The following is a 56,629-nucleotide window of genomic DNA, read 5'->3' as shown; positions in this document are numbered from 1 at the left end:
CGAGTACGCCATCTCGACCTCCAGCACCTCCGCCTGGAACGCCTCGCCCGCCAGCCGCCGCACGGCCATCACCAGCGGGTCGTCCAGCGCCTCCTGCGCGTCCAGCTCCGCCTGCCGCTGCTCGCGCATGGCGAGCTTGCGGGCGGCCGTCACCGCGTCGTCCCGGCGCGGCTGCGGCGGCTCGCCGGCCCGCAGCCGGTCCCGGTGGTGGGTGTAGGACTGCCGGTCGCGGCGCCATCTGTCGGGCAGATGCGCGGCGTCGGGCAGCGTCCGCAGCAGGTCGACGCCCTGCCACATGGCCTCCCAGGTGGGGCGGAGCTGCCCCGCGACCAGGTCGTGCACCTCCTGGGCGGCGCCGGGCACCCCGCGGTCGTGCCGGGCGAGCGCCGGGGCCAGCAGCTCGTTGTCGAACGCCGGGTCGGTCGCGGGCCCGGCGGGCGGCACCAGGAGCTGCCCGCGCCCGTCCCGGCCCAGCTCGGCCCGGAGCGCCGCCTCGGCCCCGCCGAGCCCGTCCGGCGGCGCCAGCCAGGCCAGCAGCGCGCCCAGGTGCTGGTCCTCCAGCTGGCTCTGCCCGGTGGCCCAGTGCCGGGACAGCAGCCCCGTCATCGGCAGCAGCAGCGAGGATCCCGGCACCCGGGCGCGCTCGCCGTAGTGCGTCAGCCAGCGGCCCAGCAGCGGCACCCGGGGCGGCGCCGGATGCTCGGCCTCCGGATCCTCCTCGGCGGTGCGCCGGAACCGCATCGAGCGCCCCAGCAGCCGCATGAAGTCCACGCCGGGGCCGGTGGGCACCAGCATCTGCGGCGCGTCGGCGCACAGCTCCGCCTCGACGGTGACCCGCTTTCCGGTCTCCGGGTCGGCTTCCTTGCGCTCGACCAGCTCCACCTCGTCCTGGCAGGACTCCAGATGCGGCAGCATCGCCTCCGCCAGCCGCCCCAGGAAGGCGAACCGCAGATCGCGGTCGCGCGGCTGCGCCACGGTGAACACCTCGGGCGCCGCCCGCTCGGTGCCCAGCATCACCCCCAGCGGCGCGCCGTTCTCTCCCGCGGTCGTCAACGGGACGAGCACGAGGGGCCGTTCGGCCAGATGCCGGTGGCGTACGGTCGCCACCGGCCGCGCGCGGCCGCTCGCGGCGGCCTCCATCCGCGCCAGCGCGCTCAGCAGCGACATCAGCGCGCCTCCGTCCGCGGTGCGGCGGGCGCGGGTACCCGCCCGCCGGGGTCGGCAGCCGCCGCATCGCCGCCGCACGCCTCGGACGTGCCCGCCGACTGCGCGGCGGACAGCGCCTCGGCCCGCAGCGCCGCCGCTCTGCGCAGCAGCGCCGCCGCCGGATCGGGTGCGGAATCCGCCGGGTCGCCGGAGGCCGCCCCGAGCACCTCCGCCACCGTCTCCAGACCGCCCAGCTCGCCCCGCACCGAGCGGCCCAGCGCGACCACTTCGCCGCCCCGGCGGGCCCGCTCGCGGCAGTGGAACGCCAGCTCGCAGGTGGACAGGCACTCGGGTGCGTACGCGGCGGGCACCGCCTCGACGGCCGCCGCCAGCGCGCCGGGCTCCTGGGCCGGCGCGAAGTGGGCGCCGGCGGGCAGTTCGGCGGCGATCTCCTCCAGCCCGGTCAGCCGCCTCAGCTGGCGCCGGGTGGCGGCGATCTGCTTGCGCAGCGGCAGCAGGCCGCCGGTGGGCAGGTTGGAGAAGTCCTTCGGGCACACCAGCAGCGCCTGTTCACGCACCGGGCGCAGGTCCTCCAGCGCGAGTGCGTAGACCGCCGCCTGCCGGGCCGCGGCGCCCGCCTTCACCGGATCGGCCGCTCCGTCCAGGATCGGGAAGGACTTGATCTCGATGACCGACACCGTGCCGTCCGGGTGGACGGCCAGCGCGTCCGGTTCCAGATAGGCGGTGGAGCCCGCCACCTGGAGCGAGAGCAGCGGGTGGTCCAGCAGCGTCCAGATCCCGTCCTCCGCCGCGGAGAGCGCCTCGCGGGTACGGAAGGCGCGGGAGGCCGGGCCGTCGGCGCCCAGTTCCGGCACGGTGATCTCGGCCGGATCCGGTCGGTCCGCACCGGTGTGGCTGCACAACAGTTCGAGCAGAACCTGGCCGCCGTCCGCCTTCACCCGCGCCTCGAACACGTTGCCCCGGATCAGCGCGAACTGCGACTGCCCGAACGGCGCGGGCGCGCCGAGGGCCTGGGCCACCGCACTCTTGTCCACACCCGCGCCGTCCAGCAGTGCACGGCGCCGGCAGCCGGGGTTGGCGGCGAGCGCGGACAGTGCCCGCGCGTCCAGCGGGCGCTGCGGCACGTCGGGCCCGCCGCGCAGCTCGGCGAGCCGCTGCGGCGTGGCCTGCCGGCCCGTCGGTTCGGCGCCCTGCGGCGGGGTCTGCTTCGGTGGCGAGGAGCGAGTCATCGGCGTGGCCTCGGGGGAGGGTGCGGTACCCGGCGAAGTCTCGCATCCTGCGCTGACAACATGCCCCCGCCCGGTCGTTTCCGCGCGGGCTGAGTGAAGATGGAGGGGTGGTTTCCGGACAGACCGGAGCACCGAGAAGCACGTCCGAGAGGTCTCTATGGCAGCGCGCATCCTCCTCGTCCGGCACGGTCAGACCGCATGGTCGGTGACCGGGCAGCACACCGGCCGCACGGACGTACCGCTGCTGGACGAGGGGCGCCGGATGGCGAAGCTGCTGGGCGAGCGGCTGCACCGGGCGCCCTGGAACGGGCTGCCCGGCGCCGAGGTGCGCACCAGCCCGCTGGTCCGCGCCAGTGAGACCTGCGAGCTGGCGGGCTTCCCGCAGGCGCAGCCGTGGGACGCGCTGATGGAGTGGGACTACGGCGACTACGAGGGGCTCACCCCGCCGCAGATCCGGGAGCGTGCCGGGGACGACTGGTTCATCTGGCGGGACGGCGTGACCGGCGGCGAGACGCTGGCCGAGGTCGCAGCGCGCGCCGACGAGGTGGTGCGCTGGGCACGCTCGGCCGACCGCGACGTGCTGGTCTTCGCGCACGGCCACATCCTGCGCGTGCTGGGGGCCCGTTGGCTGGGCTACGACCCGTCGTTCGCGGCCCGCCTCAAGCTGGACCCCGCCTCGCTCTCGATCCTCGGCTGGGCCTACGGCGATCCCGCCGTCGAGCGCTGGAACGACACCGGGCACCTGGACTGACCGGCCCGCTGCCGGGCCGACCGGCGCGCCGCGCCCGCCGTCCCCTCGGCTCCCGCGCCCGCCCCGAGCGCGCCGGGCGTGCTGCGGGCGGGGGAGCGGCGGTGCGCCGCGGCCGGCGCGCGGTGGTGGCTGCCTGCGGTTCCGGGTGGTTCCAGGCGGCGCGGGCCACCGGCGGCGCCGCGCACCGCTCGGGTGCGGGCCGTCAGACCGTCGCCGCCCGGCGGTCGAGGAAGGCGGCCACCGCGGGCTCCCCGCGGAAGGCGGTGAGCCGTTCGGCCGCCGCCTCCAGCATGGCGCTGATCCGGGTGGACTGGACGCGACCGAGGAAGTCCAGCACCTGGGATCCGGCGGCCGCCGCCTCCTCGGCCTGGCCCAGCGCGGCCAGATCGCCCGCGAGTTCGGCGGTGAACAGTGCGCGGTTGCGCGTGAAGTGCGGGTCCTGGAGCTGTACGGCCCGGGCGGCGTGCTCCGCGGCGCGGTCCCACATGCCCAGCGCCGACCAGCACTGCGCCTCCAGTCCCTCCAACTCCGCCTCTCCGAAGAAGGTCATCCATTCGGGGTCGTTCTCGCAGGTGCCTTTGGCGAACAGCCGGCGGGCCCGGGCCAGTGCCTGTTGGCAGCCCGCACGGTCGCCCAGGCCGGACCAGCCCCCGGCCTCGCGCAGCGCGAGCAGCGACAGCAGGTGGTGCGAGCCGAGGCTCTCGGCGGCCTGCCGGCCGGCCTGTGCCGCCCGTACGGCTTCCCGGGGGCGGCACGCGTCCCGGGCGAGGAAGGCGGTGTTGCAGAATGCGTGCGCCTCCAGCGCCGGATCCTGGGCGACCCGTGCGGTGGCCAGCGCCTCCCCGTAGTGCGAGCGGGCGTCGCCGTAGCGGCCGGAGTCGTGGGCCAGCCAGCCCACGGAGATGGCCAGTTCGCCCGCCCCGGCGTGCAGCCTGTCGGTGATCGACTGGCGGTGGGTGCCCGCGTCCAGCATGCCGTACGCGGCCTGTAGCGAGCCGATCGCCCGGCGGTAGAGCCGGGTGCCGCCGTGCCGGTCGTCGAGCAGCCGGATCCGGCGCACGGCGTCCTCGACGGCACCGGCCTCGGCGTCCCCCACGTGCGCGTGCGCGGGGCTCGCCGGGGGCGTGGGGTGGGCGGCTCGGGCGCTGGGCGCGGTACCGCTCAGGGAGGTGGCGGCAACGGCGGCTGGACCGCCGGTCATGAAAGCGCGACGTAGCACGTCGCTCTCCTCGTCGTACTCGGGACAGTTGAGGAATGCGGTGAAACCAGGGCTGTCGGAACGGATGGTGAGTGGGGGGTGTGGCGAGTGGGTGGAATCGTTGCGGCGCGTGGTGGATTGCAGGGGCGCACGCTCACTCGTGTGCGCCCTGTGAGTGCGCGCTGCGCGACCGCGCACCGCCTCGCGGGGTGCGAAGCCCATGTCCGTCAGCGAACAGCCCGGAAACATGTGCAGGAACACCCGCTCGTAGGCGTAGTTGGGGCATCTGATCTCCCCGGACTCCACGCGCCCGATGTAGCGCGCGTCGCAGGAGACCTGTTCGCCGATCTCGCGGGCCGAGCGGCGTACGGCCGCCGCGAACTCCCCCGGGGAGAGATGCCCCCTCAGCGCCCGGAAAGCGGTGTTGGGGCGATGCTGCGGTGCTGGTGACGTTGAGGGTGGCGACGCCATGGCTGAAACGTACCGGCTGTGACGGTGCGGGCACCCAGTGTTTGGCTACAAACGGGATATCTCACCCTGCTTCTGCCATGAAGTGCCATCCAATGCGCTGGTTCGCCGCCGTAGCCGTTGACAAGGACAGCCGTTGAACGTGGCACAACGACCGCGAGGAGGCGTCTGAGTTGTTGGACACTGGCGTAGGCAGTGACGCGCGGGCGGCCCGGTGCGTTCCCGGCCCCTGCGACCTGGTGACCGTGCCCGCCCGGCACGGGCTCGAGGCCGTGGACATCCTCAGGCTCCGCGACGGCGTCGGTCCGGTCTTGCACGACCGCGCCGGGGACACCCTCGGCTTCCTCGTCCCGCCCGGCACCGCGGACTGCTGGGACCTGCCGGGCAGCGCCTGCACCCAGACCGCCGTGCCGACGGCCGAGGGGTACGGGTCCGGGGCGCGCGGCGCGTCGGTCGAGCCCCCGGTGGCCGGCACCGGCTGGCTGGTGCCCCCGGAAGGCGCCTACGCGCACGCCACCGAGCCCGCCGAACTCCGCGCCGCCCTCGGCGAGGCGGCCCGCACCATCGCCGCCGCCGGGCGCGGGTAGCGGCGCGTCGAAGGGCTGCCGGCGCCCCGCCCCGGAACGCTCGGCAGCCCACTGTGCTCCGCGGGATCAGCGCCCGTAGGCGCCGCCGCGCAGGGCCCGGGTGCCGGCCGGGCAGACCAGTGTCACGCGCTTGCTGCCCGACAGGACGGGTGTGGCGTAGCGGACCCGGTTCGAGCAGTCGACGAAGACCCGGTACGCCGACCCGGAGCAGGAGATCGCGAAGACCCGCCCGGAGAGGTAGGGGCTCCAGCAGCGCAGGGAGGCCCGCGCCGGAGGCAGGGCCTGTCCGAACCGGCCGGCCGGTGACGCCTTGCCGGTCCGGGTCCCGCCGGTCTTGAGATCCTTGCTCGCGTAGTCCGCGTTCGCCGCCACCCCGGGTGCCGGAGCACTGGCCGCAGGAGCGCCGGGTGCCGCGGCCGCCGCGGCGGGGGCCACCGCGCCGCCGATTCCGAGCGCGAGTACCGCGCTCATGCCCAGCGAAGCCAGGAAATTCCGAACTTTCATTCCTTTCCTCTTTTCTCAGTCGCACGGCCGACAGAGCCGATCGCTCGATTTCGAAGCGACAAAAGAGAGAATCAAGGACAGTCAAAGGCGAAAGCAAGAATTCCGCACTTTTCGTATTGTAGTTATCCGACCGGAGTCGGGCCGCCGCACCCTACGGGACGAGGGGCAACGATCCCGGACAGGCGCGCGGCACCATCGGGAAAACGCTCGTGTGGGTTACCCGGGAGGAGTGTCGGACAATGGCCGCATGGCACGGGGTACGGCACGGCGGCGCGCCGACGAGCGCGGCAGGGCGAGCGGCAAGGGGCGTGCCGGACAGCGCTCCGAACCGCGGGGCAGGGAGCGGGGCGGCGACATCGTCCGCGCGCGGGTGGACGGCGGCGCGGCGGCGCTGGTACCCGACCCCGACCGGCCGCACGCCTGGTCCCTGCTGCTGGACGGGGCCCCGCAGTCGTACGTCGACCTCGACGACCCCACCCACCTCGGCTTCGAGTACCAGCGGAGGCTCGGGCACGTGGTGGACCTCCTCGCGCCGCCCGGCCGCCCGGTCCAGGTCCTGCACCTGGGAGGCGGAGCGCTCACGCTGGCGCGGTACGTCGCCGCCACCCGGCCGCGCTCCACCCAGCAGGCGGTGGAGGCGGACGAGGCGCTGACCCGGCTGGTGCGCGAGCACCTCCCGCTGGAGCAGGGCCGACGCGTCAGGGTGCGGAGCGGCGACGCGCGCGCCGCCCTGCGGAAGCTGCCCGAGGCGTGGGCGGATCTCGTCATCGCCGACGTCTTCGGCGGCGCCCGCACCCCCGCGCACCTCACCAGCGTGGAATTCCTGCACGAGGTGCGGCGGGTGCTGCGTCCCGCCGGGTGGTACGCGGCGAACATCGTGGACGGTGCGCCGCTGCGCCATCTGCGGGCCCAGATCGCCACGGCGGCCGCGGTCTTCCCGCAGCGCTGCCTGCTCGCCGACCCCGCGGTGCTGCGTGGCCGCAGGTTCGGCAACGGGGTGTTGCTGGCCGCCGCGGACGAGCTGCCCGTCGCCGAGCTGACCCGGCGCACGGCGGGTGACCCGCACCCCGGCCGGGTGGAGTCCGGGCGCTCCCTGGACGCGTTCACGGCCGGCGCCGCGGTGGTGACGGACGCGACGGCCACGGCGTCCCCGCCACCGCCGGAGGGCACTTTCGAATAGCCGGAAGCCGGAAGCCGGAAGCCGGAAGCCGGAAGCCGGAAGCCGTAAGCCGGAAGCCGGAAGCCGGAAGCCGGAAGACGCGGACTCCCCGAAGGTGACCCCTCGGACGCACCCGAAAAGCGAAATTCCGAATTCCGGTATTCCCGGCCCCGGGGCGGCCCGCGGGATTCGCCGCTCCCGCGGGTGGTCAGCCGGCGAAGGTCTCCACGCGGGGCGCCGCGTCGTCCCAGCGGCAGAAGACCGAGGAGGACGAGGCGCCGTCGGTGAACGTCACCCGGATGTAGCCGGGCGCGTGCCAGACCTTCATCTGCCAGCCGGGATCCGGCGTCGCTGACACCAGCGTCCCGGTGCCGCCGCTGAGGTCGAAGACGGCTCTGCCGCCGCGTACGGTCACGCCTCTGACCTGGCCGGTGGGGCGTCCGCTCGGGCTGCGCCGGTCCTCGTCCGGGCGGGAGGGGGCGGGGGTGCTCGGCTTCTTCGGGGTGGGGGACTCGGAGGGTGTGGGCGACGCGGACGAGGGGCGCGGTTCGGGCCGGTGGGTGGAGGAGGCCCGGGGCGAGGCGCGGTCGGCGGGCCCGTCGGAGACGGGCAGCGCCCCGGGACTGTCGTAGGCGCTGTCGCCCAGCACCGCGTGGACACCGAACCAGGAGAGCGCGGTGGCGGCGCCGGTGGTCAGGAGCCAGGCCCCGACGGGCAGCCAGCGCGGTCCGGTACGTCGACTCAGGCGCTGCATCCCCGTCAGGGTAGAGCCAGTCGGAATGTCGTACGGTTCCGCCCATGGCAAGTGTGCTCGTGGTCGAGGACGACCAGTTCGTGCGCTCCGCCCTCATCCGGCACCTCACCGAGGCCGCGCACGCGGTCCGCAGCGTGGGGACGGCGCTGGAGGCCCTGCGCGAGGTGGCGCAGGTCGGTTTCGACGTGGTCGTCCTCGATCTCGGACTGCCGGATCTGGACGGCGCGGAGGCCCTGAAGATGCTGCGCGGCATCACGGACGTGCCCGTGATCATCGCCACCGCGCGGGACGACGAGGCCGAGATCGTCCGGCTGCTGCACGCGGGCGCGGACGACTACTTGGTCAAGCCGTTCTCGGTGGCCCACCTCTCGGCCCGGATGGCGGCCGTGCTGCGCCGCACCCGCGCCGGGGAGTTCGGCGGCAGCGGGGAGAGCGCCGGGGACGGCGTGCTGCGGGTGGGCGGGCTCGTGGTCGATCCGCTGCGCAGGATGGCCCAGTTGGACGGTGCTGTACTCGCCCTCACCCGCCGGGAGTTCGACCTGCTCGCGTTCCTGGCCGGGCGGCCCGGAGTCGTCGTCCCGCGCAAGGAGCTGCTGGCCGAGGTGTGGCAGCAGTCCTACGGGGACGACCAGACGATCGACGTGCATCTCTCCTGGCTGCGGCGGAAGTTGGGGGAGACGGCCGCCCGGCCGCGCTATCTGCACACACTGCGCGGTGTCGGCGTCAAGCTGGAACCGCCGCAGGGCGGGGACGGACCCGGGTGAGCGGCGGGCCCGCGTGAGATGGGCGTTGGTGAAGGTCTGCCTCGCCGTGACGGTGATGGTGGTGGTGGCCTTCGCGGTGCCGCTGGCGCTGGTGGTCGAGGAGACCGCCCGCGACCGGGCCTTCGCGGGCGCCGAGCGGCAGGCGTCGGCGGTCGGTCCGGTGCTGGCCCTCACCCGCGACCGCCGTGCGCTCCAGCGCGCCGTCGCCATCACCCAGGCGGGTGGCGAGGGCCGGATCGCGGTGCACGTACCGGCCGGGACCGCCGGGTCCGACGCCGCGGGCGGCACCTCCTCGGCCGGCCGGGAGGAACTGCGCGTCGGGCGAAGCCGTGCGCCGCGGGACCGGCTGGCCGCCGCGCGGCGGCTCGGCCGCGCCTCCACCGTCGAGGTCGAGGGCGGGTACGCGCTGCTGCGCCCCATCGCGGTGGCGGGCGGGGAGGTCGCGGTCGTCGAGGTGTTCGTCCCCGATGACGAGGTCACCCGGGGCGTGGCCACCTCCTGGATGATGCTCGCCGGGGTCGGCATCGCCCTGGTGCTCGGTTCGGTCGTGGTCGCCGACCGGCTCGGCACCCGGATGGTGCGGCCCGCCGAGCGGCTCGCCGGAGCCGCGCACGACCTGGGTGAAGGCGCTCTGGACGTGCGGGTGCCCGAGGAGGGGCCGACCGAACTGCGTTCGGCCGCAGCGGCCTTCAACTCCATGGCCGACCAGGTCGTCCAGCTGCTCGCCAACGAGCGCGAGTTGGCCGCCGACCTCTCCCACCGGCTGCGCACTCCGCTGACCGTGCTGCGGCTCAACGCCGCCTCGCTCGGCGAGGGCGACACCGCCGACCAGACGCGGGCCGCCGTCGCGCAGTTGGAGGCGGAGGTCGACCGGATCATCGGGGCGGCCCGCGAGCAGCGCGCCCAGTCGCCGGGCACGCCGCACGCGGTCGCCTCGGACGCGGCCGAGGTGATCCGCGAGCGGATGGCCTTCTGGTCTGCGCTGGCCGAGGACGAGGGGCGCGAGGCACGCGTCGCGGGGGCCGAGCGCCCGGTGCGGGTGCCGGTGGCCCGCGCCGAACTCGCCGCGGCCGTGGACGCGCTGCTGGGCAACGTCTTCCGGCACACCGCGGAGGGGACCGCCTTCTCCGTCGATCTGCACAGCGGCGGCCCCGGCAGCGAGGCCGTCATCGTGCTGGTCTCCGACGCCGGTCCCGGCATCCCCGACCCGGAGGCGGCGCTGCGCCGCGGCCACGGCGACGGCGGCCCGGGCTCGACGGGGCTCGGACTGGACATCGTGCGCCGTGTCGCGGAGTCCACCGGCGGCGACGTACGGCTGGGCCGCTCGGTGCTCGGCGGCACCGAGGTGCGGATGTGGCTCGCGTTGCGCGAGGGCGCCGGCCCGCGGTCCCGGGCGAGCCGCCGGGTGCGCCGTCGGCTCCGGCGCCCGGCCTACCGCTGAGCCGGGCGTGCGCCGGAGCCGCCGCCCGCGGGTGCCGCGCGCGCGGACGCGTACGCGGAGGCCGAACCACGCGTGCGCGAGGCGCGCCGCGCGCCCGGTTGCGGTGCGCGGGTGGTGGAGTGCCCGGCTCCTGTGCGCCGCCGAGGCGGAGCGCGCGGACGGGGGGAGGGTGGAGGCCGCACCGCATCCGCCGGAAGGAGAGCTGGACTCCATGAGCAGTGACGCACTCGCCGAAGGGCCCACCGAGGACCCCGCTGTCAACGCCTACCTGGCCGCCTTCGCCGACCGCGACGTGGACCGGCTGCTCGGGCTGGTGGCCCAGGAGGCCGTCTGGATCATTCCGGGTGACGCACAGATCGTGCCCTGGGTGGGAACGCACCGCGGGCGGGAGACGCTGCGGTACGGGTACTACGCCCCGCTGTTCGAGGCCGTCGAGCCGCTGGCGTTCGACGTGCTGCACAGCCACGCGTCCGCCGGCGCGGTTTTCGTCAACGGCCGCTTCACCTTCCGGTTCCATCCCTCGGAAGAGGTGCTGGAGGACGAGCTCGTCGTCCGGTTCACGACCGCGGAGGGACTGATCACCTCGTTCCGCATCTACGAGGACTCCCTCGCCGTCGCCCGTGCCTACACCGGTGACCCGGGTCTGGGCCTGGTCTGACCCGGTCGCCCGGAGGGCGCAGACGGCGAACGCCGCCGGGTCCGGGACGCGTGGGGTCCGGACCCGGCGGCGCTGTGCGTCCGCCGTCGCCTACTTAGCGATGCACTTGTTGCCCAGGGCCGGGTTCAGCAGCCCGATGACGTTGACGGAGTTGCCACACACCTGGACGGGGATGTGGACCGGAACCTGGACGACGTTGCCGCTGAGCACACCCGGCGAGTTGGCGGCGCCGCCCTGGGCACCGGCGTCGGCGGCCGCGGCGGAGGCCCCGCCCAGGACGAGGGCGGCGGCGCAGGCGGCAGTGGTCACGTGACGAAGCATGGTGTTCTTCCTCCAGGAGACAGACAACTTGCGCACTATCCAGGCACAGCGAGACGGGCCAGGCGTTGTGACTTTCCGACCAGCGCCCCACCGTCACTCCACGGAGTGGTGGAACCGTGCGGCGAATGGAGCAACCGGCGGGACCGGGGCCCGTGCCGCAGGCCTCCCGCCACCGGGGGGCGCCCCTTAACGCGGCCCTTTCCGCTGCCTTAAGAGCGCCCTAAGGACTCCGACCGATGTCTGCAAGGCGGCATTTGCCCGATTCGACGTCAGTAACGTGCTGCTCGCTCCATCCAGCGGATTCCCCCCACGGAACGAGGCAGCAACACGATGACGAACACCGCAGGCCACCGCCGCCGCACCAGCCGCGCCGCCAGGACGGCCATGAGCGCCGCCGCCGCGGCGCTCGTGGCGGGCGGCGGCCTCCTGCTCGCGGGCAACGCGACGGCAGGCGAGGAGGCGGCGGCCGACGCGTCCGGCACGCCGTTCGCGCCGTACGTCGACACCTCGCTGCAGCCCTCCTACGACCTCGTGGCGAGTGCCGCGCGTACCGGCGTGCAGGAGTACAACCTCGCCTTCGTCACCAGCGGCGGCGGCTGCGTCCCGAAGTGGGGCGGCGGCCAGGAGCTCGAGGACGACCCCGTCGCCCGGCAGATCCCCGATCTGCGGGCCGAGGGCGGCGACGTGCGCGTCTCGTTCGGCGGCGCCAACGGGACCGAACTGGGCACGGCCTGCGACTCGGCGGACGAGCTCGCCGCGGCGTACGGCAAGGTCATCGACACCTTCGACCTCACGAAGATCGACCTGGACATCGAGGGCGCGGCCCTGCCCGACACCCGGGCCACCGAGCGCCGCGCCGAGGCTGTCGCCGCGCTCCAGAAGAGCCACCAGGACCTGGACGTCTCCTACACCCTGCCGGTGATGCCCGGGGGACTCACCGCACCCGGCGTGGAACTGCTGGAGAACGCCGAGGCCAACGGTGTGCGGGTGTCGGCGGTCAACATCATGGCGATGGACTACGGCTCCTCCTACGACGGCGACATGGGCGAATACGCCACCCAGGCGGCCACCGCGGCCCACGAGCAGGTCGCCGCCGCGCTCGGGCTGGATGACGAGGCCGCCTGGAAGGCGCTGGCCGTCACCCCGATGATCGGCGTCAACGACGTCAACGTGGAGGTCTTCACGCCCGAGGACGCCGCACAGCTCCGCGCGTTCGCCGACGAGCACGGGATGGGCCGGCTCTCCATGTGGTCCGGTACCCGGGACAAGCCGTGCCCCGGCGGCCCCAAGGACCAGGCCGATCCGACCTGTTCCAGCATCGAGCAGAGCCCCGACGACTTCAGCAAGGCGTTCGCCGGCTGACCCGGACCCCCACACCCCCCCCACGGCCACCCCCCACGGCCACCCCCCACCGGACGGGGCGCGACGGCACCCCCCCCACACCGCTGTCGCGTCCCGTCCTTCCGCTGTCCCCCGGCCCGCACCCCTCCTGCTGCCGGGGGCGGTTGTAGTTGAATGTTCTCCTCGCCCGGGTCCCGCGGGGCCGGGGCCCGCGGCAGGGGGAGGGCACCATGGCAGCAGTACGCGGCGGACGGGCCCGCAGGACCGCACGGTCCGGGCCGACCCTGGAGGAGGTCGCCCGCCGTGCCGGAGTGGGCCGCGGCACCGTCTCCCGGGTCGTGAACGGCTCCGCCCGGGTCAGCGACCGCACCCGCGCCGCGGTCGAGGACGCCGTCGCCGAACTGGGCTACGTACCCGACCGGGTGGCCCGCGCCCTCGCGGCGGGCAGCGCGGACACCGTCGCGCTGGTGGTGCCCGAACCGGAGTCCCGGTTCTTCACCGAGCCCTACTTCCCGGCCGTCGTGCGCGGCATCAGCGCCGAACTCGCCCGCGCGGACATGCAGCTGCTGCTCACCCTGCTGCACGGCCCGAAGGAGCGGGACCGCTTCGCGCAGTACGCCGCCTCCCACCACATCGACGGGGTGCTGCTGGTCTCCGTGCACGCCGACCACACGCTGCCCGACCTGCTGGCCCGGTCCGAGATCCCCGCCGTGCTGGGCGGCCGGCGGCAGGCCGCCGAACCCGTGCCGTACGTCGACTGCGACAACACCGGCGGTGCCCGCTCCGCCGTCGCCCACCTGCTGGCGCGGGGGCGCGGCACGATCGCCACGGTCACCGGGCCCGGCGACGTGTACGCGGCCCGCTGCCGCACCGACGGCTACCGGGAGGCGCTGCGCGCGGCGGGCCGCCCGCTGGACGAGTCCCTGCTGGCCTGCGGCGACTTCACCGAGGAGGGCGGGGAACTGGCGATGCGGCAGCTACTGGAACGCGCCCCGGGGCTCGACGCCGTCTTCTGCGCCTCGGACGTGATGGCCGCGGGCGCGCGCCGCGCACTGCGGGCCGCGGGCCGGTCGGTGCCCGACGACGTCGCGCTGGTCGGGTTCGACGACTCGCTCGTCGCCCGCCACACGGACCCGCCGCTGACCACCGTCCGCCAGCCGATCGGCGCCATGGGCGGGGAGATGGCCCGGGTGCTGCTGGAGCTGCTGGGCAAGTGGACACCGGGCACCTCCGGCGCGGACCCCGGTGCGCGACCGGCCGGGGAGGGACCCGACAGCCTGCACCGCGTGCTGCCCACCGAACTGGTGACCCGCGCCTCCTCCTGACGGAAGCTCACGTCACCCCATAGGCGGCGCTCCGGGTGCGCCGGACCCCCGGGGGCCGTTGCATCGCAGACATGGCTCGCACCGGGACCGGCAACACCCGGACGACCGCGGCGCCTCGGCGCCGCAGCCGTCCCCTGGTCGGCTGCACCCTGGCAGCCGTCACCCTCCTCGCCCTGCCCGCACCCTTCCTCGCCCTCACCGCCACGTCGTCGCACAGCCCCGCCCCCAAGCGGTCCGGCCCCAAGGCTCCGCCCACCGCGCCCGCAGCGTCACAGGCCTCCGGCCTGCCCGCCCCGGGCGGTGCGGAGCCGCGGGCCGACGGCCGGCGGACCGGCGCACCCCGCCTTGTCGCACCCCCCGGCCTCCCCGGCCTCCCGGGTTCCCCGGGCGCTCCCGGCGCGGACGCCGGCTCCGGCAGGGAACGCGGGACGGCGCCTGAGCGCGGGCCCGGTGCTCACCGCGGGCCCGGCGCGGAGGCCGACGACGGCGTCGCCCGGCCGTCCGGGCCCGCAGCCGGGCCCTCCGGAACTCCCGAGGCCACCGGACCCCCTGGGGCCTCCGGACCTCCGGGTGCCCCCGGATCTCCTGGCGCCCCCGGCGCCCCCGGGGACGCCGGTGCTCCGCGTGCGGAGTCCGACCCGGCCGGACGGTCCGCACCCGCGGACCCGCCGCCGACGGCGGAGAGCGGATGGGTCTCGCCCGTGACCGAGTTCCCGGTGCGGATCTCACAGGCGTACGGGGTCAAGGGCGGCTGGGCGGCGGGCTACCACACCGGGGTCGATCTGGCGGTCCGGGTGGGCACTCCCGTGCGGTCCGTCGGTCCGGGGACGGTCGTGGCCGCCGGGTGGGCCGGTGACTACGGGAAGGCGGTGACCGTGCGGATGGAGGACGGCAAGTATCTCCTCTTCGCGCACCTCTCGGAGGTCTTCGTCCGGGAAGGAGCCGCGGTGCGCGCCGGCACCTGGCTCGGCCGCTCGGGCAACACGGGCCACTCCACCGGTCCGCATCTGCACTTCGAGGTGCGCGAGCAGCGCGGCTACGGTTCGGACGTCGACCCCGTGCGCTACCTCGCCGACCACGGGGTACGCCTCGGCTGAGGGCGGGGCAGGGTTCCGGACGGGGAGGGGCCGCCCGGGTGTGCGGTCCGCGCCCGCGGTCCGCTCCGGTCCGCCCGGCCCGGTGCCGGTCAGCGGCCGAGCCGGTCCAGCACGCGGTCCGGGCGGCAGATGTCGCACACCCGCGCCTCCGCGGTGCGGGCCAGCAACTCCACCGCCTCCCGGGCGGTGACGCGCCGGGTGAGCCAGCCGTCGCGGGCCTGCCAGCAGTCCCGGCGGTGCACGCACCACCAGGGCTCCGCGTCGCCGGTACCGCGCACGCGCACGGCCAGCCACTGGCGGCCCGCGACGGCACCGGTCGTCGGCACCGCGGCGTAGCTCTCGCCGGGGATCGGGGCGATGTCCTCGGCCGCGACGCTGATCGCGGTCGGTGCGCTCTTGGGCTCGGCGTGCCCGTCGGGGTGCTGGTGGCGGCTCGGCAGGATCGCCTCGCACTCGTACCACCAGTGGCCGTCGGGCGTGCGGGAGCGGCCGGTGACGATCACGTCCAGCTCCTGTCCGTCCGGCATCCGGGCCCGTGCCCACGGGCCCGCCCGGTCACGCCACTCACTCACGTCCCGAATATTAGTTCGAATGAAGCGGGGTGCGCCGTCCGGGTTCATTCCGTCCCGCGTTGTCGTGTTGTACCAAAAAGTGACACTTCGGCCCGCATTGTGGGGTTTCGTCCAACCAACCCTCGGAGGTTCACATGCGTATGCGCACGCTCGCGCGTTCCGTCGCCGTCGGCTTCGCCGTCCTGGGCCTGGCCGGCGCCGGCGCCGGTTCGGCCGCCGCCTGGCCGAAGGGCCACCAGTACAACTGGGTGCACGAGTCGGTCAGCAAGGAGATCAAGAAGGTCTCCATCTCCGACGACGACAAGATCATCAGCGACTCGGTCATCTTCGTCTTCGGCCCGATGCAGAACGACTGACCCGAGTACCCCTGGCAGAGACCGGCTCTGCCTGCCCGTCAGCACTGCGTTCCCGTCTCCCCGCAGGGAGGCCGGGAACGCAGTGTTTTTCGCGGCCTCCGGCGACTCCGCATGCGCCCCGCCCGGGGACCTGGTCCGCGCCCAGAGGCCCGGAGGCCGCAGCCCGGAGTCGGCGGCGGTGCCCCCGGTGCCCGGTGCGCGCCGCCGTGTGCCATCGCTGTGTACCGGCCGCCGTGTGCCGGACCCCGCCCGCTACTGCTGCGTGCCGGTCCGCTCGGCGCCGTGGCCGCCGTCCTGCCCGGAGTCCGCGCGGTCCGGCTCCCCGCCGGATTCCGCGCCGTCCGGTCCGTCCGCCGGCTTCCCGGTCTTCCGAGCCCCGGTGCCGAAGGGCCACCGGGGGCCTCGGTTGTCGTCCGGGATGCCCACGAGTTCCTCGACGTCGAACAGCCGGGCGATGGGCACGTCCGAGCTGCTGTGGGCGATGATCGAGAAGGCGATGGTGACCGCGATGAGGGTGAACGCCTCCTCGCCGTGCGGAATGCCGGCCTGGAGCACCAGCAGTCCGTAGACCACCGAGGCGAAGCCCTTGGGGCCGAACCAGGCCGCGGTCAGCTTCTCCCGCCGGTCGAAGGACGTACCGAGCAGCGACAGCAGCAGCGAGGCCGGGCGGATCAGGACGATCGCCAGCACGGCGACCACGTACCCGCCGAACGACAGGTCCCCGAACAGCTCCCCGGTCAGCAGCGCTCCGAAGATCAGCAGCGCGGCGAACTTGGCCAGTTCGGCCAGCGAGTCACCCAGCGGTTCGAACGCCTGCTTGGCCTCGGGGGAGACGGCCGCAAGCACCGAGCCCGCGCTGAAGGCGGCCAGGTAGGAGTTGGCGTGGGTCAGTGCGCACACGGCGTACAGGATCACGCCGATGGCCAGCGGCCCCAGCGGTTGCAGCTTCGGTTCGGCGCCCAGCAGCCGGAACCGCAGCAGCCCGTTGACGAGCAGCGGGGCCGCGATGCCGAAGGCCAGCCCGAGCACCAGCTCCAGGGCGATGCTGCCGGCCGAGGCGTGCTCGCTGTGTCCGCTGGGTGCGGCGGCGGCCAGGAAGATCAGTACGAACGGCAGCGCCAGCCCGTCGTTTATGCCGCTTTCCACGTTGAGGAGCTGCCGGAGCCGGGACGGCACCCGGCGGTGCCCGACGATGGCGGAGGCGAAGACCGGGTCGGTGGGGGAGAGCACCGCGCCGACGAGGAAGGAGGTGGTCCAGTCGAAGCCGACCAGCCAGTGGGTGAGCAGCGCGATGCCGAAAAATGCCAGCGGCATGCCCAGCCCGAGCGCCCGGGCCGGGCTCTTCCAGCGCTCGCGCAGATCGGCGAAGCGGACGTGCATGCCGTCGGTGAACAGTACGGCGAAGAGCGCCAGATCGGCCGTGACGCGGACGATGTCGCTCTCCGGTGCGACGTGGATGAGCCCGAGCGCCCCGTCCCCGACCAGCGCGCCGCCCGCCAGGAACAGCAGCGAGGTGGAGAGCACCGAGCGGGCGGCCAGTCCGGACAGCAGTACGGCGACCAGCAGTGCGATGCCGAAGACCATGACCAAGACCAAGAGAAGCAACCCCCGCCGCGCTGAGTTGTGCACACAAGCAGGAGGCCCTGTGGCCCGCGTTTCCGCCGGCCACAGGGCCTCCGAGAGAAGGGTGATCGACGGGACTTGAACCCGCGACATCCTGGACCACAACCAGGTGCTCTACCAACTGAGCTACGACCACCATGTCCGGCGTGGGAGAGAAGATCTTCCCTGACCGGCCGCTACGAGTGTACAGGGTTCGGCGCCGTGCTCGCGCACAGGTTTCCGGGTCCGGGCCCGGCAGGGGTGCTGCCGGGCCCGGAGACCCCGCGGGTCAGTCCGCCGGGGGCAGCACGTGCCGGGCCGCGATCTTCTTCGCCGTCTCCGAGTCGGGTCCCGGCTGGGGCACGAAGACGGCCTCCCGGTAGTAGCGCAGTTCCGCGATGGACTCGCGGATGTCGGCCAGCGCCCGGTGGTTGCCGTTCTTCTCCGGGCTGTTGTAGTAGGCGCGCGGGTACCAGCGGCGGGCCAGCTCCTTGACCGAGGAGACATCCACGATGCGGTAGTGCAGGTGGCTGTCGAGCGCGGCCATGTCGCGGGCGAGGAAGCCGCGGTCGGTGCTGACGGAGTTGCCGCACAGCGGCGCCCGGCGGGCGTCCGGCACCCACTCGCGTACGTAGGCCAGGACCCGGGCCTCGGCGTCGGCCAGTGTCGTGCCGCCGTCCAGCTCCTCCAGCAGGCCGGAGGCGGTGTGCATCTCGCGCACCACCTCCGGCATCGCCTCCAGGGCGTGCGCGGGCGGGCGGATCACGATGTCCACGCCGTCGCCGAGTACGTTCAGCTCCGAGTCGGTCACCAGCGCGGCCACCTCGATGAGCGCGTCATCGGACAGCGAGAGGCCGGTCATCTCGCAGTCGATCCACACCATGCGATCGTTCATGCTCTTCACAGTACGTGACCCGGCCCGCTCAGCTCGTCCCGCGGCCGCGCTGGCCGGGAACCCGCGGGGCGAACGCGTCCGATTCCGGTTTGCCCTGTTCCGGGCGGCTGTGCGGAGTGCTTCGGTATTCCCTCACTTCCTGTCGGGCCTCCTGCCTGGTGCCGTACGCCGACGGTCCGCCCGTCGCTCCCGACTCGTGGCCGCCCGGATGCGCTGGATGCGCTGGGTGTCCCGAGTGCCCCGCCGGTCCGGCGTGGCCGGGCTGGCCGTACCCCTGCCCCGGCCCGGAGTGCTGGGACTGATGGGACTGGTGGGGTAGGCGCAGCGGACCTTCGCCGCCCTGGCCGCCCGGGCCCGGAACGCCGTTCCCGGCGCCCCCCGCTGCTCCCGGCGGTGCCCCCGCGCTCTCGTGTGCCTGCTCCCCGTCCGGCCGGCGCGCGCGGTACGCGGCCCGGTAGGCGGCGGGCGAGGCGCCGAGCTGGCGGCGGAAGTGGCCGCGCAGCGCGACGGGCGAGCGGAAGCCGCAGCGGCCCGCCACCTCGTCCACGGAGTAGTCCGACGTCTCCAGCAGGCGCTGCGCCTGGAGCACCCGCTGGGTGATCAGCCACTGCAGTGGAGCGCTCCCAGTGAGAGACCGGAAGCGCCGGTCGAAGGTGCGGCGGCTCATGTACGCGCGCGCGGCGAGGGTCTCCACGTCGAACTGCTCGTGGAGGTGCTCCAGCGCCCAGGCGACGACCTCGGCGAGCGGGTCGGCGCCGATCTCCTCTGGTAAGGAGCGGTCCAGGTGGCGGGGATGGCCGCCGGTCTCCTGGCCGTTGCCGCGGCGCGGCGGGACGACCAGCCGGCGGGCCAGCGCACCGGCCGCCTCGGCTCCGTGGTCGCTCCGTACGACGTGCAGGCACAGGTCTATGCCCGCGGCCGTACCGGCGGAGGTGAGGATGTCCCCGTCGTCCACGAACAGTTCGCGCGGATCGACGTGGACGGCCGGGTAGCGCTTGGCCAGCGTCGGTGCGTACATCCAGTGGGTGGTGGCCGGGCGCCCGTCCAGCAGTCCGGCCGCGGCGAGGACGAAGGCGCCGGTGCACAGGCCTATGACGCGGGCCCCCTCCTCGTGCGCCCTGCGCAGTGCCTCCAGCGCCCCCGGTGGTGGCGGCTGGGTGATGGAGCGCCAGGCGGGCACGACCACGGTGCCCGCGCGGGAGATCGCCTCCAGTCCGAACGGCGCGCTCAGCTGGAGCCCGCCGGTGGTGCGCAGTGGTCCGTCCTCACCCGCGCAGATGAGCAGCCTGTAGCGCGGAACTCCGGCGTCTTGGCGGTCGATTCCGAAGACGGAGAGCGGGATGGAACTCTCGAAGATGGGACCACCGCTGAAGAGCAACACCGCCACGATCTCGCGCCGGCGGCGCGCGGCCAGCTTGCGGGTCTCGACTGGGCCGTTCGTGGAGTCCTGGCTCATTGGAACTAAGCCCCCCTCAATCGTTGTGTTCCTCTCGGTCCATACACATCTCCCCCGCTCTCCCCCGCAGTGAAAGCCAAGATCGAATCTACTGCGTCGGATGAGGTGGGCGGTGCAAGTTCGGCATCCGGCGCTATGTCGATAAGGCAACTTGGCGTGAAGCATTCGATCACGAAGCGTTTCACTCAACTGCGCTGCAGGGAAGTACGCATGCCCTCTCTGCCCCATCAACGTAGGGTGCACACCCGCGTGCCGCTCCTTTCCTCCCTGGTGGCAGGGGGTCGGACGGGAGAGGCGGCGCAGGTTCTGACACTGTGCCAAGTTGGCTGAAATTCGAGGGGGATCAGACGTGCGATTCGGTCACGCGTGTGGTGCTGTGTCGTGACTCCAGAGGCGCATGAGGTATGTGTGACAGGTGAAGTGCGCTCAACGTGTGCAACATGCGACGGTGCGTGACATTTTGTGGCTCTGTGCGCGCCGGTGTGTGCCGGTGCGCGCCGCGAGAGACGGTCTCGCGCCAACGCAATGATCGGGACAGAATGCCCCCGGCGCGCCACCTGGCGCCGGGGGCTCCGGGCGTGTGGCGCGGCGGGGGGCGCTCCCACGGCGCGTGACCGATGCGACACAGGGGGTGCGCGGGGTGGCGGACCGGGTGGTTCCGCGCCACTTCCGGCGGCAGGCGTGTTACGCGTCGGTCAAGGAGGCGCGTAAGGGGCGTAACGCGGCATTGCGCTGCGGCCCGCGCTCAGGCATGCTCCGGGGTCAACCGCTCCCGGCACCCGCTCCGCATTGCCTGGGCAAGCGGGGAGTGCGGTCGTACCCTTTGGGTAAGGGACTTGGGAAGACGATTCCCGGTCTTCATGCGAGGCCGTGCAGCACCCAGCCGATCCGTCCGAGCAGATCCGAGAGAGCGCAAGCCGTCCGTCGTCCCTCTGCACAGAGGACTCACTTCGCCGAGACACTCATGGCAGGACACGAGATCCCTGAACCAGCAGACCGCAGGCAGGTCGCCGACTCCACGGCGATCCCCGAAGCGGCGGACGAGACGCGCCACTCCTGCGATCCGGCGTTCCAGCACGGCGTCGTCGTCGGTTTCGACGGCTCGGTCTCCAGCGAGCGCGCCCTGGCGTACGCCATCGGCATGGCCTACCGCTCGGGCTCCGGTCTGATCATCGTCCATGTCGCCAACCGGCTGCCCACCACGGTGTGGGCGGGCTGCGAACCGCCCGTCTTCGTCGACGTCCCCGACCACCGCACCGAAGTGCTCGGGCTGGAACTCGCCTGCGCCGATCATCTGGCGGAAGTGCCCTGGATCCTGGTGGAGCGCGGCGGCGACATCTGCCACGAACTGGAGGAGGTCGGCAGCGAGTACGCGGCCGACGCCATCGTGGTCGGCTCGACGCACGGACTCGTGGGACGGATCTTCGGCTCGGTCGCGGGACGCCTCGCGCGGCGGGCCCAGCGCCCGGTCATCGTCGTCCCCTGACCCACCCCGCGCGGCGCGCTGTGCGCCCGGCGCAGGCACGCTGTGCGCCCCGGCCCGTTGTGGGCCGCGGCACCTGGACCCCTGGACTCGCGACTGCTCCTCGCCCTCGCGCCGCCGGTGCCGATTCGCCGCATCCCCGGGCGCCGCCGCGTGCCGCCGTGTTCCCGGGTGCCGTTTCGCCGGGACCGCCGGGTCTTCCGCACGTCTCGGCCGACTCCCTTGCACGGGAGCCGACTTCGACCGCACCCGGGGCTCGTCCCGGGTCCGCCGCGCGCTCGGCCCGGCACGGAGTGCATCGACAAATCTACCCACCCGTAGAGGTGGGTTGTGCGCTTGCGAGGGGCATACAGACAGCACACGGGTGGCCGAGACCCGAGGGCGCGCCACCGGGTGGAAGGTGACGGTCCCGTCCGGTGGCCCACCCGCCGGCGTAATGGGCGACGCCGGCACAGGGGAGGCGGGATCCCGCGCGGATGGTGGCCCGCGCGGGATCCCGCCCATCCGGGCGACCGCACCCCGTGGTGGACGGCGGACCGCTCCTACTCCACGGTGACCGACTTGGCCAGGTTGCGGGGCTTGTCGATGTCCCGTCCCAGGGCGAGCGCCGTGTGGTACGCCAGCAGCTGCAGCGGGATGCCCATCAGGATCGGGTCCAGCTCGTCCTCGTTCTTCGGCACCAGGATGGTGTGGTCGGCCTTCTCCTGCTCCTGGTGGGCCACGGCCAGGATGCGGCCGCTGCGTGCCTTGATCTCCTCCAGCGCCGCCCGGTTCTTCTCCAGCAGATCGTCCTCGGGCACGATCGCGACCGTCGGCATCGCGGGCTCGATCAGCGCCAGCGGTCCGTGCTTGAGCTCGGAGGCCGGGTACGCCTCGGCGTGGATGTAGGAGACCTCCTTCAGCTTGAGGGAGGCCTCAAGGGCCACAGGGTAGCCGCGCACCCGCCCGATGAAGAGCATGGAGCGGGCGTCCGCGTACAGCTTCGCCAGCTTCTCGATCTCCGGCTCCTGCTTGAGGATCTCGGCGATCTGGTCGGGCAGCCGGCGCAGCCCTTCGATGATGCGCTTGCCGTCCTTGACCGACAGGTCGCGGATGCGGCCCAGGTGCAGCGCGAGGAGTCCGAAGGCGACCACCGTGTTGGTGAAGCACTTGGTGGACACGACGCAGACCTCGGGCCCGGCGTGCACGTAGACCCCGCCGTCGGCCTCCCGGGCGATGGCCGAGCCGACGACGTTGATGACGCCGAGCACCCGGGCGCCCTTGCGCTTGAGCTCCTGCACCGCGGCGAGCGCGTCGTAGGTCTCCCCGGACTGCGAGACGGCGATGTAGAGGGTGTCGGGGTCCACCACCGCGTTGCGGTACCGGAACTCGCTGGCGGGCTCCGCGTCGGCGGGGATGCGGGCCAGCTCCTCGATCATCTGGGCGCCGATGAGACCGGCGTGGTACGAGGTGCCGCAGCCGAGGATCTTCACCCGGCGCACGGCGCGGGCCTCGCGCGGGTCGAGGTTGAGGCCGCCGAGGTGCACGGTGGCGAACCGGTCATCGATGCGCCCGGCCAGCACCCGGTCCACCGCGTCCGCCTGCTCGGCGATCTCCTTGTGCATGTAGGTGTCGTGGCCGCCCAGGTCGTAGGACTCGGCGGCGTACTCCACCGTCTCCGGCGAGGAGGAGGTGCGGGAGCCCTCAGTGGTGTAGGTCCGGTAGTCGCCGGCCTTGATGGTGGCCATCTCGCCGTCGTCCAGCGTGACCACCTGGCGGGTGTGGGAGACCAGCGCGGCGACGTCCGAGGCGACGAACATCTCGTTCTCGCCGATGCCCAGCACCACGGGCGAGCCGTTGCGCGCCACCACGATGCGGTCCGGGAAGTCGGCGTGCAGCACGGCGATGCCGTAGGTGCCCTCGACGTGGCGCAGTGCCTCCTGGACACGGGCCTCCAGGCGCTCGGCCTGCGCCGCGGCGATCAGGTGGGCCAGCACCTCGGTGTCGGTGTCGGAGACGAAGGTGACGCCCTCCGCCGTGAGCTTGGCGCGCAGTTCTGCGGCGTTGTCGATGATGCCGTTGTGGACGACGGCGACCTTCTCGGCCGGGTCCAGATGCGGGTGGGCGTTGACGTCGTTGGGCACGCCGTGGGTGGCCCAGCGGGTGTGGGCGATCCCGGCGCTGCCGGTGAACCGCTTGGGGACGCGCTCCTCCAGGTCCCGGACCCTGCCCTTGGTCTTGGCGGTCTTCAGCCCGCCCGCCTTGCCGCCCGTACCGGTCTGGATGGCGATGCCCGCCGAGTCGTAGCCGCGGTACTCCAGCCGCTGGAGGCCCTCCAGCAGGAGCGGGGCGGTGTCACGCTTACCGATATACCCGACAATTCCGCACATACTGCTGATGCCCTGCCTCTCTGTCGTGCCGTTGTTGAGGATGCTCTGCCTCTGCCGGCGCTGCTCCGCGCTCAGCCGTACACGATGCGGCGGAGCTGTCTGAGGGACAGCTCGGGCGGTGCGACGGCCCGGTGCGGCAGCTCGGCCTCGATGCGTTCGAAGATCTCCGGGTTCGCCAGGCCCTTGGCCTGGAGCTCGCGGTGCCGACGGCGGACGAACTCGGCGGCCGTCTCGTCGAAATACGACAGGACGTCCAGCACCACCCGGACCGCCTCGCCGCGCTGCAGCGGAGTGGTGCGGACCAGGTGGTCGATGAGGTCGTCGTGGACCGGTGTCGGGGCGTCGAGCACTCGTCGATACTGCGGTTTCCACGCCTCGATCGCAAGAAATCTGCCCGATAGCGGGCACGGCGTGGCGAAAACGGACCAGAAAAGGTACGTACCGATCCCTTCCCGGCTTCATGTGCGGCCGTCAGTATGACGAAGTGTCCTGAACACGGCTTTCGTTGAGAGTGCGCCACCCCGGTGAAGGACCGTTCACCCGGGCCCGCCGCGGATCCCGGAGGGATCGCTGATGGGACGACGACTCACACCGTTACTGGTCCTGTGCGCCTCGCTGCTTGCCGCCTCCGCACTGCCCGCCACCCCCGGCGCGGCCGATGCGGCCTCCGCGCGTGCCAGAGCCCGGCCCACACCACTCGATCAGGTGATACCTGCACCCGCCTCGGTGCAGGAGCGAGGCAGGCCCTACACGCTCACCCCGCGGACGGTGATCCGTGTGCACACCGCGGCCGACCGGGCGCCCGACCGCCGCGGGAACCGGCCGCAGCAGGGCGGGCCGGACAGCGGCACCAGTGGCACCGCGCGGGAGGCGGGGTCCGCACGGGAGGCGGGGTCCGCACGGGAGGCACGGGAGGCGTGGGAGGCGCGGGAGGTGGCCGAACAGCTCGCCGCACTGCTGCGGCCCGCCACCGGCTACCGGCTGCCCATCACCACCCGCCCCGGGCGCGACGGCATCCACCTGCGGCTCGACGGCGACCGGGCGCCGGGCGGCGAGGGCTACCGGCTCGAGGTGGGCGCACGCGCCGCGCGGCTCACCGCCCGGGACGCCGCCGGGCTCTTCCACGGGGTGCAGACCATCCGCCAGCTCCTCCCCGCCGCCGTCGAGGCCCGTACCGAGCAGCCCGGCCCCTGGCAGCTCGCCGGGGGCGTCATCACCGACACCCCGCGCTACTCCTACCGCGGCGCCATGCTGGACGTCTCCCGCCACTTCTTCCCCGTCCCGGCGGTCAAGCGGTACATCGACCAGCTCGCCCTCTACAAGATCAACACCCTCCATCTGCACCTCTCCGACGACCAGGGCTGGCGCCTCGCCATCGACTCCTGGCCCCGGCTGGCCGACTACGGCGGCGGCACCGAGGTCGGCGGCGGGCCCGGCGGCTTCTACACCAAGGCCGACTACCGTGCGATCGTGCGCTACGCCGCGGCCCGGCACCTGACCGTCGTCCCCGAGATCGACATGCCCGGCCACACCAACGCGGCACTCGCCTCCTACGCCGAACTCAACTGCGACGGCAAGGCGCCGCCCCGCTACACCGGCACCGAGGTCGGATTCAGCTCCCTGTGCGTGTCCCTGGAACGGACCTACGACTTCGTCGGCGACGTGCTCCGCGAACTGGCGGCCCTCACCCCCGGCCGCTACCTCCACATCGGCGGCGACGAGGCGCACTCCACCACTCACGAGGACTACGTCGCCTTCATGCGGCGCGTACAGCCCCTCGTCGCCGCATACGGCAAACAGGCCGTCGGCTGGCATCAGATCACCGCCGCACCCGCTCCCGGCACCGTCGCCCAGTACTGGGGCTACGACCGGACCGGAGCCGAGGAGCGCCGTCAGGTCGCCGAGGCCGCGCGGCAGGGCACCACACTGGTGCTCTCCCCGGCCGACCGGGCCTACCTGGACATGAAATACGACAAGGACACCCCGTTGGGGCTCTCCTGGGCCGGATACGTGCCCGTGCGGCGCTCCTACGACTGGGACCCGGCCCGCTACCTGGAAGGAGTACCCGAGGAGGCCGTCCTCGGAGTCGAGGCGCCGCTGTGGTCGGAGACCATCGAGACCAGCGCACAGCTCGAATACCTGGCCTTCCCGCGCCTGCCAGGGCTGGCCGAACTGGGCTGGTCGCCCGCCGCCACCCACGACTGGGACGGCTACCGGGAGCGACTGGCCCGGCAGGGCAGCCGCTGGGAGCGGATGGGGATCAATTACTACCGCTCACCTCAGGTCCCCTGGCCCCACTGACCGCACCCGGGCGGTACCGGATCCGCGGCGCCGTCACCGCACGGCGCCGCGGAGAACGCCGCGGAGGCCCCAGAACCCTGCGAAGCACGCTTCGAGCAGGGAGCCTTCCCCATACGGGGAAGCGGGACCGTCGCGGGAGCGGTCTCCGCGGAGGGCGGTTCTCCTCAGCGTGTCCTGCATCCTCAGCCCGTGGCATAAGAAGGTGACGGTTGGTTCCATACGTCATCAAACCTGCTGATGGTCCGCCGGAGTTCGCGGGCAGCGCGAGGCGACATGGCCTGCATCACCGTGTCGAGGAGAGCACGCGCTTCCAGCGGATTGCCACAGCAGCACCAGTACATGGTGCCCCACTCGTAGTCGTGCCACAGCTCACGCTCGGGACGACGGACGTAGTCCTTCCACAAGCGCGTGGCTGCACTGATATCGCCTGGCTGCAGATAGTTCCGGGTGCGCTCGAGACGGTAGATCTCTGACAGAGCACGCGAGGACAGGCCGTCGATGACGGGGTTTGCGTCTGGTGTCCGGTGGCGGTGGGAGATGCCGGCCCGGATGTGTCCTGGCCGTCTACGCGGCATGGGCCTTTCGGTTCGTCATCATGCCGAACATGGTTTCATGGCTCCGCACGACACCTCGAACGGTTTCTCGCTTGCCTGCGATTCGCCGGGCAGGTGGACGGCCTGCCTATCGCCGCAACCGGCACCACGGATGACGGCCAGAACCCCGCCCCGGTCGAAGCATCACCGGGTGCGCACCCCCCGGGGCGGGGCCGACCACGGGCGGGGCTCTGTTCAGCCGCGGGGTACGCGGGTTACTCGCCCACGCCCAACTCGCGGGCCACCAGCATGCGCTGGACCTCGCTGGTGCCCTCGCCGATCTCCAGGATCTTCGCGTCCCGCCACATGCGTGCCACCGGGTACTCGTTCATGAATCCGTAGCCGCCGTGGACCTGGGTGGCCTCACGCGCGTTGGTGACGGCGCTCTCGGAGGAGTACAGCTTGGCCAGCGCCGCCTCCTTCTTGAACGGCTCGCCGGCCAGCAGCCGGGCAGCCGCGTCCCGCCAGGCCACCCGTGAGGTGTGGGCCCGCATCTCCATGTCCGCGATCTTGAACTGGATGGCCTGGTTGGCGCCGATGGGCTTGCCGAACGCCGTACGGGTGTTGGCGTAGCGGACCGACTCGTCCACACAGCCTTGGGCGAGCCCGGTGGCCAGTGCGGAGATCGCGATCCGGCCCTCGTCCAGGATCCGCAGGAACTGGGCGTAGCCGCGGCCCTGCTCGCCGAGCAGATTGGCGCGGGGCACACGCACATCCGTGAAGGACAGCTCATGGGTGTCCGACGCGTTCCAGCCGACCTTCGAGTAGGCGGGCGCCACCGTGAACCCAGGGGTGCCGGAGGGGACGATGACGGTCGAGATGCGCGGGGCGCCGTTCTCCTTGCGCCCGGTGACAGCGGTCACCGTGACCAGGCCCGTTATATCCGTGCCGGAGTTGGTGATGAAGGACTTGCTGCCGTTGATCACCCATTCCCCGGCTTCCTCGTCCAGGACGGCGGTGGTGCGGGTGCCGCCCGCGTCCGAACCGCACTCGGGCTCGGTCAGCCCGAAGGCGCCCAGCATCTCGCCCGCGCACAGCCGGGGCAGCCACTCCCGCTTCTGCTCCTCGGTGCCGAAGAGGTACACGGGCATCGCGCCCAGCGACACCCCCGCCTCCAGCGTGATGGCCACCGAGGAGTCGACCCGGGCCAACTCCTCCAGGGCGAGGCAGAGCGCGAGGTAGTCGCCGCCCATCCCGCCGTACTCCTCCGGGAAGGGCAGGCCGAACAGGCCCATGGAGCCCATCTGCTGGACGATCTCGTACGGGAACTCGTGCCGCTCGTAGAACTCACCGATCTTGGGGGCGACCACATCGTGGGCGAACTCCTCGACGGTGCGGCGCAGTTCCTCGTGCTCGGGGGTGAGACGGTGGTCGAGTGCCATGCTCACTGCTCCTTGGAGGCGGGGGAGGCCGGGGTGTTCCGGGACTCCGCGGAAGAGGGGGAAGCGGCGGAAGCGGCCGGGCCGGCGAGGGCCCGAACCGTTCGGGAGGGGCTGGGGCGGCCCAGCTGCTGCGCCATCCAGGTGCTGGTGGCGCTGAGCCGGGACAGATCGACGCCCGTCTCGATACCGAGGCCGTGCAGCATCCAGACCAGATCCTCGGTGGCGAGGTTGCCCGTGGCGCTCTTGGCGTACGGACAGCCGCCCAGCCCGCCGGCCGAGGCATCCACCGTGGCCACTCCGTGCTGGAGTGCCGCGAGGGTGTTGGAGAGCGCCTGGCCGTAGGTGTCGTGGAAGTGCACGGCGAGCGTGGGGCCGCCGGGCGGAGCGGAGTCGGCGGGCACACCCGAAGCGGGCAGCCCCGCCGTACCGAGCGCCGTGAGCAGCGCGTGGACATGGCCGGGAGTGGCGACGCCGATGGTGTCGCCCAGGCTCAGCTCGTCGCAGCCCATGCCGGCCAGCGCCCGGCACACCCGCACCACCTGGTCGACCGGGACCGGGCCCTCCCACGGGTCGCCGAAGCACATCGACAGATAGCCGCGCACGCGGAGGCCGGTGCTCTTGGCGCGCGCCACCACCGGCTCGAACATCTCCAGCGCGCCGTCCACCGTGCGGTTCAGGTTGGCCTTGGCGAACGACTCCGTGGCGCTGGCGAACACCGCCACCTCCCGCGCGCCCAGCGCCGCCGCGCGCTCCAGGCCGCGCGCGTTGGGAACCAGCACCGGCAGCCGCACCCCCTCCAGCTCCGTCAGGCGCGGATACAGCTCCTCCGCGTCGGCGAGCTGGGGGACCCACTTGGGGTGCACGAAGCTGGTGGCCTCCACGGTGCGCAGCCCGGCTGCGGCCAGCCGCCGGATGAACTCCGCCTTCACCTCGACGGGGACGAGCGCCGCCTCGTTCTGCAGCCCGTCCCGCGGCCCCACCTCGTGGATCCGCACCTGGGAGGGCAGCCCCGCCATGGGGAAGACCATCGGCAGCTCACCCGGGGTGTCGCCGTTGTCCACCGGGCCGGCGGCCGGAGCCGCGGGGCGCCCCGGAGCGGTGTGTTCCGGAGAGTTCGTCGCGTCCGTCATCCCGTCACCTCCGTTGCCGCTTCCGTTCCGGTCGTCGGTGCGCCGTCGGCGGCCGGGTCCACGACCGCGAGCACCTGGTCCATCGCCACGGTGCTGCCCGCCGTGACTTCCAGTTCGGCCACCCGGCCCGCGTGCGGTGCCGTGATCACGTGCTCCATCTTCATGGCCTCCACCACCAGCAGGCTCTGGCCCGCGGCGACCTCGTCGCCGACGGCCGCCTTGACCACCGTGACGGTGCCCGGCATGGGCGCGGTCAGCGCGTCGGCCCCGTGTGCGCCACCGGCCCGCCGCAACGCGTCCGCCACCGGGTCGTGGTCGCGCACCTGCCAGGCTTCGCCGTCCCTGCCCAGCCACACGCCCGGGGTGTCACCGTCCCCGCATCGGACGCGGCTGAGGGTGCGGCTCATGCCGTCCCAGTCGAGCCGGACGGTCGGGCCGCCGGTCCCGGTGCCGGGTGCCAGTCGCGCCCGCACCGGGGTGGCGCCGTCGACGCTGACCTCCATCTCGCCCGGGGCCGGCAGTTCCTCGGGGCGCCTGCCGTCCGGTGCGGTGGGCCGGACCCGGACCGCCACGGAGTCGCGGCCCGGTACCCGCAGCGAGTGCACCGTCCAGGCCCGCTGCCCGCCGAGCCGCCACCCGGACGGCACCGAGAACGGGCTGACCCAGCCGCCGGTCGCGGACGCGGCGGCCGCGGTCTGCGGCGGGCCGATCGGGGGCTGCGCCGTCCCGGTCCCCGGAGCGAGCGCCGCCTGCCGCAGCAGTGCTGCGGCGCCGTACACCTCGTCGGGCACGCTCTCGGGCAGCAGTTCGGCCGCCACGCGGTCCACCAGGCCGGTGTCCAGTTCGCCGGAGGCGACCTCAGGGTGGCCGAGCAGGGCACGCAGGAACGCCGTGTTGGTGTCCACCCCGAGCACCGTGGTGCGGGCGAGCGCCGCGCGCAGCCCGCGCAGCGCGGCGGCCCGGTCGGGGCCCCAGGCGATGACCTTGGAGAGCATCGGGTCGTAGGTCGTGCCCACTTCGGTGCCCTCGGTGAGCCCCGAGTCGGTGCGCACCCCTTCGCCCTGCGGCTCCTCCAGCAGCAGCACCCGCCCGGCCGAGGGCAGGAAGTCCACGTGCCCGTCCTCGGAGCCGGGCGTGCGCCGCGCCGTCTCCGCGCAGATCCGGGCCTCCACCGCGTGCCCGTCGAGGGCGATCTCCTCCTGCCCGAAGGGCAGCGGTTCCCCGGCGGCCACCCGCACCTGCCATTCCACCAGGTCCAGTCCGGTGATCAGCTCGGTGACCGGATGCTCCACCTGGAGCCGGGTGTTCATCTCCATGAAGTAGTAGGACCCGGAGCCGTCGCCCGGCACGATGAACTCGACCGTGCCCGCGCCCCGGTAGCCGCACGAGCGGGCCGCGTTCACCGCCGCCCGCCCCATCGCCTCGCGCGTCGCCGCGTCGAGCAGCGGGCTGGGCGCCTCCTCGATGATCTTCTGGTGGCGGCGCTGGAGCGAGCACTCGCGCTCGCCCAGGTGCAGGACGTTGCCGTGGCCGTCCGCCAGCACCTGGATCTCGATGTGCCGCGGCCGGTCGATCCACCGCTCGACGAGCAGCCCGTCGTCGCCGAAGGCGCCCTTGGCCTCGCGCCGCGCCGCGGCGATCTCGTCGGGCAGTGCCGCCTCGTCCCGCACCAGCCGCATGCCCTTGCCGCCGCCGCCCGCCGAGGGCTTGAGCAGCACCGGCAGACCCGTCCGCCGGGCTGCGGTGGCCAGTTCGGTGTCGGTCAGCCCGGTGCCCGAGGAGCCGGGGACCACCGGCACGTCCGCCGCGGACACCGTCTCCTTGGCGCGGATCTTGTCGCCCATCAGCTCGATGGCTGCCGCGGGCGGACCGATGAAGACGAGGCCGGCCTCGGTACAGCGCTGGGCGAACGCCGCGTTCTCGGCGAGGAAGCCGTACCCCGGATGGACGGCCTGCGCGCCGCTGCGGCGGGCCGCCTCCAGCAGTCGGTCCGCGCTCAGATAGCTGTGGACCGCCGCCGCGGGGCCGATCCGCACGGCCGTGTCGGCCTCCCGCACATGGCGGGCGTCGGCGTCCGCGTCGCTGTGCACCGCGACGGAGCGGATGCCGAGCCTGCGCAGCGTCCGGATCACCCGCACCGCGATCTCGCCGCGGTTGGCGACCAGCACCGTGTCGAACATCGGCCCTCTCCTCGTCCTCACGACCCCGTGGTTCCCGGTCCCGAGGCGGTCCGCCCCGGTCGTGCTTCCGGCCGCGTCCGCGGTCCCCTTCGCGTTCGGCTGTGTCACGTCCGGCCCCTCACATCCGGAAGACGCCGAAGCGGGGCGCCTCCGGGTCGCGTCCGGGCAGCGGGGCGTTGGCGCAGGCGGTCAGGGCCAGCCCCAGCACCTGGCGGGTCTCCAGGGGGTCGATCACCCCGTCGTCCCACAGCCGTGCCGTGGCGTAGTAGGCGTTGCCCTGGGATTCGTACTGCGCGCGGACGGGCGCGCGGAACTCCTCTTCCTCCTCGGCGCTCCACTCCTCGCCGCGGGCCTCCAACTGGTCCCGCTTGACGGTGGCCAGCACCGAGGCGGCCTGCTCTCCGCCCATCACGGAGATCTTGGCGTTCGGCCACATCCACAGGAAGCGCGGGCTGTAGGCCCGGCCGCACATCGAGTAGTTGCCGGCGCCGTAGGAGCCGCCGATCACGACCGTCAGCTTCGGCACCCGGGCGCAGGCCACCGCGGTGACCATCTTGGCGCCGTGTTTGGCGATGCCGCCCGCCTCGTAATCCTTGCCGACCATGAAGCCGGAGATGTTCTGCAGGAAGAGCAGCGGGATGCCGCGCTGGTCGCACAGTTCGATGAAGTGGGCGCCCTTCTGGGCCGACTCGGAGAAGAGGATGCCGTTGTTGGCGACCACACCGACCGGGTGGCCGTGTACGTGGGCGAAGCCGGTGACCAGGGTGGTGCCGTACTCCGCTTTGAACTCCTGGAACCGCGAGCCGTCCACCACACGGGCGATGACCTCGCGTACGTCGTAGGGGGTGCGGGAGTCGGCGGGGACCGCGTCGTAGAGCCCGGCCGGGTCCAGAGCCGGCTCTTCGGCGGGCCGCACGCCCCAGGGCAGGGCCGCGGCGTCGGGGGGCGCGGGGAGCGTGGCGACGATGTGGCGGACGATGCGCAGCGCGTGCGCGTCGTCCTCCGCCAGGTGGTCGGTGACTCCGGAGACCCGGGAGTGGGTCTCGCCGCCGCCCAGTTCCTCGGCCGTCACGACCTCACCGGTCGCTGCTTTCACCAGCGGCGGCCCGCCGAGGAAGATCGTGCCCTGTCCGCGCACGATCACCGCCTCGTCGCTCATCGCGGGGACGTAGGCGCCGCCCGCGGTGCAGGAGCCGAGGACCGCGGCGATCTGCGGGACACCGGCGGCGGACATCCGGGCCTGGTTGTAGAAGATCCGGCCGAAGTGGTCCCGGTCGGGGAAGACGTCGTCCTGCATCGGCAGGAACGCGCCGCCGGAGTCGACCAGATAGAGGCACGGCAGCCGGTTCTCCAGGGCGATCTCCTGCGCACGCAGGTGCTTCTTGACCGTCATGGGGTAGTAGGTGCCGCCCTTGACGGTGGCGTCGTTGGCGACGACCACCACCTCGCGGCCGGCGACCCGGCCGATCCCCGCGATCACCCCGGCGGCGGGCGCCGCGTCGTCGTACATCCCGTCGGCCGCCAGCGGCGCGATCTCCAGGAAGGGGGAGCCGGGGTCCAGCAGCGCGTCCACGCGCTCCCGCGGCAGCAGCTTTCCCCGCGCCGAGTGCCGCTCGCGTGCCCGAGCACCGCCGCCGAGCCGGGCGCGCGCGAGCTTCTCCCGGAGCTGTCCGGCCAGCTCGCGATGGGCTCTGCGGTTCTCAGCGGCGGCGTCCGAGCCGGGGTCGAGGGTGCTGCTCAGGCGCGGCGCTGCGGGCCCGTGCCCGCTCACGTCCCGCACTGTTCGCTCGTTCATCCGACCGGCCCCCTCGCTCGCACGACACCACGCTCTTCCCGCCGCACCACCTCATGTCCGGCGCGGCGCACCACGAGCCGACGCGGACACCGCGATGACCGCGAGCAAGCGCGGTCGGCGAACGCGGTTAGTCAGCGTTAACTCGACGCCTCAAGGTTAACGCTGACTAACGCGACTGTCTAGAATGGTCCGCATGAGGACGAAGACGGCAGGCACGGCCGCACCCAGCCGACGGGAGCAGATCCTGCGGGAGGCCGCACGGCTCTTCGCCGAGCGCGGCTTCCACGGGGTGGGCGTCGACGAGATAGGGGCGGCGGTCGGCATCAGCGGCCCCGGTCTCTACCGCCACTTCGCCGGCAAGGACGCGATGCTGGCCGAGCTGCTGGTCGGGATCAGCCGACGGCTCTACGACGGGGGGCGGCGCCGGGCCGAGCAGTCGGCGGCGGCGGATCTGCCGCCGGGTGCCGCGCTGGACGCGCTGATCGAGGGGCACATCGACTTCGCGCTGGACGACCGCGAGCTGATCACCCTGCACGACCGGGAGCTGGACCGGTTGCGGGAGGCCGACCGCAAGCAGGTGCGCAAGCTCCAGCGGCAGTACGTCGAGCTGTGGGTCTCGGCCGTCCGTGCGCTGTACCCGGGGCTGACCGAGCTGGAGGCCCGGGTCTCGGTGCACACCGTCTTCGGACTGCTGAACTCGACGCCGCATCTGAGCGGCCCCTCGGCGCTGCCGGACCGGGAGACGACGGCGGCACTGCTGCACCGCCTGGCCCGCGGTGCGCTCTCGTCCGCCGCGCCCCCGCCGGAGGGGCCGGGCGGCGACTCCGCGGTGCGGGCCGAGTATCCGCCCGCCGGGCACGAGGGGCCGGCCGCCGCGGTCTGACGGGCGGGCGGGCCGGAGCGGTGCCTCCTCCCGGGAGGAAGCGGGGCGCTGACCCGCGCCGGGGCCGGTTCGCCCTGGACAGTCGAGGTGACTGCTCGGTAGCTTTGACGTGTGTAGGCTGAGCAAGCGCTTAGCCATGCCGAGGTGACGAGGAGGCGTGCTGTGCGCCGCACGGTGTTCAACGAGGACCACGAAGCGTTCCGCCGGACGATCCGCGACTTCATCGCGGCGGAGGTCGTGCCCCATTACCCGCAGTGGGCCGAGCAGGGCTATGTCCCCAAGGACTTCTACAAGAAGCTCGGCGAGCTGGGCGTCTTCGGTATCGAGGTCCCCGAGGAGTACGGCGGCGCGGGGGAGACGAGCTTCAAGTACAACGCGGTGATCACCGAGGAGTGCGCCCGCGCCGGGGTCAGCTTCGGCGGCTCCAGTGTGCACACCGCGCTCTGCCTCCCCTACCTGCTCAAGTACGGCTCCGAGGAGCAGAAGAAGCGCTGGCTCCCGGCCTTCGTCTCCGGCGAGATGATGACCGCGATCGCCATGACCGAGCCGGGCACCGGTTCCGACCTGGCGGGGATGAAGACCACCGCCAAGCTGTCCGAGGACGGCACGCACTACATCCTCAACGGCGCCAAGACCTTCATCACCGGCGGCGTCCAGGCCGACCGGGTGCTGGTCTGCGCCCGCACCGCGGCTCCGGACCCGGCCGACCGGCGCGGCGGCATCTCCATCCTCGTGGTGGACGCCAGGAGCGAGGGCTACGCGGTCGGCCGCAAGCTGGAGAAGCTCGGGCTGCGCTCCTCCGACACCGCCGAGCTGTCCTTCACCGACGTCAAGGTGCCGGTCGAGGACCTGCTGGGCGAGGAGGGCAAGGCGTTCTCCTACCTCACCCACAACCTGCCCCAGGAGCGGCTGGGCATCGCGCTGGGCGCCTACGCGATGTCGGCGGCGGCGGTGCGCTTCGCCCACGAGTACGTCAAGGAGCGGACGGTCTTCGGAAAGGAGGTGGCCTCCTTCCAGAACACCAAGTTCGTGCTCGCCGACTGCAAGTCCGACGTGGACGCGATGCAGGCCGTCGTGGACCGCGCGCTGGAGGCGCTGGACGCCGGTGAGCTGACCCCCGCGGACGCCGCCTCGGCCAAGCTGTTCACCACCGAGACCGCGGCCCGGGTCATCGACAAGTGCCTCCAGCTGCACGGCGGGTACGGCTACATGCTGGAGTACCCGATCGCCAACCTGTACGCCGACACCCGCGTCTCGCGCATCTACGGCGGCACCAGCGAGGTCATGCGCTCCATCGTCGCGAAGTCGATGGGCCTGTGAACGGCCCGGCGCCGACGCGGCACCACCGGGCGGCCGCGGCGACATGAGCCAGGAACTGACCGACCTGCTCGATCTGCTCGACCTGGAGCGGATCGAGCAGGACATCTTCCGGGGCGGCAGCCGCGCCTCCCTGGTGCCCCGGGTCTTCGGCGGACAGGTCGCGGCGCAGGCGCTGGTCGCCGCCTGCCGCACCGTCCCGGCCGGGCGGCTGCCGCACTCCCTGCACGCGTACTTCCTGCGTCCGGGGGACCCCGGGGCGCACATCGTCTACACCGTGGACCGGATACGCGACGGCCGCTCCTTCACCACGCGCCGGGTGGTGGCGGTGCAGCACGGGCAGCCGATCTTCCATCTGTCCGCCTCGTTCCAGACGCACGAGGAGGGGATGGAGCACCAGGAGCCGATGCCCCCGGCGCCCGATCCGGAGACGCTGCCGACCGCGGAGGAGACGGTGCCACGCCACCGGGAGCTGTTCGTCGACCCGCAGGTGCCCGAGCGCCTGCTGCGGGCGCGGGCCGCGGTGGATCTGCGGTACGTCGAGGAGCCGCCGTTCGCCCGGGTCGGCAGCCGGAGCGAGCCGCGCTCCCAGGTGTGGTTCCGCACCAACGGGAAGCTGGACGGCGAGCTGGACGACCCGATGCTGCACATCTGCCTGGCGACCTATGTCTCGGACATGACGCTGCTGGACTCCGTGCTGCTCGCGCACGGCCGGGGCGGCTGGGCCGTCGGTGACGTGGTCGGGGCCTCCCTGGACCACGCGATGTGGTTCCACCGCCCGTTCCGCGCGGACGAGTGGCTGCTCTACGACCAGGAGTCACCCACGGCGCAGGGCGGCCGGGGGCTCGGCAAGGGGCGGATCTTCACCCGGGACGGGCGGCTGGTCGTCTCCGTGATCCAGGAGGGTGTCGTCCGGGTTCCCCGGGCGCGGCGTGCGGGGGCGCCGGGTGGCGCGGCGGGGCGGGCGGCGGATCAGCCCGTGAGCCCCGCGGCGGACAGCAGGTAGGCGGTCATCGGCTCGTAGTAGCGCGGGTCGACCACGTGGTCGTCCAGGGGCACGGCGACCTCCAGCGTGCCCTCCGCCTCGCCCAGGAAGAGTGCGGGGTCGTTGCAGTCGGCGAAGCCGACGGTGGTCAGCCCCTGCTGTGCGGCCCGGCCCGCCCAGCCGTGGTCGGCCACGACCAGGTCGGGCAGCGGTTCGCCGGCCTGCTCCAGGCCCAGCAGCACGCCGGCCATCGGCTGGGGGGAGTGCGTGTGCCACAGGGAGGCGCCCCGCTCGTAGACGGCGACGCCCTGGAACTGGACGATGACGCCCTCGTCGGCGAAGACCCGCAGCGGGGTGCGGACGATGTCGCAGCCGGCGGCGCGCAGCGCGGTGGCGAGGGTGCCGTGCATGTCCAGCAGCGCGCCGGGATGCCCGGTGGCGAACAGCACCCGGGCGCGCGCTTCCGCCGCCTTGCGGAGTTCGGCGGCGGCCCGGTCCAGGGCCGCCACGGTCAGCTCCGGGTCGATGGTGTCCTGGCCGCTGCGGTAGTCCGGGTCGTCGTTGACGCCGCAGCGTTCGGCCATCACCGCGAGGACGTCCTGCTCGTCCGCCCAGCGTTCGCCCAGCTCCAGGCCGAGCCAGTAGTGCCGGTCGCCGTTGGCGAGCTTGCGGTAGTGGGAGAGGTTGTTCTCCCGCGGTGTGGCGACGTCCCCCGCGATCCGGGCGCGCACCAGGTGGCTGGTCAGCTCGGCACGGGAGGGCGCCGGCGGGAGCGGCAGGGCCAGGGGCACGGGCGAGAGCGGCTGCGACATGTACCCATTGTGGCTCGTACTGTCGCTCGATGGACGGAGTGTCCAAAAGGCGGGGTCCGCTCCTGCGGACCGTCCAACGGCGGACGGATGTATTCCGCCTAGGCTCGACGGTATGACCAGCAGCGACATACCCACTCCCGACAGCGCTCCGACCCCCCGCGGCCCCGTCGACTCCTCGCGGGTGCCCCGCTACGCCGGTCCGGCGACCTTCGCGCGGCTGCCGCGGATCGACGAGACGGGCGGTCGCGCCGACGTCGCCGTGGTCGGCGTCCCCTTCGACACCGGTGTCTCCTACCGGCCGGGTGCCCGGTTCGGCGGCAACGCGATCCGGGAGGCGTCCCGGCTGCTGCGGCCCTACAACCCGGCGCAGGACGCCTCGCCGTTCGCGCTGGCGCAGGTCGCGGACGCCGGGGACATCGCCGTCAACCCGTTCGACATCGGCGAGGCCGTCGAGACGGTGGAGGAGGCGGCCGGCTCCCTGCTGGACTCCGGTGCCCGGCTGATGACGCTCGGCGGCGACCACACCATCGCCCTGCCGCTGCTGCGGGCGATGGCGCGCAAGCACGGCCCCGTCGCGCTGCTGCATTTCGACGCGCACCTGGACACCTGGGACACCTACTTCGGCGCCGCCTACACGCACGGCACCCCCTTCCGGCGGGCGGCCGAGGAGGGGGTGCTGGACACCTCGGCGCTCTCCCACGTGGGCACCAGGGGGCCGCTGTACGGGAAGCGCGACCTGGACGACGACGCGAAGATGGGCTTCGGCATCGTCACCTCCGCGGACGTGATGCGGCGCGGGGTGGACGAGGTGACCGACCAGCTCCGGCAGCGCATCGGTTCCCGTCCGCTGTACGTGTCGGTGGACATCGACGTGCTCGATCCGGCGCACGCCCCGGGTACGGGGACGCCGGAGGCGGGCGGGATCACCTCGCGGGAGCTGCTGGAGATCCTGCGTGGACTCTCCGACTGCCATCTCGTCTCGGCCGACCTGGTGGAGGTCGCGCCCGCCTACGACCACGCGGAGATCACCTCTGTCGCGGCTTCCCACACGGCGTACGAGCTGACGACGCTGATGACGCGGCAGATCGCGGCCGCTCGCGGCTGACGGAAGCGTCCCGGATGAGTGGGTTCCGGCCGTGTTGCGGGTGCGGCCCCTCCGGTGCTTCGTACGTGTGCGGACGGTCCCCGCGCCCGGCGGGCGGACCGCCCCTGTTCGGGGCACCGAACGGCCCAGGTCGGCGGGGGCTTGACGGGGTGCCGGAAAACATCCGCTCAGTCACGGAGTGCCACTGGTTTAATACGGGACGTTACTGAATTTGATCGGTCGATGTGCATTTCGTGGAAGTTATCGACAGACTGCACAAGCGATCCCGCGGGAAGACGGCGCGGAGCGGTCGCGGAGCTGGCCTCGTGGGGGGTGCCGGCCCGCACGCACCCAGGGACGCGCCGTCGGTGGCCGGGGCGGCCACGGTGGAGCCACGCGCTCACCTGGCCGCCTTCGGCCACTCTTCGTCCCCCCAGTCTCCTTCGCCCCTTCCCGGCTCCCTTTTTCCCTCCCGGCCCCTTTCGTCCCCCTCCGGCGCCCTGTTCCCACACCCGCTCCGGCGCGGCCCGGAATGAAAGCCCGCTCTCCCGATGTTGGGCACTCGGCAGGAACGATAGGGCGCAGGCCGACGTGAAGGGACTGGGGACGCGGTGACGGAGGAGAGTGCGGGTACGCCGGGCTGGGCCCGGCGGCTGGCCGGGTACTGCTGGCGGTACAGGCGCGCGGTGGTGCTCGCGCTGGGTGCCTCGCTCGGCGGCATGGCCGTCATGGCGCTCGTCCCGCTGCTGACCAAGGTCATCATCGATGACGTGGTGGTCGGCGGCCAGGACGGCCTGTGGGCCTGGATCGGACTGCTCGTCGCCGCGGCAGCCGTCATCTACCTACTGACCTACGCCCGCCGCTACTACGGCGGGCGGCTCGCGCTGGACGTCCAGCACGACCTGCGCACCGAGATGTACCGCTCGATCGTCCGGCTGGACGGCCGCAGCCAGGACGAGCTGTCCACCGGCCAGGTGGTCGGCCGCGGCACCAGTGACCTCCAGCTCGTGCAGAGCCTGCTGTTCATGCTGCCGATGATGATCGGCAACGTGCTGCTGTTCCTGGTGGCGCTCGTCGTGATGCTCGTCCTCTCGCCGCTGCTCACCCTGGTGTCCGTCGCGGTCTTCCCGCTGCTGTGGTGGGTCGCCGACCTGAGCCGCAAGCGGCTCTTCCCCGCCACCTGGTACGCGCAGCAGCAGGCCGGGGCGGTCGCCTCGGTGGTGGACGGCTCGGTCAGCGGCGTCCGCGTGGTCAAGGGCTTCGGCCAGGAGGCGCAGGAGACCGGGAAGCTCCGGGCCGTCAGCCGGAAGCTGTTCGCGGGCCGGCTGCGCACGGTGCGCCTCAACGCGCGCTACACCCCGGCCCTGCAGTCCGTACCCTCGCTCGGCCAGGTCGCCATGCTCGCGCTCGGCGGCTGGATGGCCACCCGCGGCGAGATCACGCTGGGCACCTTCGTCGCCTTCTCCACCTACCTGGCGCAGCTGGTCGGCCCGGTCCGGATGCTGGCCATGATGCTCACCGTCGGACAGCAGGCCAGGGCGGGTGTCGAGCGGGTCTACGACCTGATCGACACCGAACCGCAGATGGCCGAGAGCCCGCACGCCCGCGACCTGCCCGCGTCCGCGGACGCCTCCGTCGAGTTCGAGGACGTCAGCTTCGGCTACGCGGCGGACACCCCCGTGCTGGACGGCTTCAGTCTGCGCATCGAACCCGGCGAGACGGTCGCGCTGGTGGGGGCCAGCGGCAGCGGCAAGTCCACCGTCTCCATGCTGCTGCCGCGCTACTACGACGTGACCGGGGGCGCGGTGCGCGTGGGCGGCCAGGACGTGCGCGAGCTGACCCTGGACTCGCTGCGCTCCGCCATCGGGCTCGTCCCCGAGAACCCCTTCCTGTTCTCCTCCTCCCTCCGGGAGAACATCGCCTACGGCGCCCCCGACGCCACCGACGAGGAGATCCGCGCCGCGGCGCGGGCCGCCCAGGCCGACCGGTTCGTCCAGGAGCTGCCGGACGGCTACGAGACCACCGTCGGCGAACAGGGGCTGACCCTCTCCGGCGGCCAGCGGCAGCGCATCGCCCTCGCCCGCGCCCTGCTCACCGATCCGCGCCTGCTGCTGCTGGACGATGCCACTTCGGCCGTGGACGCGCGCGTGGAGCACGAGATCCACGAGGCGCTGCGCGAGGTCATGGCCGGCCGCACCACCCTGCTGATCGCCCATCGGCAGTCCACCCTGGCGCTGGCCGACCGGATCGCGGTGCTGGACGGCGGCCGGCTGGCCGACATCGGCACCCACGAGGAACTGGTCGAGCGCTGCGCCCTCTACCGGCGGCTGCTGACCGACCCGGACGAACTCGGCGACGTGGAGCGCGACCCGGCCGGAATGGCCGTGCACGACGCGCACGACACCGTCGACGGGGTGACCCCAGAGCTGTGGGTACGCGAGCAGGAGCCGGGAACCGAGGGCGCTTTGCCGGGCGGCGGCAGCGGAACCGCCGCCGCGCAGGCCGGCCGGCCCGGAGCCTTCGGCACCGAACTGGCGGGCCTGCCCGGCAGCCCCGAACTGCTCGCCAGAGTGGCGGCGCTGCCCCCGGCCGACGACCTCCCCGAAGTGGACGAGGAGCGCGCGGAGCGGCGCGAGGACTCCTACGGGCTGCGTCGCCTGCTGCGTGGCTTCGGCGCCGCCCTGCTGGTCGCCCTGGTCTTCGCCGCGCTGGACGCCGGGTTCGGGCTGGTGCTGCCCGTGCTGATCCGGCACGGCATCGACGACGGGGTGGAGCAGGGCGCGCTGGGCGCGGTCTGGTTCGCCTCCGGGCTGGCGCTGGCCGTGGTCGTCGCGCAGTGGGCCGCCCAGACCGGCTCGCTGCTGCTGACCGGGCGCACCGGCGAGCGGGTGCTCTACGCCCTGCGGGTGAAGATCTTCGCGCAACTGCAGCGGCTGGGCCTCGACTACTACGAACGGCACCAGGCGGGCGCCGTGATGACCCGGATGACGACCGACGTCGACGCGCTCTCCACGTTCCTGCAGACCGGGCTGGTCACCGCTGTCGTGTCGCTCTTCACCTTCCTGGGCATCCTCGGCGCGCTGCTGGTGCTCGACGTCCAACTGGCGCTGGTGGTCTTCGCGACGCTGCCGCTGCTGGTCGTCGGCACCTACTTCTTCCGCCGGCAGAGCGTCAAGGCGTACGAACTGGCCCGGGAGCGGGTCAGCGTGGTCAACGCCGACCTGCAGGAGTCGGTCGCCGGGCTGCGGATGGTGCAGGCGTTCCGCGGCGAGGAGCGCGGCGCCGAACAGTTCGCCCGCCGCAGCGACGGCTACCGCCGGGCGCGGGTGCGCGGCCAGTGGCTGATCTCGGTCTACTTCCCGTTCGTGCAGCTCCTGGCCGCCGTGGCGACTGCCGCGGTGCTCGTCGTGGGTGCCGGGCGGATCGAGGACAACAGCCTGACGGCCGGGGCTCTGGTGGCCTACCTGCTCTACATCGAGCTGTTCTTCGCACCGGTGCAGCAGCTCTCGCAGGTCTTCGACGGCTATCAGCAGGCAGCCGTCTCGCTGCGCCGCATCCAGGAGCTGCTGCGCGAGGAGAGCAGCACGCCCGTCGCCGCCTCACCGCGGGAGATGACCGCACTGCGTGGCGGGATCGAGTTCCGGGACGTGCACTTCCACTACGCCACCGAGGACCCCTCCGGTGCGCAGGGGGAGCAGGCGGCACTCTCGGACATCCGGCTGACCATTCCGGCCGGGCAGACGGTCGCCTTCGTGGGCGAGACCGGTGCGGGCAAGTCCACCCTGGTCAAGCTGGTCGCGCGGTTCTACGACCCGACCCGGGGCGCCGTCCTGGCGGACGGTGAGGATCTGCGCGGCATCGACCTGACCGGCTACCGGCACCGGATCGGCGTGGTGCCCCAGGAGCCCTACCTCTTCCCCGGGACCGTGCGGGACGCCATCGCCTACGGGCGGGTGGACGCGACGGACGCGGAGGTGGAGGCGGCGGCCCGGGGCGTCGGTGCGCACGACATGATCGCCTCCCTGTCGGGCGGATATCTGCACGAGGTGGACGAGCGGGGCCGCAACCTCTCGGCCGGACAGCGCCAGCTGATCGCGCTGGCCCGGGCCGAACTGGTGGACCCGGCGATCCTGCTGCTGGACGAGGCGACGGCGGCGCTCGACCTGGCGACCGAGTCGCTGGTCAACCAGGCCACCGACCGGCTGGCCGGAGAACGGACCACCCTGGTGGTGGCGCACCGGCTGACGACGGCCGCGCGCGCCGACCGCGTGATCGTCCTCGATCAGGGGCGGATCGCCGAGGACGGCACCCATGAGGAGCTGGTGGCGCTCGGCGGGCGCTACGCGGAGCTGTGGCGGACCTTCGCCGGGGAGACGGCGGGTGGCTCCGAGCACGCGGTGGTGTGAGCCCGCGCGGTCGGGCGCCCGCGGGGCCGGGGGGTGCCGCCCGGCCCCGCACCGGGCGGCCGGTACCGAGTGCTTCGCCCGGAGCGGTCAGCGTCCGCGGTTGCGCGGGTGCGCCCGGGCGGTGCGCTCGTTGCCGCGCTTGTAGTTGCCCGTCCAGCGGGCCATGACCAACTGCTCGTCCCCGGCGGAGACTTTCTGGAGGAAGCGCTGGGCCCGCCCGTCGCGCAGCGTGGTGACCGGGTGGCCACGGTGGCTGATCACCACCGTCCCCGCGGGTCCGCGCTGCTCATAGGTGAATCCGTGTGGCTGCGGCATGCGCCGACAGTACGCCTCAGGCGTCGCACAGGCCGACCAGATATTCGTCGACCGTCTGCACCTGGCCCCAGGGCAGCGGCTCCGAACCGCTGCGCCAGTGCAGCGCGGAGATCTCCTCGGTCGGGGTGAAGGGCAGCACCTCGGCCAGTTCGCCGGTGAAGACGGCGCCGTAGAGCACCCGCCGCTCGGGGCCCAGCGAGGTGCGGGCGAACCCGGCGAAGTGCAGGGCCGCCGGGTCGGCCGTCTGGCCGGTCTCCTCGCGCAGTTCACGGAGGGCGGCGCCGCGCGGGCTCTCGCCCTCCTCGATGCCGCCGCCGGGCAGTTCCCAGCAGGCGCGGCTGCGTACGTGCACCATCAGCAGCTTCCCGGCGTGCCGCACGACCAGCAGGACGTAGCCGACCGGGGCGTCCGGGAAACGGGTCTCCTCGGGTTCGGCGTGGAAGGAGAGCAGCCGCATCTCGCGCGGGCCGGTGGCCAGCGGCGCGGGCGGGGTGGGAGGCGCGGAGTCGTCCATGGACGGCAGCGTAACGGGGACCGCCGACAGGGCGGTTCGCACCGCTGAGCGGTGCTCGTTCACCCGTATGCGTACAGCGGGTCGGTGTCGGGGTCTGGCAAAGCCGGTCGGACGCCGATAGGTTCACGACGACTTTTGACGTAGTAAGGGGAGGGTGAATGCGTAAAACGCTCAGATGGCTGCTGTCTCTGGTGGTGCTGATAGGCACCTTCAGTGTCGGCAGCGCCTCGGCGGGGGCCGCCACCGCGGCCGATCCCGCGGCCGGCCAGGACATCAAGGACCGGATCCTCGCGGTGCCCGGGATGAGCCTCATCGAGGAGAAGCCCGTCGACGGATACCGCTTCTTCCTGCTCAACTACGAACAGCCGGTGGACCATCGACGTCCCTGGAAGGGCACGTTCAAGCAGCGCATCTCCATCCTGCACAAGGACACGAACCGGCCCACGGTCTTCTTCACCAGCGGCTACAACCTCAACACCAACCCCAGCCGCAGTGAGCCGACGCAGCTGACGGACGGCAACCAGGTCTCCATGGAGTACCGGTTCTTCACGCCCTCCAGGCCCGAGCCCGCGGACTGGTCGAAGCTGACCATCTGGCAGGCGGCCAGCGACCAGCACCGCATCTACCAGGCGCTCAAGAAGATCTACCGCAAGAACTGGATCGCGACCGGCGGCAGCAAGGGCGGCATGACCGCAACGTACTACCGCCGCTTCTATCCGCGTGACATGGACGGGACAGTCCCCTACGTGGCACCCAACGACGTCCGCAACGACGAGGACTCCGCGTACTACCGGTTCTTCCGCAATGTCGGCTCCAAGGAGTGCCGGGACCGCCTCAACGGCGCGCAGCACGAGATCTTCGAGCGGCGCGGCGCGATGGTCTCCCGGATCAAGGCGTGGGCCAAGGAGAACGACTACACCTTCAAGCTGGCCGGCAGCGCCGACCGGGCGTTCGAACTGGTCGCGCAGGACCTCGTCTGGGGCTTCTGGCAGTACCACCTGGAGAGCGAGTGCGACCAGGTGCCCGCCACCGACGCCTCCACCGACACGCTCTACAAGTGGGCCGATGAGATCGGCGGCTGGTCGGCCGGCACCGACCAGGGCATCACCCCCTACGTGCCGTACTACTACCAGGCCGGTACCCAGATGGGGTCGCCCGACTACGAGGAGCCCCTTCTCGACGACGTGCGCAAGTACCCGGGCCTGAACGTGCCGAGCACCTACGTGCCGCGCAGCATCCCGGTGGAGTTCAACAAGCACGACCGGGCGATGCGCGACATCGACCGCTGGGTGCGCCACCGCTCCTCGCAGATGCTCTACATCTACGGTGAGAACGACCCCTGGGGCGCCGAGCCGTTCCGTCCCGGCCGGCACACCAAGGACACGGCCGTCTTCTGGGCGCCCGGACAGGACCACGGCGCGCGGATCGCCACTCTCGAGGACGACGACCGGGCCGCCGCCACCAAGATGGTGCTGGAGTTCGCCGGACTGGACCACGACGCGGACAAGAAGAAGCCCGAACGCCTGACGAAGTACGACCGGAAGCTGGACAAGCCCCGCAAGCACACGCTGGAGCTGCGTCCCTGACGCGGGCTCGCGTCACTGACGCGGCTGCCGGCGGCGCCCTTCCTCTCGCGGCGGGGCGCCGCCGTTCGCGTCCGGGCGGACCGGCCACGTCCGCGTCGCCCGGGCCCTCGCGCTCCGGCCCGGACGGTCCAGAACCCGTCCGGGCCGGGCGGTTCAGGCCGCTTCGGCCAGCAGTCCCAGCAGATGGCCATGGACCCCGGGCAACAGCGCGGGCAGTTCGCGGGCCTGGGGGAACCAGCGCTTCTCGTACTCCCAGCACAGCCACTCGACGCCCGCGCCGGACTGCGCGTCCGCCGCCCGGGTCAGCACGTCCGCGACCTCGGTGAGCGGCAGCACGCCCTCGCCGGGCGCCAGCGGCGCCGGGTCCTCCCGCGAGGCGATGTCCTTCACCTGCACATAGCCCAGATACGGGGCGAGCAGCCGGTAGGTCTCCGCCGGGTCCTCGCAGCCCCGCCAGGTGTGCATGACATCCCACAGGGCTCCGGCGCCCGGGTGGTCGACCGCGCTCAGGACCCGTGTCACGTCCGCGCCGGTGGGGTGCGAGTCGTGCGTCTCCAGCAGCACCCGCACCCCGAGATCGGCGGCGATGACGGCGGCCTGCCGCAGCCGCCGCACGGCGTTCGCGTCGCCCTCCGCGACATCCGGGCCGCCGCCGGGGAAGACCCGGGCGTACGGCGCGCCCAGGTCGCGGGCCAGCTCCAGCAGGGCGCGCACCTCCGCCAGCACCGGCGCGTCCTCGCCGCTCTCGGCCATCCGCGGGTATCCCGCGACGCTCAGCGGCGCGAGACCGGCCTCCGCGAACTGCGCCGCGACCCGCTGCCGTGCGGCGCGGTCGAGGCCGGGATGCACGGGCTCCTCCGGGTGGGCGCGCAGTTCGACCCCGTGGAAGCCCGAGTCGGCGGCCAGCCGCAGTACTTCGTCGACGGGCATGCCGGGCACGCCGAGCGTGGAGAACGCGAGTCGCATGCGCTCACCCGACCAGATGCCCTCCCGTGCGGCAAGACTCCGGGAGCTCGTGTCGCCGCGCGGGCCCGGGCGACACGCGCGCGGCGGCTCCGATCGACCGCGCCTGCGGGGGGCTCACGCTCCGGCGCGGGGCGGAGCGGTGGAGGCGCGGACCACCAGCGCGTGCGGCATGGTCGTCGTCCCGCCCGGTGGGGCCGGCCGGGTGCCCAGGGCGAGCTGTCCGGCGCGGGCACCGGCTTCCTGCAGCGGCAGCCGCACGGTGGTCAGTCCGGGTGCGGCGTCGGCGCTGAAGGGCAGGTCGTCGAATCCGGCCACCGACACGTCCTGCGGGACGCGCCGCCCGGCGTCCCGCAGGGCGGCGCAGACGCCGAGCGCGACGGTGTCGTTGGCGGCCAGCACGGCGGTCGTCTCCGGTGCCCTGCGCAGCAGTTCGACGGCGCCCCGGTAGCCGCAGGCGCGGTCGTAGCCGCCCGCGTGCACGGTCAGCCGCTCCGCCCGGTCCGGACCGACGGCCCCGTCCGCCGCCAGCGCCGCCAGATGGCCCGCCAGCCGGTGCCGGGTGGTGGTCCGCTCCGAAGGCCCGGCGACGTAGCCGATGTGCCGGTGGCCCAGCGCCAGCAGATGCGCGGTGAGCGCGTGCGCGCCGCCGCGGTTGTCGAAGGCCACGGTCAGGACGGCACCGCGCGCCGCACGCCGGGCGCTCCTGCCCCGCGCCCCCGCGACCGGCCGCGCGTCCGGCCCGGCGACAGGCGCCGGAATCGCAGTAGCCGGCGCGTCCGGCCCCGGAATCGCCGTCGCTTCCGCCCCCGGCCCCGGCGGGTCCAGCGGCGGACGGCCGCACAGCACGATCCGGGTGCCGTCCGCGGCGAGCCGCCTCAGACGTGCTGCCAGGGACGCGCGGTGCGCCGGATCCTCGACCGCTCCGCCGGTCAGCACGATCGCCGCCGCCCGCTGGCGCTGCAGCAGGGTGAGATAGGTCAGCTCCCGTTCGGGCGATCCGCCGGTGTTGCAGACCACGGCGAGTCTGCGCGGCACTTGGCCGTCCGCACCGCTGTCCAGTTCGCCCTGCACGGCTCCTGCGACGATGCCGAAGAACGGGTCGGCGATGTCGTTGACGAGGATGCCCAGCAGGTCGGAGCTGGCCGCGGCGAGTGCGCTGGCGGGACCGTCCACCACGTACTCCAGCTCGGCCACGGCACGCAGCACGCGGCTCCTGGTGGCGCCCGCGACGGGGTAGTCGCCGCTCAGCACGCGGGAGACGGTCGCGGAGGAGACACCGGCGCGGGCGGCGACGTCCGCCAGGGTCACTGCCATCCGTCCGCCCCTCGTTCCGCCGCCTCGTCCCGGGTCGACGACATGTTCCCATGCGCTCCGCAGGCCACCGTGCCGTCCGCCAACTCCCTTGCCGGGCAGGGCTGCTGGAGCTACCGTGAGCCGTTGGCCGCTAGAAAGCGCTTACTACGTGTCGATGCCACCGCGCGGACGCGCTCGCCGAACCGGGCGCCGCGACAGCAGGGAGACGAGCACGCGTGTCACGCAGGACGATCCGCATCGCCATGAACGGCGTCACCGGCCGGATGGGCCACCGCCAGCACCTCGTGCGCTCCCTGCTCGCGCTGCGCGAGGAGGGCGGGCTCGACCTGGGCGGCGGCCGGACGCTGTGGCCCGAACCCGTCCTGGTGGGCCGCAGGGAGGACGCGCTGCGCTCCCTCGCGCACCAGCACGGACTGGACCCGCGGGCCGTCTCCACCGACCTGGACGCGGTGCTGGCGGACGACAGCATCGAGGTCTACTTCGACGCACAGATCACCTCCGAGCGCCTCGCGGCACTGCGCAAGGCCGTCGCGGCCGGCAAGCACGTCTACGCGGAGAAACCCACCGCCACCTCGCTCGACGGCGCCCTGGAGCTGGCCAGGGCGGCGACCCGGGCCGGAGTCGAGCACGGCGTCGTCCAGGACAAGCTCTTCCTGCCCGGACTGCGCAAGCTCGCCCGGCTGGTCAGGGGCGGCTTCTTCGGCCGGGTGCTCTCGGTACGGGGCGAGTTCGGCTACTGGGTCTTCGAGGGCGACTGGCAGAGCGCCCAGCGGCCCTCGTGGAACTACCGTGCCCAGGAGGGCGGCGGCATCGCCGGTGACATGTTCCCGCACTGGGAGTACGTGCTGCACAACCTCTTCGGCCGGGTCGCCTCCGTCCAGGCCCACCTGGCCACCCACCTTCCGCACCGCTGGGACGAGCGGGGCGAGCCCTACCGGGCCACGGCGGACGACTCCGCGTACGGAATCTTCACCCTGGAGGGCGGCGCCGTCGCCCAGATCAACTCCTCCTGGGCGGTACGGGTGCACCGCGACGAACTGGTCGAGTTCCAGGTGGACGGCACCGAGGGCTCCGCCGTCGCCGGTCTGCGCGGTTGTCGCTACCAGCACCGGGCCGGCACCCCCAGACCGGTGTGGAACCCGGACCTGCCCGCCGCCGAGCGGTTCCGCGACCAGTGGCAGGAGGTGCCCGACAACGACGGGGACGAGGCCACCAACGGCTTCAAGGCCCAGTGGGAGCTCTTCCTGCGCCGCGTCGCCGACCGGGACGGCACCGCTCCGGTCGGCGGCGGCGAGGGCGATGCCGGCGACGGCGCCCGGGGGGAGGCCGCCGGGCAGTGCCCCTGGGACCTGCTCGCGGGCGCCCGCGGCGTGCAGCTCGCCGAACTGGCCCGGATCTCCTCGGCGGAGGGCCGCCGCATCGAGGTGCCGGAGCTGGTGCTGTGATCCGGCTGCCCGACCCCGCCACCGGGGGCCTCCGCACCCGCGAATCCCGCCGCCTCCCCGCCCCGGCCGTACGCGGACCCCGCCGGGAGGGCGCCGGGGCCGGGCCGCAGCCCACGTCCCGCAGGCTCCTGGCCGCCGCCCACGTGGTCGCCGACCCGCTGGCCGACGTGCCGCCCGACGGCCCCGCGGCGCTCGACTGGGACGCCACCCTCGCCTTCCGGCACCACCTGTGGAGCCACGGGCTGGGGGTCGCCGAGGCCATGGACACCGCACAGCGCGGTGCGGGCCTGGACCGGGCGGCGGCCGGCGAACTGATCCGGCGTACGGCCGCGGAGGCGAAGGCGGTCGGCGGGCAGGTGGCCTGCGGTGTGGGCACCGATCTGCTGGACCCCCGGACACCGGACCGGGACCGGTCGGCCGCCTCCTCGGAGACGGCCGCGGTCGTCGCCGCCTACGAGGAGCAGTTGGCGCTGACCGAGGAGGCGGGCGCGCAGGCCGTCCTGCTGGCCTCCCGCGGACTGGCGGCCGTCGCGCGTGGTCCGGAGGACTACGAGCACGTCTACGGCTGCCTGCTGCGCCAGGTGAGCACCCCGGTCGTGCTGCACTGGCTGGGGCACGCGTTCGACCCCGCGCTGGAGGGCTACTGGGGCAGCCGCGATCCGGACGCGGCCGCCGGCACCCTGCTGCGCATCGTCGCGGCGCACCCCGGAAAGGTGGACGGGGTGAAGGTCTCGCTGCTGGACGCGGACCGCGAAGTGGCGCTTCGGCGGCGGCTGCCGGCCGGGGTGCGCTGCTACACCGGGGACGACTTCCACTACCCGCAGCTGATCGAGGGCGACCGCGCGGGCCACAGCGACGCGCTGCTGGGGGTCTTCGATCCGCTGGCGCCGTTCGCCGCGCAGGCCGCGGCGCTGCTGGACGCGGGGGACGCGGCGGGGTTCCGGGCGGTGCTCGACCCGACCGTCGCGCTGGCCCGGCACCTCTTCCAGGCGCCGACCCGCCACTACAAGACCGGTGTGGTGCTGCTCGCCTGGCTCTGCGGGCACCAGGAGCACTTCACCATGGCCGGCGGGCTCCAGTCGGCGCGCTCGCTGCCGCATCTGGCGCGGGTCTGGGAACTGGCGGACGAGCTCGGCCTCTTCCCCGACCCGGAGCGCGCCGAACACCGGATGAAGCAGCTGCTCGCGGTGGGGGGAGTGGTCCAGTGAGCCGGGCACGCAGCACCAGGGAGGGCCTGGCGCGGCTCTCGGTGAACCAGGAGACGGTGCGCCAGCTCTCGCTGCCCGAATTGGCGCGCGGCGCGGCCGAGCTGGGCATCGGGGGCGTCGGACTGTGGCGCGAGCCGGTGCGGGCCCACGGTCCGGCTGCCGCGGCCCGCCTGATGCGGCGGCACGGACTGGCCGTCACCTCGCTGTGCCGGGGCGGGTTCTTCACCGAGCAGGAGCCCGCGGCGCGCCGCGCGGCGCTGGACGACAACCGTGCGGCGCTCGACGAGGCGGCCGAACTGGGCACCGGCGTCCTGGTGCTGGTCCCCGGCGGGCTGCCGGAGGGGGAGCGGGACCTCGCGGTGGCGCGCGAGCGGGTCGGAGACGCGCTCGCCGAACTCGTCCCCGCCGCCCGGGAGCGCGGCGTACGGCTGGCACTCGAACCGCTGCACCCGATGTACGCCGCGGACCGGTGCGTGGTCTCCACCCTCGGTCAGGCACTCGACCTCGCCGGACGGTTCCCCGCCGAGGAGGTCGGGATCGTGGCCGACGCCTACCACCTGTGGTGGGACGAGCGAGTGCCGCGGCAGCTCGCGCACGCGGGCGCGCAGCACCGCATCGCGCTCCTCCAGCTCGCCGACTGGGTCACCCCGCTGCCCGCCGGAGTGCTGCTGGGGCGCGGCCAGCTGGGGGACGGCGCGATCGATCTGCGGGCCTTCCGCGGTTGGACGGACGCGGCGGGCTACCGGGGCCCGGTGGAGGTGGAGATCTTCAACCCCGCGCTGTGGGCGCGGGACGGCACCCAGGTGCTGCGGGAGACCGCGGCGCGGTACCTCCGGCATGTCCTGTAGGTGCCGGCCCGCACTCCCGGGCCGCGGGTGCGGGGTCCGGCCGTCACCGGCGCGGTGCGACTCCTCCGGGCAGTCGCGGGTCCAGCCGGTGTCGGCTCTCCCCGGTGGCGGCAGCGGGAGGCCGAGGGGACATGCGGAGGGCCCGGTCCGCGGACCGGGCCCTCCAAGACGTCCACCTGCCGGGTCAGAACGGCACGCCGCAGCGCAGCACCACGTTCGCGTAGGGCTTGGCCTCGCCGGTGCGCACCACCAGCCGGGCCTGCCGCGTCAGCGCCTTCAGCTCCTCGTGCGGCACCAGTTCCAGCTCCGGGAAGTGCCCCTCCAGCAGTGCGCCGCACTCGGGGTTGGCGTGCCGCACCTCTGCCGCGGCACGCGCGCCCTCCACCTCCAGCTCCGCCAGGAGGCCGGCGAGCACCTCGGAGAAGCCGGGCACCCCGGCGCGGAAGGCCAGGTCCACCACGTCGGGCCCCTCCGGGATGGGGAGGCCGACGTCGCACACCACGACCAGGTCGGTGTGCCCGAGCCGGGCCAGGGCGCCGCTGAGGTGGCGGTTGAGGATTCCGGACTTCTTCATGCCGCGCTCTCCTGGCCGGCGGCCTCGACGTCCGCCGCGCTCGGGTAGGACTCCTGGGCCCCCGGACGGGTCACCGCGAGGGCGCCGACGCGCACCGCGTAGCGCACCGCTTCCACCAGCCCGTCGCCGCGGCCCAGTCGCCAGCCCAGCGCGCCGGTGAAGGCGTCGCCCGCGCCGGTGGTGTCCACGGCCCGCACCCGTGGACTGGGCACCCGGACCGTGCCGGTGCCCTCCGCCTCCTCCGAGCCCGCCGCGGAGCCCACCCCGGGTCCGGCCACCAGCGCGCCCTCGGCGCCCAGCGTGACCACGACACTGCGCGGGCCCAGCGCCAGGAGCGCACCCGCCCACTCCTCGGGATCCGGGCCCGGGGACTGCCCGGGGTCCGCATCCGGCGACTGCCCGCCGGCCAGCAGCAGCCGCGCCTCGTGCTCGTTGAGCACCAGCGGATCGCACAGGGTCAGTACGTCCTGTGGCAGCCGGGCGGGTGGTGAAGGGTTGAGCACCACCCGTGCCCCGTGTTCGGCGGCGGATCGCGCCGCCGCGGCGACCGTCTCCAGGGGGATCTCCAACTGGAGGGAGACGACGGCGGCGGCCTCGAAGAGGTCGCGCGCCGCTGCCACGTCGTCGGGCGTGAGGCGGGCGTTGGCACCGGGGGAGACGACGATGCTGTTGTCGCCGGCCGCGTCCACGGTGATGAGGGCGACGCCGGTCGGAGCGTCCTCGCCCTCGGCGGCACCGCCGGTGCCGCTGCCGTCCACCGTGCCGGGCGCGTTTGCCGCTCCGGTGAGGAGCCCCGCCGGGTCGGCACCCGCCGCCCGCTGCGCCTCGGCCAGCATGCGGCCGTACGCGTCGGCGCCGACGCGGGCGAGCAGGGTGGTGCGGGCGCCGAGCCGGGCGGCTGCCGCCGCCTGGTTCGCGCCCTTGCCGCCCGGGTGGATCACCATGTCCGACCCGAGCACCGTCTCACCGGGGCCCGGTCGGCGCTCGAGGCCGATGACCAGGTCGGCATTGGCGGAACCCACGACCAGCAGGTCGTATCCGTGCATCCGGGGTGCTCCTTCTCGTCCCGCGCGGGTGCGGGTGTCCGCGGCGGGCCGTTCAGCCTGTCGTCCGTCCGGCTCCCGGTCAGGAGAAGCGGGCGACGTTCTTCTTGGTGACGACCTTCACCGGGACCTTGATCTGCTTGTCGACGCTGGAGCCGTCGATGACGCGCATGGCGTTGCGGACCGCCATCTTGCCGAGCTCGGACGGCTGCTGGGCGACGGTCGCGTTGATGGTGCCCTTCTTGATGGCCTTCATCGCGTCACCGGTGCCGTCGAAGCCGACGATCTTGACGGACTTGCCCGCCTTGGAGCCGAGCGCCTTGACCGCGCCGAGCGCCATCTCGTCGTTCTCCGCGAAGACCGCGTCGATCTCCGGGTGCGACTGCATGGCGTTGGTGGTCACGTCCAGGCCCTTGGTGCGCTGGAAGTCCGCGGGCTGCTTGGTGACGACCTTGATGCCCGGGAACTCCTTCAGGCCCTGCTTGAAGCCCTTGCCGCGCTCACGGGATGCGGAGGTGCCGGTCTGGCCCTGGAGCCACAGGACCTGGCCCTTGCCGTCGAGCTGCTCGGCGATCTCCTTGGCGGCCTTCTCGCCGCCCGCCACGTTGTCGGAGGCGACGGTCGTCTTGATGTCGGCCTTGTTGACGCTGCGGTCGGCGGCGATGACCGGGATCTTCGCGTTGTTGGCGGCCTTGACCGAGGGGGCCGCGGCATCCGAGTCGACCGGGTTGATGATGATCGACTTCACCTGCTGGGAGGTGAAGTTCTGGATCTGGTTGGCCTGCTGCGAGGCGTCGTCCGAGGCGTTCTGGACGCTCAGTTCGGCGCCCTGGGCCTTGGCCTCCTCCTCGGCGCCCTTCTTCATCTGGACCATGAAGGGCTGGTTGAGCGCGGATATGGCGAAGCCGATCTTGGGCTTCTCCTTGCCGTCACTCGAGCCACCGCCCGAGCCACAGGCCGTTGCGGTCAGCGCGACTGCCGTGGCCATGACGACGACAGACGTGTTCGTTCTCTTGCTCATTGCTGCATTCCTTGCAGTCGGCAGATGGATGAACTACGCGAGCTCCCCCGTCGCATAAAGATCATGCGCGGCGACGCAGTGTATCGAGGAGCACGGCGAGCGCAATAACTACCCCAATGACGACCTGCTGCCAGAAAGCGGAAACATCGAGCAGGTTGAGTCCATTGCGCAGAACAGCGAGGATAAGGGCCCCGATCAGCGTTCCGGAAGCCTTGCCCACGCCTCCGGCCAGACTGGCACCACCAATGACGACCGCGGCAATCGCGTCCAGTTCGTAACCTTCGGCAGCCGTCGGCTGGGCCGAGGCGAGCCGCGAGGCCAGGACGATCCCGGCGACCGCGGCGAAGGCACCCACCAGGGTGTAGATCACCAGCTTCTGGCGGCGGACCCGGATACCGGACAGGTGCGCGGCCTCCTCGTTGCCGCCGATCGCGTACATCGACCGGCCGCTGTAGGTGCGGTTGAGCACCAGCGCCGCCAGCAGACCCATCAGGATCATCACGATGACCGGTACCGGCAGCCACTCACCGACCGTCTTGCCGATCCAGGAGAGGGAGTCCGGCAGCACCACGGGGCTGCCCTCGGAGACGACCTGGGCCAGGCCGCGCGCCGCCGAGAGCATCGCGAGGGTCGCGATGAACGGGGGCAGCTTGCCGTAGGAGATCAGGACGCCGTTCAGCAGTCCGCAGGCGGTGCCCGCAAGGATCGCCAGCAGTACGCCGAGGAAGACCGGCATGCCCTGGGTGGTGGTGAACCAGCCCAGCATCACCCCGGAGAAGGCGGCCACCGAGCCGACCGACAGGTCGATGCCCCCGGAGACGATGGCGAACGTGACGCCGAAGGCCAGGATCGCGGTCACGGCCGCCTGGACGCCGACGTTGAGCAGGTTCGTCGCGGTGAAGAAGTTGCTGGTCCAGAACGACAGCACCAGCACCAGGACGAGCAGCGCGACCAGCGCGCCGTTGTCCTGCAGTACGCGCCCTGTGTCCTCCACGACGCGACGGGCCGGGTTCGGCCCTCGCTTGCCGCCGGGGCGCTTGTCCAGGCGGTGACCCGGCTGCGTGTCAATGGCCACGGGGAGAGTCCTCCATCTCGCTCGTTCCTGGCGCGGAGGTGCCGACGGCCAGGGCCATGACGGCGTCCTGGGTCGCTTCCCGCGCGGTCAGTTCACCGGCGATCCGGCCCTGGGACATCACCAGGACCCGATCGCTCATGCCCAGCACCTCGGGGAGGTCGCTGGAGATCATCAGCACCGCGTGGCCGGAGGCCGTCAGCTCGTTGACGAGCTGGTAGATCTCGACCTTCGCGCCCACGTCGATGCCGCGGGTCGGTTCATCGAGGATCAGCACGCGGCTGTTGGCGAGCAGCCACTTGCCGATCACGACTTTCTGCTGGTTGCCGCCGGAGAGCGTGCGCACGTGCTGGTCCAGGCCGGCCATCCGCACCCCGAGCCGCTCGGCGATCCGGGACGCCGCCCTGCGCTGCCCCGCCCGGTCCACCAGGCCGCCCCTGCTCGCCTCGCGGAGGGTCACCAGGCCGAGGTTCTCCGAGACCGAGGCGTCCGGCAGCAGGCCCTGCCCCTTGCGGTCCTCGGGGACCAGCCCCAGCCCCGCCGCATGCGAGGCCCACACGTCGCCGCCGGGCAGCCGCTTGCCGGCGACCTCGACGCGGCCGGCGTCGTAGCGGTCGGCGCCGAAGACGGCCCGCACCACCTCGGTGCGGCCCGCGCCGACCAGCCCGGCGATGCCGACGACCTCACCGGCGCGCACCTCGAAGGAGACGTTGTCGAACACGCCCTGCCTGCGCAGCCCTGTCACCCGCAGCAGCGGGGCGGCGGACCCGGCAGCGGCGCCCTGGACCGGTGCGGCCTGCCGCGGGTACTGCTGCTCGATGCTGCGGCCCACCATCAGCCGCACCAGCTCCTCCTGCCCGGCGCCGGCCGGGACCTGGCCGACGCTGCGGCCGTCCCGCAGCACGGTGACCCGGTCGCCGATGGCGGGGATCTCCTCCAGATGGTGGGTGATGAAGACGATGCCCACGCCCTCGGCCCGCAGCCTGCGGACGATGGTGAACAGGCGGTTGACCTCTTCGGCGGTGAGCACGGCGGTCGGCTCGTCCATGATCAGGATCCGGGTGCGCAGGCTGAGCGCCTTGGCGATCTCGACCATCTGCCGGCCGGCGATGCCCAGCTTGCCCACCGGGGTGCGCGGCGAGGCGGTGATCCCGACCCGGTCCAGCAGCACCTTCGCGTCGGCCTCCATCTTCCTGCGGTCCACGAGGCCCAGGCGGCGCGGCTGCCGCCCCAGGAAGATGTTCTCCGCGACGGACAGGTGCGGCACCAGGTTGAACTCCTGATGGATGGTGGCGATGCCGAGCTTCTCCGCGGCCTCCGCGTCGGCGATCCGCACGGTTCTGCCGTCGCAGAGCACCCGCCCCTCGTCCGGGCGGTAGGTGCCGGAGAGCACCTTGATCAGCGTGCTCTTGCCGGCGCCGTTCTCGCCCAGCAGGACGTGCACTTCACCGGCGCGCAGATCGAAGTCGACACCGTCGAGCGCGACCACGCCGGGGAAGGTCTTGCGGATGCCTTCCGTGCGCAGCAGTTCCCGTGCCGGGGGCGGGTCTGGGGTGGTCAACGACGCGTCCTTTCGTCTTCGCCGCAGGAGCGGCGCGCTGTGAGGTGGGCGGAGAGCGTGACGGAACCGGCGCTCCGGCCCTCCACCAGGTCGGTCAGTGCGGCGACCGCGCGGTGGCCCAGTTCCTGGGTGGGTTGGGCGATGGCGGTGATCGGGGGGTCGGTGTGCAGGAACCACGGGATGTCGTCGAAGGCGGCGAGCGACACGTCCTGCGGGACCCGCACCCCGAGGGTGCGGAGCTGCTCCATGACGCCGAGCGCCATCAGGTTGTCGGTCGCGAAGATCGCGTCCGGTGGCTCCGGCAGCGCGAAGAACGCGTCCGTAGCCCGCCGCCCGCTCGCGGTCTGGAAGTCGCCCTGTCCGATGAAGCTCTCGGGCAGCGGCAGGCCGTGCGCGTGCAGTGCCGAACGGAAGGCGTCCACCCGCTCGTTGCTGGTGGTGCTGGCCACGGGTCCGGTGATGATAGCCAGCCGCCGGTGTCCGAGCGCGTACAGATGGGCGACGAGATCGTGAACCGCGGGCCGTCCGTCGGCGCGCACCAGGGGCACGTCCAGTCCTTCGATCCAGCGGTCGACGAAGACCATGGGGATGCCGAGCAGCGCGGCCTCGCGCAGTGCGACGGAGTCGCCGTCGGCGGGGGAGACGAGCAGGCCGTCGATCCGGCGGTCCAGCAGGGTGCGCACGTGGTGGTCCTGGAGCGTGAGCTGTTCGTCGGCGTTGCCGATGATCACGCTGTAGCCCCGGCTGCGGGCCGCGTCCTCGACCGCGCGGGCCAGCTCGGTGAAGAAAGGATTCAG

46 protein-coding genes, 1 tRNA gene and 1 pseudogene (2 of these 48 cut by a window edge) are annotated in these 56,629 nt (G+C 73.0%); 21 read left to right on the top strand and 27 right to left on the bottom strand.

The features are described from left to right. Both ACFYMO_RS10035 and ACFYMO_RS10030 read right to left on the bottom strand, forming a co-directional pair. Positions 1-1,167, bottom strand: the 5' portion of a protein-coding gene (locus tag ACFYMO_RS10035; RefSeq protein ID WP_366769749.1) for a hypothetical protein. It extends 369 nt beyond the left edge of the window; the window shows 1,167 of its 1,536 coding nt (coding positions 1-1,167); the start codon lies at positions 1,165-1,167; its stop codon lies beyond the left edge, outside the window. Continuing rightward, positions 1,167-2,396, bottom strand: a complete 1,230-nt coding sequence (locus ACFYMO_RS10030; RefSeq protein ID WP_366769750.1) for a hypothetical protein — start codon at positions 2,394-2,396, stop codon at positions 1,167-1,169. Before ACFYMO_RS10030 ends, ACFYMO_RS10035 begins: the two co-directional genes overlap by 1 nt. Before the next feature lie 157 nt (positions 2,397-2,553). Between ACFYMO_RS10030 and ACFYMO_RS10025 the strand changes: the two genes are divergently transcribed. Then, positions 2,554-3,147, top strand: a complete 594-nt coding sequence (locus tag ACFYMO_RS10025; RefSeq protein ID WP_366769751.1) for a histidine phosphatase family protein — start codon at positions 2,554-2,556, stop codon at positions 3,145-3,147. Between the two features lie 202 nt (positions 3,148-3,349). On the opposite strand, the gene ACFYMO_RS10020 is transcribed toward ACFYMO_RS10025, so the two are convergent. After that, on the bottom strand, positions 3,350-4,816 hold the full coding sequence (locus ACFYMO_RS10020) for a tetratricopeptide repeat protein (protein ID WP_366769752.1): 1,467 nt from the start codon (positions 4,814-4,816) through the stop codon (positions 3,350-3,352). 170 nt (positions 4,817-4,986) lie between these two features. Between ACFYMO_RS10020 and ACFYMO_RS10015 the strand changes: the two genes are divergently transcribed. Further along, on the top strand, positions 4,987-5,400 hold the full coding sequence (locus tag ACFYMO_RS10015; RefSeq protein ID WP_388545475.1) for a hypothetical protein: 414 nt from the start codon (positions 4,987-4,989) through the stop codon (positions 5,398-5,400). A gap of 66 nt (positions 5,401-5,466) precedes the next feature. Here the strand turns inward: ACFYMO_RS10015 and ACFYMO_RS10010 are convergent, their stop codons facing one another. Beyond that, positions 5,467-5,904: a hypothetical protein gene (locus tag ACFYMO_RS10010; protein WP_388545472.1), complete on the bottom strand. Its 438-nt coding sequence runs from the start codon at positions 5,902-5,904 to the stop codon at positions 5,467-5,469. 247 nt (positions 5,905-6,151) lie between these two features. Between ACFYMO_RS10010 and ACFYMO_RS10005 the strand changes: the two genes are divergently transcribed. Beyond that, positions 6,152-7,084 carry a spermidine synthase gene (locus ACFYMO_RS10005; RefSeq protein ID WP_388545469.1) on the top strand — a complete coding sequence of 311 codons (933 nt, stop codon included), beginning with the start codon at positions 6,152-6,154 and terminating at the stop codon, positions 7,082-7,084. Between the two features lie 187 nt (positions 7,085-7,271). Here the strand turns inward: ACFYMO_RS10005 and ACFYMO_RS10000 are convergent, their stop codons facing one another. Then, positions 7,272-7,817, bottom strand: coding sequence for a hypothetical protein (locus tag ACFYMO_RS10000; protein ID WP_366769756.1), 546 nt, complete (start codon positions 7,815-7,817; stop codon positions 7,272-7,274). A 44-nt stretch (positions 7,818-7,861) separates the two neighbouring features. Between ACFYMO_RS10000 and ACFYMO_RS09995 the strand changes: the two genes are divergently transcribed. The 3 genes from ACFYMO_RS09995 (at position 7,862) to ACFYMO_RS09985 (ending at position 10,680) form a co-directional block, all read left to right on the top strand. Then, positions 7,862-8,581, top strand: coding sequence for a response regulator transcription factor (locus ACFYMO_RS09995; RefSeq protein WP_360299613.1), 720 nt, complete (start codon positions 7,862-7,864; stop codon positions 8,579-8,581). A gap of 13 nt (positions 8,582-8,594) precedes the next feature. After that, positions 8,595-10,022: a HAMP domain-containing sensor histidine kinase gene (locus ACFYMO_RS09990; protein ID WP_366769757.1), complete on the top strand. Its 1,428-nt coding sequence runs from the start codon at positions 8,595-8,597 to the stop codon at positions 10,020-10,022. Positions 10,023-10,233: 211 nt separating this feature from the next. Then, a complete protein-coding gene (locus ACFYMO_RS09985) occupies positions 10,234-10,680 on the top strand; it encodes a nuclear transport factor 2 family protein (protein ID WP_366769758.1) in 447 nt (148 codons plus the stop codon). Positions 10,681-10,770: 90 nt separating this feature from the next. On the opposite strand, the gene ACFYMO_RS09980 is transcribed toward ACFYMO_RS09985, so the two are convergent. Further along, positions 10,771-11,001 (bottom strand): chaplin, encoded by a 231-nt coding sequence (locus ACFYMO_RS09980; protein WP_026004704.1) that lies wholly within the window; start codon positions 10,999-11,001, stop codon positions 10,771-10,773. A gap of 330 nt (positions 11,002-11,331) precedes the next feature. Here ACFYMO_RS09980 and ACFYMO_RS09975 point away from each other — a divergent pair, with 330 nt between their 5' ends. The 3 genes from ACFYMO_RS09975 to ACFYMO_RS09965 all read left to right on the top strand — a co-directional run bounded on the left by ACFYMO_RS09975 (position 11,332) and on the right by ACFYMO_RS09965 (position 14,764). After that, positions 11,332-12,363 (top strand): chitinase, encoded by a 1,032-nt coding sequence (locus tag ACFYMO_RS09975; protein ID WP_366769759.1) that lies wholly within the window; start codon positions 11,332-11,334, stop codon positions 12,361-12,363. A 209-nt stretch (positions 12,364-12,572) separates the two neighbouring features. Further along, on the top strand, positions 12,573-13,667 hold the full coding sequence (locus ACFYMO_RS09970) for a LacI family DNA-binding transcriptional regulator (protein WP_388545463.1): 1,095 nt from the start codon (positions 12,573-12,575) through the stop codon (positions 13,665-13,667). Between the two features lie 701 nt (positions 13,668-14,368). Continuing rightward, on the top strand, positions 14,369-14,764 hold the full coding sequence (locus tag ACFYMO_RS09965; protein ID WP_360299277.1) for a M23 family metallopeptidase: 396 nt from the start codon (positions 14,369-14,371) through the stop codon (positions 14,762-14,764). Between the two features lie 89 nt (positions 14,765-14,853). Here ACFYMO_RS09965 and ACFYMO_RS09960 read toward each other — a convergent pair whose 3' ends face one another. Next, positions 14,854-15,336, bottom strand: a complete 483-nt coding sequence (locus ACFYMO_RS09960) for a DUF6233 domain-containing protein (protein ID WP_366769761.1) — start codon at positions 15,334-15,336, stop codon at positions 14,854-14,856. A gap of 134 nt (positions 15,337-15,470) precedes the next feature. Between ACFYMO_RS09960 and ACFYMO_RS09955 the strand changes: the two genes are divergently transcribed. Beyond that, a complete protein-coding gene (locus tag ACFYMO_RS09955; RefSeq protein ID WP_026004707.1) occupies positions 15,471-15,692 on the top strand; it encodes a hypothetical protein in 222 nt (73 codons plus the stop codon). Between the two features lie 252 nt (positions 15,693-15,944). On the opposite strand, the gene ACFYMO_RS09950 is transcribed toward ACFYMO_RS09955, so the two are convergent. From ACFYMO_RS09950 to ACFYMO_RS09935, 4 genes are all read right to left on the bottom strand, one after another. Then, on the bottom strand, positions 15,945-17,288 hold the full coding sequence (locus ACFYMO_RS09950; RefSeq protein WP_366769762.1) for a cation:proton antiporter: 1,344 nt from the start codon (positions 17,286-17,288) through the stop codon (positions 15,945-15,947). A gap of 90 nt (positions 17,289-17,378) precedes the next feature. Continuing rightward, a tRNA-His gene (locus tag ACFYMO_RS09945) sits at positions 17,379-17,451 on the bottom strand. 132 nt (positions 17,452-17,583) lie between these two features. After that, positions 17,584-18,189 (bottom strand): oligoribonuclease, encoded by a 606-nt coding sequence (gene orn / locus ACFYMO_RS09940; protein ID WP_026004708.1) that lies wholly within the window; start codon positions 18,187-18,189, stop codon positions 17,584-17,586. A 28-nt stretch (positions 18,190-18,217) separates the two neighbouring features. After that, the gene (locus ACFYMO_RS09935; RefSeq protein WP_366769763.1) at positions 18,218-19,645 is read right to left on the bottom strand and encodes a helix-turn-helix domain-containing protein; all 1,428 of its coding nucleotides are present in this window, start codon (positions 19,643-19,645) and stop codon (positions 18,218-18,220) included. 964 nt (positions 19,646-20,609) lie between these two features. Here ACFYMO_RS09935 and ACFYMO_RS09930 point away from each other — a divergent pair. Further along, entirely contained in the window at positions 20,610-21,131 is a 522-nt protein-coding gene (locus tag ACFYMO_RS09930; RefSeq protein ID WP_019357087.1) for a universal stress protein, read from the top strand. Between the two features lie 539 nt (positions 21,132-21,670). Here the strand turns inward: ACFYMO_RS09930 and glmS are convergent. Together glmS and ACFYMO_RS09920 are read right to left on the bottom strand one after the other, a co-directional pair. Then, entirely contained in the window at positions 21,671-23,497 is a 1,827-nt protein-coding gene (gene glmS, locus ACFYMO_RS09925; RefSeq protein ID WP_019357088.1) for a glutamine--fructose-6-phosphate transaminase (isomerizing), read from the bottom strand. A gap of 71 nt (positions 23,498-23,568) precedes the next feature. Beyond that, entirely contained in the window at positions 23,569-23,847 is a 279-nt protein-coding gene (locus tag ACFYMO_RS09920; protein WP_019357089.1) for a hypothetical protein, read from the bottom strand. A 223-nt stretch (positions 23,848-24,070) separates the two neighbouring features. On the opposite strand from ACFYMO_RS09920, the gene ACFYMO_RS09915 reads away from it, so the two are divergent. Further along, positions 24,071-25,798, top strand: a complete 1,728-nt coding sequence (locus tag ACFYMO_RS09915) for a family 20 glycosylhydrolase (RefSeq protein WP_388545455.1) — start codon at positions 24,071-24,073, stop codon at positions 25,796-25,798. Between the two features lie 808 nt (positions 25,799-26,606). Here the strand turns inward: ACFYMO_RS09915 and ACFYMO_RS09910 are convergent. From ACFYMO_RS09910 to ACFYMO_RS09895, 4 genes are all read right to left on the bottom strand, one after another. Next, positions 26,607-27,773, bottom strand: a complete 1,167-nt coding sequence (locus ACFYMO_RS09910) for an acyl-CoA dehydrogenase family protein (RefSeq protein ID WP_388545452.1) — start codon at positions 27,771-27,773, stop codon at positions 26,607-26,609. A gap of 2 nt (positions 27,774-27,775) precedes the next feature. After that, complete coding sequence (locus tag ACFYMO_RS09905; RefSeq protein ID WP_366769898.1) at positions 27,776-28,801, bottom strand: hydroxymethylglutaryl-CoA lyase; 1,026 nt, start codon at positions 28,799-28,801, stop codon at positions 27,776-27,778. A gap of 98 nt (positions 28,802-28,899) precedes the next feature. Continuing rightward, positions 28,900-31,083, bottom strand: a complete 2,184-nt coding sequence (locus ACFYMO_RS09900) for a biotin carboxylase N-terminal domain-containing protein (protein WP_366769766.1) — start codon at positions 31,081-31,083, stop codon at positions 28,900-28,902. A 118-nt stretch (positions 31,084-31,201) separates the two neighbouring features. After that, entirely contained in the window at positions 31,202-32,878 is a 1,677-nt protein-coding gene (locus ACFYMO_RS09895) for a carboxyl transferase domain-containing protein (RefSeq protein ID WP_366769767.1), read from the bottom strand. A gap of 184 nt (positions 32,879-33,062) precedes the next feature. On the opposite strand from ACFYMO_RS09895, the gene ACFYMO_RS09890 reads away from it, so the two are divergent. The 3 genes from ACFYMO_RS09890 (at position 33,063) to tesB (ending at position 36,084) form a co-directional block, all read left to right on the top strand. Then, positions 33,063-33,761, top strand: coding sequence for a TetR/AcrR family transcriptional regulator (locus ACFYMO_RS09890; RefSeq protein WP_388545448.1), 699 nt, complete (start codon positions 33,063-33,065; stop codon positions 33,759-33,761). Between the two features lie 162 nt (positions 33,762-33,923). Then, positions 33,924-35,081: an acyl-CoA dehydrogenase family protein gene (locus ACFYMO_RS09885; protein ID WP_019357096.1), complete on the top strand. Its 1,158-nt coding sequence runs from the start codon at positions 33,924-33,926 to the stop codon at positions 35,079-35,081. 43 nt (positions 35,082-35,124) lie between these two features. Beyond that, complete coding sequence (gene tesB, locus ACFYMO_RS09880) at positions 35,125-36,084, top strand: acyl-CoA thioesterase II (protein ID WP_366769769.1); 960 nt, start codon at positions 35,125-35,127, stop codon at positions 36,082-36,084. Here the strand turns inward: tesB and ACFYMO_RS09875 are convergent. Next, the gene (locus tag ACFYMO_RS09875; protein WP_366769770.1) at positions 36,051-36,875 is read right to left on the bottom strand and encodes a phosphatase; all 825 of its coding nucleotides are present in this window, start codon (positions 36,873-36,875) and stop codon (positions 36,051-36,053) included. The two genes, tesB and ACFYMO_RS09875, sit on opposite strands and share 34 nt — an antisense overlap. Positions 36,876-36,987: 112 nt before the next feature. Between ACFYMO_RS09875 and speB the strand changes: the two genes are divergently transcribed. Further along, the gene (speB, locus tag ACFYMO_RS09870) at positions 36,988-37,980 is read left to right on the top strand and encodes an agmatinase (protein WP_388545443.1); all 993 of its coding nucleotides are present in this window, start codon (positions 36,988-36,990) and stop codon (positions 37,978-37,980) included. A 590-nt stretch (positions 37,981-38,570) separates the two neighbouring features. After that, positions 38,571-42,365: an ABC transporter ATP-binding protein gene (locus ACFYMO_RS09865; RefSeq protein ID WP_366769771.1), complete on the top strand. Its 3,795-nt coding sequence runs from the start codon at positions 38,571-38,573 to the stop codon at positions 42,363-42,365. Between the two features lie 87 nt (positions 42,366-42,452). Here the strand turns inward: ACFYMO_RS09865 and ACFYMO_RS09860 are convergent, their stop codons facing one another. Beyond that, the gene (locus ACFYMO_RS09860; RefSeq protein WP_388545439.1) at positions 42,453-42,680 is read right to left on the bottom strand and encodes a hypothetical protein; all 228 of its coding nucleotides are present in this window, start codon (positions 42,678-42,680) and stop codon (positions 42,453-42,455) included. A gap of 16 nt (positions 42,681-42,696) precedes the next feature. Next, the gene (locus ACFYMO_RS09855) at positions 42,697-43,194 is read right to left on the bottom strand and encodes an NUDIX domain-containing protein (RefSeq protein WP_366769772.1); all 498 of its coding nucleotides are present in this window, start codon (positions 43,192-43,194) and stop codon (positions 42,697-42,699) included. A gap of 158 nt (positions 43,195-43,352) precedes the next feature. Between ACFYMO_RS09855 and ACFYMO_RS09850 the strand changes: the two genes are divergently transcribed. Beyond that, positions 43,353-44,780: a S28 family serine protease gene (locus ACFYMO_RS09850; protein ID WP_366769773.1), complete on the top strand. Its 1,428-nt coding sequence runs from the start codon at positions 43,353-43,355 to the stop codon at positions 44,778-44,780. A 153-nt stretch (positions 44,781-44,933) separates the two neighbouring features. Here ACFYMO_RS09850 and ACFYMO_RS09845 read toward each other — a convergent pair whose 3' ends face one another. Next, positions 44,934-45,746 carry a sugar phosphate isomerase/epimerase family protein gene (locus tag ACFYMO_RS09845; protein ID WP_366769774.1) on the bottom strand — a complete coding sequence of 271 codons (813 nt, stop codon included), beginning with the start codon at positions 45,744-45,746 and terminating at the stop codon, positions 44,934-44,936. 114 nt (positions 45,747-45,860) lie between these two features. Next, the gene (locus tag ACFYMO_RS09840) at positions 45,861-47,060 is read right to left on the bottom strand and encodes a LacI family DNA-binding transcriptional regulator (protein WP_388545435.1); all 1,200 of its coding nucleotides are present in this window, start codon (positions 47,058-47,060) and stop codon (positions 45,861-45,863) included. A 215-nt stretch (positions 47,061-47,275) separates the two neighbouring features. Here ACFYMO_RS09840 and ACFYMO_RS09835 point away from each other — a divergent pair, with 215 nt between their 5' ends. Genes ACFYMO_RS09835 through ACFYMO_RS09825 form a run of 3 tightly spaced genes read left to right on the top strand, consistent with a single transcriptional unit; the run spans position 47,276 to position 50,561 of the window. Next, positions 47,276-48,505, top strand: a complete 1,230-nt coding sequence (locus tag ACFYMO_RS09835) for a Gfo/Idh/MocA family oxidoreductase (RefSeq protein ID WP_366769776.1) — start codon at positions 47,276-47,278, stop codon at positions 48,503-48,505. Then, on the top strand, positions 48,502-49,713 hold the full coding sequence (locus ACFYMO_RS09830; RefSeq protein ID WP_366769777.1) for a dihydrodipicolinate synthase family protein: 1,212 nt from the start codon (positions 48,502-48,504) through the stop codon (positions 49,711-49,713). The genes ACFYMO_RS09835 and ACFYMO_RS09830 overlap by 4 nt, the downstream gene beginning before the upstream one ends. Beyond that, positions 49,710-50,561, top strand: a complete 852-nt coding sequence (locus ACFYMO_RS09825) for a sugar phosphate isomerase/epimerase family protein (protein WP_366769778.1) — start codon at positions 49,710-49,712, stop codon at positions 50,559-50,561. The genes ACFYMO_RS09830 and ACFYMO_RS09825 overlap by 4 nt, the downstream gene beginning before the upstream one ends. A gap of 184 nt (positions 50,562-50,745) precedes the next feature. Here the strand turns inward: ACFYMO_RS09825 and rbsD are convergent, their stop codons facing one another. From rbsD to ACFYMO_RS09800, 5 genes and pseudogenes are all read right to left on the bottom strand, one after another. Beyond that, a complete protein-coding gene (rbsD, locus tag ACFYMO_RS09820) occupies positions 50,746-51,135 on the bottom strand; it encodes a D-ribose pyranase (protein WP_388545430.1) in 390 nt (129 codons plus the stop codon). Further along, the gene (locus ACFYMO_RS09815; RefSeq protein WP_388545428.1) at positions 51,132-52,181 is read right to left on the bottom strand and encodes a ribokinase; all 1,050 of its coding nucleotides are present in this window, start codon (positions 52,179-52,181) and stop codon (positions 51,132-51,134) included. The genes rbsD and ACFYMO_RS09815 overlap by 4 nt, the downstream gene beginning before the upstream one ends. A 79-nt stretch (positions 52,182-52,260) precedes the next feature. After that, positions 52,261-54,193, bottom strand: a pseudogene (locus tag ACFYMO_RS09810) (substrate-binding domain-containing protein). A gap of 70 nt (positions 54,194-54,263) precedes the next feature. Continuing rightward, positions 54,264-55,832: a sugar ABC transporter ATP-binding protein gene (locus ACFYMO_RS09805; RefSeq protein ID WP_366769779.1), complete on the bottom strand. Its 1,569-nt coding sequence runs from the start codon at positions 55,830-55,832 to the stop codon at positions 54,264-54,266. Next, positions 55,829-56,629, bottom strand: the 3' portion of a protein-coding gene (locus ACFYMO_RS09800) for a LacI family DNA-binding transcriptional regulator (protein WP_366769780.1). It continues 207 nt past the right edge of the window; the window shows 801 of its 1,008 coding nt (coding positions 208-1,008); the start codon falls outside the window, past its right edge; the stop codon is at positions 55,829-55,831. The genes ACFYMO_RS09805 and ACFYMO_RS09800 overlap by 4 nt, the downstream gene beginning before the upstream one ends.

It is taken from the genome of Streptomyces sp. NPDC007025 (genome assembly GCF_042869455.1).
GTDB lineage: Bacteria > Actinomycetota > Actinomycetes > Streptomycetales > Streptomycetaceae > Streptomyces.
This window is presented reverse-complemented; position numbering and strand designations above follow the sequence as displayed.

Excerpts from the sequence above, each read along its gene's own strand:
- ACFYMO_RS10030 (WP_366769750.1), bottom strand. The coding sequence starts at position 2,396 with ATGACTCGCTCCTCGCCACCGAAGCAGACCCCGCCGCAGGGCGCCGAA.
- ACFYMO_RS10025 (WP_366769751.1), top strand. The coding sequence starts at position 2,554 with ATGGCAGCGCGCATCCTCCTCGTCCGGCACGGTCAGACCGCATGGTCG.
- ACFYMO_RS10020 (WP_366769752.1), bottom strand. The coding sequence starts at position 4,816 with ATGGCGTCGCCACCCTCAACGTCACCAGCACCGCAGCATCGCCCCAAC.
- ACFYMO_RS10010 (WP_388545472.1), bottom strand. The coding sequence starts at position 5,904 with ATGAAAGTTCGGAATTTCCTGGCTTCGCTGGGCATGAGCGCGGTACTC.
- ACFYMO_RS10005 (WP_388545469.1), top strand. The coding sequence starts at position 6,152 with ATGGCACGGGGTACGGCACGGCGGCGCGCCGACGAGCGCGGCAGGGCG.
- ACFYMO_RS10000 (WP_366769756.1), bottom strand. The coding sequence starts at position 7,817 with ATGCAGCGCCTGAGTCGACGTACCGGACCGCGCTGGCTGCCCGTCGGG.
- ACFYMO_RS09995 (WP_360299613.1), top strand. The coding sequence starts at position 7,862 with ATGGCAAGTGTGCTCGTGGTCGAGGACGACCAGTTCGTGCGCTCCGCC.
- ACFYMO_RS09985 (WP_366769758.1), top strand. The coding sequence starts at position 10,234 with ATGAGCAGTGACGCACTCGCCGAAGGGCCCACCGAGGACCCCGCTGTC.
- ACFYMO_RS09980 (WP_026004704.1), bottom strand. The coding sequence starts at position 11,001 with ATGCTTCGTCACGTGACCACTGCCGCCTGCGCCGCCGCCCTCGTCCTG.
- ACFYMO_RS09975 (WP_366769759.1), top strand. The coding sequence starts at position 11,332 with ATGACGAACACCGCAGGCCACCGCCGCCGCACCAGCCGCGCCGCCAGG.
- ACFYMO_RS09970 (WP_388545463.1), top strand. The coding sequence starts at position 12,573 with ATGGCAGCAGTACGCGGCGGACGGGCCCGCAGGACCGCACGGTCCGGG.
- ACFYMO_RS09955 (WP_026004707.1), top strand. The coding sequence starts at position 15,471 with ATGCGTATGCGCACGCTCGCGCGTTCCGTCGCCGTCGGCTTCGCCGTC.
- orn (WP_026004708.1), bottom strand. The coding sequence starts at position 18,189 with ATGAACGATCGCATGGTGTGGATCGACTGCGAGATGACCGGCCTCTCG.
- ACFYMO_RS09935 (WP_366769763.1), bottom strand. The coding sequence starts at position 19,645 with ATGAGCCAGGACTCCACGAACGGCCCAGTCGAGACCCGCAAGCTGGCC.
- ACFYMO_RS09930 (WP_019357087.1), top strand. The coding sequence starts at position 20,610 with ATGGCAGGACACGAGATCCCTGAACCAGCAGACCGCAGGCAGGTCGCC.
- glmS (WP_019357088.1), bottom strand. The coding sequence starts at position 23,497 with ATGTGCGGAATTGTCGGGTATATCGGTAAGCGTGACACCGCCCCGCTC.
- ACFYMO_RS09915 (WP_388545455.1), top strand. The coding sequence starts at position 24,071 with ATGGGACGACGACTCACACCGTTACTGGTCCTGTGCGCCTCGCTGCTT.
- ACFYMO_RS09910 (WP_388545452.1), bottom strand. The coding sequence starts at position 27,773 with ATGGCACTCGACCACCGTCTCACCCCCGAGCACGAGGAACTGCGCCGC.
- ACFYMO_RS09905 (WP_366769898.1), bottom strand. The coding sequence starts at position 28,801 with ATGGTCTTCCCCATGGCGGGGCTGCCCTCCCAGGTGCGGATCCACGAG.
- ACFYMO_RS09900 (WP_366769766.1), bottom strand. The coding sequence starts at position 31,083 with ATGTTCGACACGGTGCTGGTCGCCAACCGCGGCGAGATCGCGGTGCGG.
- ACFYMO_RS09895 (WP_366769767.1), bottom strand. The coding sequence starts at position 32,878 with ATGAACGAGCGAACAGTGCGGGACGTGAGCGGGCACGGGCCCGCAGCG.
- ACFYMO_RS09890 (WP_388545448.1), top strand. The coding sequence starts at position 33,063 with ATGGTCCGCATGAGGACGAAGACGGCAGGCACGGCCGCACCCAGCCGA.
- tesB (WP_366769769.1), top strand. The coding sequence starts at position 35,125 with ATGAGCCAGGAACTGACCGACCTGCTCGATCTGCTCGACCTGGAGCGG.
- ACFYMO_RS09875 (WP_366769770.1), bottom strand. The coding sequence starts at position 36,875 with ATGTCGCAGCCGCTCTCGCCCGTGCCCCTGGCCCTGCCGCTCCCGCCG.
- speB (WP_388545443.1), top strand. The coding sequence starts at position 36,988 with ATGACCAGCAGCGACATACCCACTCCCGACAGCGCTCCGACCCCCCGC.
- ACFYMO_RS09860 (WP_388545439.1), bottom strand. The coding sequence starts at position 42,680 with ATGCCGCAGCCACACGGATTCACCTATGAGCAGCGCGGACCCGCGGGG.
- ACFYMO_RS09855 (WP_366769772.1), bottom strand. The coding sequence starts at position 43,194 with ATGGACGACTCCGCGCCTCCCACCCCGCCCGCGCCGCTGGCCACCGGC.
- ACFYMO_RS09850 (WP_366769773.1), top strand. The coding sequence starts at position 43,353 with ATGCGTAAAACGCTCAGATGGCTGCTGTCTCTGGTGGTGCTGATAGGC.
- ACFYMO_RS09845 (WP_366769774.1), bottom strand. The coding sequence starts at position 45,746 with ATGCGACTCGCGTTCTCCACGCTCGGCGTGCCCGGCATGCCCGTCGAC.
- ACFYMO_RS09840 (WP_388545435.1), bottom strand. The coding sequence starts at position 47,060 with ATGGCAGTGACCCTGGCGGACGTCGCCGCCCGCGCCGGTGTCTCCTCC.
- rbsD (WP_388545430.1), bottom strand. The coding sequence starts at position 51,135 with ATGAAGAAGTCCGGAATCCTCAACCGCCACCTCAGCGGCGCCCTGGCC.
- ACFYMO_RS09815 (WP_388545428.1), bottom strand. The coding sequence starts at position 52,181 with ATGCACGGATACGACCTGCTGGTCGTGGGTTCCGCCAATGCCGACCTG.